The sequence below is a fragment of the Kluyvera sichuanensis genome, from assembly GCF_014218705.1.
In the GTDB taxonomy this organism is placed as follows: domain Bacteria; phylum Pseudomonadota; class Gammaproteobacteria; order Enterobacterales; family Enterobacteriaceae; genus Kluyvera; species Kluyvera sichuanensis.
In genome coordinates this window covers 1-56,448 of the sequence record NZ_JABBJF010000011.1, presented here as the reverse complement: position 1 = coordinate 56,448, position 56,448 = coordinate 1, and the positions used below count along the sequence as shown (strand labels likewise).

Annotated in this window: 57 protein-coding genes, 1 tRNA gene and 1 pseudogene (1 of these 59 only partly in view); 28 read left to right on the top strand and 31 right to left on the bottom strand. The window is 54.8% G+C overall.

The genetic code is table 11. From position 1 onward, the window contains the following. Positions 1–1,380: the 3' portion of a glycoside hydrolase family 43 protein gene (locus HII27_RS13520; protein ID WP_185668359.1), read on the top strand. 153 nt of this gene lie to the left of the window's left edge; the window shows 1,380 of its 1,533 coding nt (coding positions 154–1,533); its start codon lies beyond the left edge, outside the window; the stop codon is at positions 1,378–1,380. On the opposite strand, the gene HII27_RS13515 is transcribed toward HII27_RS13520, so the two are convergent. Together HII27_RS13515 and HII27_RS13510 are read right to left on the bottom strand one after the other, a co-directional pair. Then, positions 1,353–1,796, bottom strand: coding sequence for a cytoplasmic protein (locus HII27_RS13515; RefSeq protein WP_185668358.1), 444 nt, complete (start codon positions 1,794–1,796; stop codon positions 1,353–1,355). The two genes, HII27_RS13520 and HII27_RS13515, sit on opposite strands and share 28 nt — an antisense overlap. Positions 1,797–1,798: 2 nt before the next feature. Next, a complete protein-coding gene (locus tag HII27_RS13510; RefSeq protein ID WP_185668357.1) occupies positions 1,799–2,194 on the bottom strand; it encodes a hypothetical protein in 396 nt (131 codons plus the stop codon). A gap of 103 nt (positions 2,195–2,297) precedes the next feature. On the opposite strand from HII27_RS13510, the gene HII27_RS13505 reads away from it, so the two are divergent. Next, positions 2,298–2,807, top strand: coding sequence for an ESA_00282 family adhesion-associated protein (locus HII27_RS13505; protein WP_185668356.1), 510 nt, complete (start codon positions 2,298–2,300; stop codon positions 2,805–2,807). A gap of 70 nt (positions 2,808–2,877) precedes the next feature. Next, positions 2,878–3,372: a TIGR00645 family protein gene (locus HII27_RS13500; RefSeq protein ID WP_185668355.1), complete on the top strand. Its 495-nt coding sequence runs from the start codon at positions 2,878–2,880 to the stop codon at positions 3,370–3,372. 93 nt (positions 3,373–3,465) lie between these two features. Here HII27_RS13500 and HII27_RS13495 read toward each other — a convergent pair whose 3' ends face one another. Further along, positions 3,466–4,506 (bottom strand): aldo/keto reductase, encoded by a 1,041-nt coding sequence (locus tag HII27_RS13495; protein WP_185668354.1) that lies wholly within the window; start codon positions 4,504–4,506, stop codon positions 3,466–3,468. 204 nt (positions 4,507–4,710) lie between these two features. Between HII27_RS13495 and HII27_RS13490 the strand changes: the two genes are divergently transcribed. Then, on the top strand, positions 4,711–5,001 hold the full coding sequence (locus tag HII27_RS13490) for a DUF2623 family protein (RefSeq protein WP_185668353.1): 291 nt from the start codon (positions 4,711–4,713) through the stop codon (positions 4,999–5,001). A gap of 28 nt (positions 5,002–5,029) precedes the next feature. Here the strand turns inward: HII27_RS13490 and yghU are convergent, their stop codons facing one another. Together yghU and HII27_RS13480 are read right to left on the bottom strand one after the other, a co-directional pair. Then, positions 5,030–5,899: a glutathione-dependent disulfide-bond oxidoreductase gene (gene yghU, locus HII27_RS13485; protein WP_185668352.1), complete on the bottom strand. Its 870-nt coding sequence runs from the start codon at positions 5,897–5,899 to the stop codon at positions 5,030–5,032. 51 nt (positions 5,900–5,950) lie between these two features. Beyond that, on the bottom strand, positions 5,951–6,499 hold the full coding sequence (locus HII27_RS13480) for a DsbA family protein (RefSeq protein ID WP_185668351.1): 549 nt from the start codon (positions 6,497–6,499) through the stop codon (positions 5,951–5,953). Between the two features lie 155 nt (positions 6,500–6,654). On the opposite strand from HII27_RS13480, the gene gss reads away from it, so the two are divergent. Both gss and HII27_RS13470 read left to right on the top strand, forming a co-directional pair. Further along, positions 6,655–8,520, top strand: coding sequence for a bifunctional glutathionylspermidine amidase/synthase (gene gss, locus HII27_RS13475; RefSeq protein ID WP_185668350.1), 1,866 nt, complete (start codon positions 6,655–6,657; stop codon positions 8,518–8,520). A 131-nt stretch (positions 8,521–8,651) separates the two neighbouring features. Further along, positions 8,652–9,833, top strand: a complete 1,182-nt coding sequence (locus HII27_RS13470; RefSeq protein WP_185668349.1) for an aminotransferase-like domain-containing protein — start codon at positions 8,652–8,654, stop codon at positions 9,831–9,833. 160 nt (positions 9,834–9,993) lie between these two features. Here the strand turns inward: HII27_RS13470 and HII27_RS13465 are convergent, their stop codons facing one another. Then, positions 9,994–10,179: a P-loop NTPase family protein gene (locus HII27_RS13465; protein ID WP_185668348.1), complete on the bottom strand. Its 186-nt coding sequence runs from the start codon at positions 10,177–10,179 to the stop codon at positions 9,994–9,996. A gap of 333 nt (positions 10,180–10,512) precedes the next feature. Between HII27_RS13465 and HII27_RS13460 the strand changes: the two genes are divergently transcribed. The 10 genes from HII27_RS13460 to HII27_RS13415 all read left to right on the top strand — a co-directional run bounded on the left by HII27_RS13460 (position 10,513) and on the right by HII27_RS13415 (position 22,030). Next, entirely contained in the window at positions 10,513–12,801 is a 2,289-nt protein-coding gene (locus HII27_RS13460) for an FdhF/YdeP family oxidoreductase (RefSeq protein WP_185668347.1), read from the top strand. A 157-nt stretch (positions 12,802–12,958) separates the two neighbouring features. Then, the gene (locus HII27_RS13455) at positions 12,959–13,300 is read left to right on the top strand and encodes a DUF1971 domain-containing protein (RefSeq protein ID WP_035892065.1); all 342 of its coding nucleotides are present in this window, start codon (positions 12,959–12,961) and stop codon (positions 13,298–13,300) included. Between the two features lie 248 nt (positions 13,301–13,548). Then, the gene (locus HII27_RS13450) at positions 13,549–14,178 is read left to right on the top strand and encodes a deoxynucleoside kinase (protein WP_185668346.1); all 630 of its coding nucleotides are present in this window, start codon (positions 13,549–13,551) and stop codon (positions 14,176–14,178) included. Between the two features lie 1,307 nt (positions 14,179–15,485). After that, entirely contained in the window at positions 15,486–16,037 is a 552-nt protein-coding gene (gene fimA, locus HII27_RS13445) for a type 1 fimbrial major subunit FimA (protein ID WP_185668345.1), read from the top strand. Between the two features lie 70 nt (positions 16,038–16,107). Beyond that, the gene (gene fimI / locus HII27_RS13440) at positions 16,108–16,647 is read left to right on the top strand and encodes a type 1 fimbrial minor subunit FimI (RefSeq protein ID WP_185668418.1); all 540 of its coding nucleotides are present in this window, start codon (positions 16,108–16,110) and stop codon (positions 16,645–16,647) included. Between the two features lie 17 nt (positions 16,648–16,664). Further along, positions 16,665–17,381 (top strand): fimbria/pilus periplasmic chaperone, encoded by a 717-nt coding sequence (locus tag HII27_RS13435; protein WP_185668344.1) that lies wholly within the window; start codon positions 16,665–16,667, stop codon positions 17,379–17,381. A gap of 72 nt (positions 17,382–17,453) precedes the next feature. Beyond that, positions 17,454–20,054: a fimbrial biogenesis usher protein gene (locus HII27_RS13430; protein WP_185668343.1), complete on the top strand. Its 2,601-nt coding sequence runs from the start codon at positions 17,454–17,456 to the stop codon at positions 20,052–20,054. A gap of 10 nt (positions 20,055–20,064) precedes the next feature. Continuing rightward, the gene (gene fimF / locus HII27_RS13425) at positions 20,065–20,592 is read left to right on the top strand and encodes a type 1 fimbrial adaptor subunit FimF (protein WP_185668342.1); all 528 of its coding nucleotides are present in this window, start codon (positions 20,065–20,067) and stop codon (positions 20,590–20,592) included. Between the two features lie 12 nt (positions 20,593–20,604). Beyond that, complete coding sequence (gene fimG, locus HII27_RS13420) at positions 20,605–21,108, top strand: type 1 fimbrial minor subunit FimG (protein WP_185668341.1); 504 nt, start codon at positions 20,605–20,607, stop codon at positions 21,106–21,108. Positions 21,109–21,124: 16 nt separating this feature from the next. Beyond that, positions 21,125–22,030: a fimbrial protein gene (locus tag HII27_RS13415; protein ID WP_185668340.1), complete on the top strand. Its 906-nt coding sequence runs from the start codon at positions 21,125–21,127 to the stop codon at positions 22,028–22,030. A 522-nt stretch (positions 22,031–22,552) separates the two neighbouring features. Here the strand turns inward: HII27_RS13415 and HII27_RS13405 are convergent. After that, positions 22,553–22,628 (bottom strand) — tRNA-Phe (locus HII27_RS13405). 105 nt (positions 22,629–22,733) lie between these two features. Then, the gene (locus HII27_RS13400; protein WP_185668338.1) at positions 22,734–23,441 is read right to left on the bottom strand and encodes a DUF554 domain-containing protein; all 708 of its coding nucleotides are present in this window, start codon (positions 23,439–23,441) and stop codon (positions 22,734–22,736) included. Between the two features lie 418 nt (positions 23,442–23,859). Between HII27_RS13400 and HII27_RS13395 the strand changes: the two genes are divergently transcribed. Beyond that, positions 23,860–25,995, top strand: coding sequence for an ornithine decarboxylase (locus HII27_RS13395; RefSeq protein ID WP_185668337.1), 2,136 nt, complete (start codon positions 23,860–23,862; stop codon positions 25,993–25,995). Positions 25,996–26,134: 139 nt separating this feature from the next. On the opposite strand, the gene HII27_RS13390 is transcribed toward HII27_RS13395, so the two are convergent. The 4 genes from HII27_RS13390 to mutY form a co-directional block, all read right to left on the bottom strand. Beyond that, complete coding sequence (locus tag HII27_RS13390) at positions 26,135–27,391, bottom strand: nucleoside permease (RefSeq protein ID WP_185668336.1); 1,257 nt, start codon at positions 27,389–27,391, stop codon at positions 26,135–26,137. A 241-nt stretch (positions 27,392–27,632) separates the two neighbouring features. Beyond that, a complete protein-coding gene (gene mltC, locus HII27_RS13385; RefSeq protein ID WP_185668335.1) occupies positions 27,633–28,712 on the bottom strand; it encodes a membrane-bound lytic murein transglycosylase MltC in 1,080 nt (359 codons plus the stop codon). A 47-nt stretch (positions 28,713–28,759) separates the two neighbouring features. Beyond that, the gene (locus HII27_RS13380; protein ID WP_185668334.1) at positions 28,760–29,035 is read right to left on the bottom strand and encodes an oxidative damage protection protein; all 276 of its coding nucleotides are present in this window, start codon (positions 29,033–29,035) and stop codon (positions 28,760–28,762) included. Positions 29,036–29,061: 26 nt separating this feature from the next. Next, positions 29,062–30,114 carry an A/G-specific adenine glycosylase gene (mutY, locus tag HII27_RS13375; RefSeq protein WP_185668333.1) on the bottom strand — a complete coding sequence of 351 codons (1,053 nt, stop codon included), beginning with the start codon at positions 30,112–30,114 and terminating at the stop codon, positions 29,062–29,064. A 156-nt stretch (positions 30,115–30,270) separates the two neighbouring features. On the opposite strand from mutY, the gene trmB reads away from it, so the two are divergent. The 4 genes from trmB (at position 30,271) to HII27_RS13355 (ending at position 33,336) form a co-directional block, all read left to right on the top strand. Continuing rightward, a complete protein-coding gene (gene trmB, locus HII27_RS13370; RefSeq protein ID WP_185668332.1) occupies positions 30,271–30,990 on the top strand; it encodes a tRNA (guanosine(46)-N7)-methyltransferase TrmB in 720 nt (239 codons plus the stop codon). Between the two features lies 1 nt (position 30,991). Next, entirely contained in the window at positions 30,992–31,318 is a 327-nt protein-coding gene (locus HII27_RS13365; RefSeq protein WP_185668331.1) for a YggL family protein, read from the top strand. Positions 31,319–31,495: 177 nt separating this feature from the next. Continuing rightward, complete coding sequence (locus HII27_RS13360) at positions 31,496–32,215, top strand: YggN family protein (protein WP_185668330.1); 720 nt, start codon at positions 31,496–31,498, stop codon at positions 32,213–32,215. Positions 32,216–32,331: 116 nt separating this feature from the next. Next, complete coding sequence (locus HII27_RS13355; RefSeq protein WP_185668329.1) at positions 32,332–33,336, top strand: DUF1202 family protein; 1,005 nt, start codon at positions 32,332–32,334, stop codon at positions 33,334–33,336. 46 nt (positions 33,337–33,382) lie between these two features. On the opposite strand, the gene HII27_RS13350 is transcribed toward HII27_RS13355, so the two are convergent. From HII27_RS13350 to HII27_RS13315, 8 genes are all read right to left on the bottom strand, one after another. Further along, a complete protein-coding gene (locus HII27_RS13350; RefSeq protein WP_185668328.1) occupies positions 33,383–34,684 on the bottom strand; it encodes a TRAP transporter large permease in 1,302 nt (433 codons plus the stop codon). Then, the gene (locus tag HII27_RS13345; RefSeq protein ID WP_185668327.1) at positions 34,684–35,187 is read right to left on the bottom strand and encodes a TRAP transporter small permease; all 504 of its coding nucleotides are present in this window, start codon (positions 35,185–35,187) and stop codon (positions 34,684–34,686) included. The genes HII27_RS13350 and HII27_RS13345 overlap by 1 nt, the downstream gene beginning before the upstream one ends. Before the next feature lie 47 nt (positions 35,188–35,234). Continuing rightward, positions 35,235–36,221, bottom strand: a complete 987-nt coding sequence (locus tag HII27_RS13340; protein WP_185668326.1) for a TRAP transporter substrate-binding protein — start codon at positions 36,219–36,221, stop codon at positions 35,235–35,237. A 302-nt stretch (positions 36,222–36,523) separates the two neighbouring features. After that, complete coding sequence (hemW, locus tag HII27_RS13335) at positions 36,524–37,660, bottom strand: radical SAM family heme chaperone HemW (protein ID WP_185668325.1); 1,137 nt, start codon at positions 37,658–37,660, stop codon at positions 36,524–36,526. After that, positions 37,653–38,246, bottom strand: coding sequence for an XTP/dITP diphosphatase (locus HII27_RS13330; RefSeq protein WP_185668324.1), 594 nt, complete (start codon positions 38,244–38,246; stop codon positions 37,653–37,655). Before HII27_RS13330 ends, hemW begins: the two co-directional genes overlap by 8 nt. Before the next feature lie 8 nt (positions 38,247–38,254). After that, positions 38,255–38,545, bottom strand: coding sequence for a DUF167 family protein YggU (gene yggU / locus HII27_RS13325; RefSeq protein WP_185668323.1), 291 nt, complete (start codon positions 38,543–38,545; stop codon positions 38,255–38,257). Beyond that, positions 38,542–39,108, bottom strand: a complete 567-nt coding sequence (locus tag HII27_RS13320; RefSeq protein WP_185668322.1) for a YggT family protein — start codon at positions 39,106–39,108, stop codon at positions 38,542–38,544. Before HII27_RS13320 ends, yggU begins: the two co-directional genes overlap by 4 nt. An 18-nt stretch (positions 39,109–39,126) precedes the next feature. Further along, the gene (locus tag HII27_RS13315; RefSeq protein WP_185668321.1) at positions 39,127–39,831 is read right to left on the bottom strand and encodes a YggS family pyridoxal phosphate-dependent enzyme; all 705 of its coding nucleotides are present in this window, start codon (positions 39,829–39,831) and stop codon (positions 39,127–39,129) included. Positions 39,832–39,847: 16 nt separating this feature from the next. Here HII27_RS13315 and HII27_RS13310 point away from each other — a divergent pair, with 16 nt between their 5' ends. Both HII27_RS13310 and HII27_RS13305 read left to right on the top strand, forming a co-directional pair. Then, a complete protein-coding gene (locus tag HII27_RS13310) occupies positions 39,848–40,828 on the top strand; it encodes a type IV pilus twitching motility protein PilT (RefSeq protein WP_185668320.1) in 981 nt (326 codons plus the stop codon). A gap of 522 nt (positions 40,829–41,350) precedes the next feature. Beyond that, positions 41,351–42,004, top strand: coding sequence for a LuxR C-terminal-related transcriptional regulator (locus tag HII27_RS13305; protein WP_185668417.1), 654 nt, complete (start codon positions 41,351–41,353; stop codon positions 42,002–42,004). Between the two features lie 99 nt (positions 42,005–42,103). Here the strand turns inward: HII27_RS13305 and ruvX are convergent, their stop codons facing one another. The 9 genes from ruvX to HII27_RS27355 all read right to left on the bottom strand — a co-directional run bounded on the left by ruvX (position 42,104) and on the right by HII27_RS27355 (position 49,815). After that, entirely contained in the window at positions 42,104–42,523 is a 420-nt protein-coding gene (ruvX, locus tag HII27_RS13300) for a Holliday junction resolvase RuvX (protein ID WP_035892025.1), read from the bottom strand. After that, entirely contained in the window at positions 42,523–43,086 is a 564-nt protein-coding gene (locus HII27_RS13295; protein WP_185668319.1) for a YqgE/AlgH family protein, read from the bottom strand. Before HII27_RS13295 ends, ruvX begins: the two co-directional genes overlap by 1 nt. Positions 43,087–43,232: 146 nt before the next feature. Continuing rightward, entirely contained in the window at positions 43,233–44,180 is a 948-nt protein-coding gene (gshB, locus tag HII27_RS13290; RefSeq protein WP_035892023.1) for a glutathione synthase, read from the bottom strand. 12 nt (positions 44,181–44,192) lie between these two features. After that, a complete protein-coding gene (rsmE, locus tag HII27_RS13285; RefSeq protein WP_185668318.1) occupies positions 44,193–44,924 on the bottom strand; it encodes a 16S rRNA (uracil(1498)-N(3))-methyltransferase in 732 nt (243 codons plus the stop codon). Between the two features lie 78 nt (positions 44,925–45,002). Next, a complete protein-coding gene (endA, locus tag HII27_RS13280) occupies positions 45,003–45,710 on the bottom strand; it encodes a deoxyribonuclease I (protein ID WP_064542663.1) in 708 nt (235 codons plus the stop codon). A 94-nt stretch (positions 45,711–45,804) separates the two neighbouring features. Then, entirely contained in the window at positions 45,805–46,305 is a 501-nt protein-coding gene (locus tag HII27_RS13275; protein ID WP_185668317.1) for a SprT family zinc-dependent metalloprotease, read from the bottom strand. A gap of 77 nt (positions 46,306–46,382) precedes the next feature. Next, entirely contained in the window at positions 46,383–47,777 is a 1,395-nt protein-coding gene (locus HII27_RS13270) for a sugar porter family MFS transporter (protein WP_185668316.1), read from the bottom strand. 408 nt (positions 47,778–48,185) lie between these two features. Next, positions 48,186–49,340 carry a methionine adenosyltransferase gene (metK, locus tag HII27_RS13265; protein ID WP_185668315.1) on the bottom strand — a complete coding sequence of 385 codons (1,155 nt, stop codon included), beginning with the start codon at positions 49,338–49,340 and terminating at the stop codon, positions 48,186–48,188. Between the two features lie 166 nt (positions 49,341–49,506). Beyond that, a complete protein-coding gene (locus HII27_RS27355; protein ID WP_263407168.1) occupies positions 49,507–49,815 on the bottom strand; it encodes a hypothetical protein in 309 nt (102 codons plus the stop codon). Here HII27_RS27355 and HII27_RS27605 point away from each other — a divergent pair. The 4 genes from HII27_RS27605 to speB all read left to right on the top strand — a co-directional run bounded on the left by HII27_RS27605 (position 49,755) and on the right by speB (position 53,259). Further along, positions 49,755–49,892, top strand: a complete 138-nt coding sequence (locus HII27_RS27605; protein WP_438268713.1) for a hypothetical protein — start codon at positions 49,755–49,757, stop codon at positions 49,890–49,892. The two genes, HII27_RS27355 and HII27_RS27605, sit on opposite strands and share 61 nt — an antisense overlap. 96 nt (positions 49,893–49,988) lie before the next feature. Beyond that, positions 49,989–50,120 (top strand): acid stress response protein YqgB, encoded by a 132-nt coding sequence (gene yqgB, locus HII27_RS13250; RefSeq protein WP_185668313.1) that lies wholly within the window; start codon positions 49,989–49,991, stop codon positions 50,118–50,120. Positions 50,121–50,128: 8 nt separating this feature from the next. Further along, entirely contained in the window at positions 50,129–52,105 is a 1,977-nt protein-coding gene (gene speA / locus HII27_RS13245) for a biosynthetic arginine decarboxylase (protein ID WP_185668312.1), read from the top strand. 233 nt (positions 52,106–52,338) lie between these two features. Continuing rightward, positions 52,339–53,259: an agmatinase gene (gene speB, locus HII27_RS13240; protein WP_123652553.1), complete on the top strand. Its 921-nt coding sequence runs from the start codon at positions 52,339–52,341 to the stop codon at positions 53,257–53,259. A 102-nt stretch (positions 53,260–53,361) separates the two neighbouring features. Here the strand turns inward: speB and HII27_RS13235 are convergent, their stop codons facing one another. Beyond that, a complete protein-coding gene (locus tag HII27_RS13235) occupies positions 53,362–54,630 on the bottom strand; it encodes an OprD family outer membrane porin (RefSeq protein ID WP_185668311.1) in 1,269 nt (422 codons plus the stop codon). A gap of 388 nt (positions 54,631–55,018) precedes the next feature. Next, the gene (gene loiP / locus HII27_RS13230; RefSeq protein WP_185668310.1) at positions 55,019–55,777 is read right to left on the bottom strand and encodes a metalloprotease LoiP; all 759 of its coding nucleotides are present in this window, start codon (positions 55,775–55,777) and stop codon (positions 55,019–55,021) included. 267 nt (positions 55,778–56,044) lie between these two features. Between loiP and HII27_RS13225 the strand changes: the two are divergent. Then, positions 56,045–56,448: pseudogene (locus HII27_RS13225) on the top strand (transketolase); the annotation flags it as partial.

The window sequence follows — 56,448 nt, the reverse complement described above, 5'->3', positions numbered from 1 at the left end:
CAGATTATCAACCACGTTTTCGACGCGCTGCCGCTGCCCGGCTACGACGAGTATCAGCCGGGAAAAGGCGTATGGGCTCCGTCAATTCGTTGGCATGACGATAAGCTGTGGGTGTTCTTCAGCACGCCGGATGAAGGCATTTTCATGTGCCAGACCGACGATCCCTGGGGTCAATGGAGCGCGCCGCACTGCGTGCAGCCTGCGAAAGGCTGGATTGACCCCTGCCCGTTCTGGGATGACAACGGCGACGCCTGGCTGGTGCATGCTTTTGCCCATAGCCGCAGCGGCATCAAGCATAAGCTGCAGCTGTTTGCCATGTCGCCTGACGGTACTTCTCTTCTGGGCGAAGGGCGCATCATCTATGACGGCAGCTGCGATCAGCCGACGCTGGAGGGGCCGAAAGTCTATAAGCGCGGCGGCTGGTACTACATTTTCGCTCCAGCGGGCAGCGTGGAGACGGGCTGGGAAACCGTGCTGCGCGCCAGCAGTATGACCGGCCCGTGGGAGGCCAGAAACGTCTTGTTCCAGGGCGATACACCGGTGAACGGCCCGCATCAGGGCGGCTGGGTGGAACTGGACGACGGTGAATGCTGGTTTGTGCACTTCCAGGATGCTCACCTCTATGGGCGGATTGTTCACCTGCAACCGATGCGTTGGGAGCAGGATGGCTGGCCGCGTATCGGTGAGCCGATGGGCGATGAAGGGGAAGGGCAGCCGGTGATGCGCTGGGCGCGTCCGACAAGCCTGCCGCCGTCGCCGCGTTGCTTGCCGCAAACTGACGATAGCTTCGCGCACGGTGTACCGGGCCTGCAGTGGCAATGGCAGGCTAACCCGCATGCAGACTGGCTGCTGCCGGGCAATGACCGCCTCAATTTACGCTGCTGTCCGTTGCCGCAGGGTGAGGATAAAGGCAACTTTTACTGGCTACCCAACCTGCTGCTGCAAAAATTCCCCGCCTGGCAGTTTATCGCCCGGACGTCGCTGACGTTGAACGCGGCGAAAAACGGTGATGCGGGCGGTCTGGTTATCTACGGCGAGCGCTACGCGGCGCTGTTGCTGGAGAAACGGGACGGGCAGCATCAGCTGCTCTGGGTGACGGGATGGATGAGCGATGCCGGTATTGTGCGGGAAAGCCGTCAGGTTATCGCGCCGCTGAACGTTGGGACCTGCGAGCTAAGGGTTAGCGTGACCCGAGGCGGTATCTGCCGCTTCGCCTGGCGTGAACCTGAGGAAAACTGGCAGTCGGTGACACCCCCGTTTGCGGCGGGCAAAGGTAAATGGGTGGGGGCCAAAGTAGGTCTTGTCGCGCTGACGCTGGAAGCCGCGGCATCGCAGGGAATTTGTGGGTTTGACTACTTTGCGACGGATATTACCGGCTGATCCGGGCGTTTCTCGTCATCTTTATCGAGTTTAAGGATGACGTTGGAAGTCCGGTAGTCGCCATCGGCGAGGCCGCGGCTGATTTCAAGGGTCGCGGTTTCGCGGTGCAGCACATGCTGGTAACTGGCTTCGGTGTGGGCGAGGATTTTATCGCGCAGGTGCGGGTAACGCTCCATCACCTCACACAGCGCGGCACCGAAGATCTCTTCTTTGACCTGATAGGCGTAGATGTCGCGGCGATTCTTCCACTTCATTTTGACCAGCGCGGCGGTGAGCGGCACGGAAGGGTTGGAGATGCGGCGACCCTCGGCGTTTTTGTCATCGCGCAGGGCCTGAAGGTTACGCTGCAGGAGCGTTTCGTCGCTTACCGGTTGGCTTAACGATATATTAGCCTGATTAACATCGACAAGTTTCATACTTACTTATCCGTTAAATTATAAAACAGCGGTGTGACTTTTTCCTGCGTCATTAAATTAAGCCAAATTTCATTGCCATTATCATTTATCTCCTGGGTTTTTAACTCAATAATTTGACTTAACTCCAGTGAGGAGATCTCCCCCTGAACAACCAGGTTATTTAGCATAAGGGCAAAGGCTTCAATTTTTGCAACGCGATATAATCTGTCCTTAATATGACGATCGCGCTCTTCCAGCAATGGGTTACGTGATTGACCACCGCTTATCAATATCTCATCCTGCCAGTCTGCCAGCGAAGCCTTTTCCGGCTCTGCCTGCGTGCTGGCCTTTACCTCCTGAGGCTCGCCGTCTACGGCAGAGATACAGAAGCGGGCTGGGATAAGGGTTTCAGCGATCATATACCTGTCATCTTTCGAATGGCTGGAAAGTGTTTTTTATTATAGTGAGGTTCGTTGACATTATCATGGTGCACTTTTAAAATCAAAAAAAGTGGAGAAAACCATGAGCGGTATTATTTATTTTGTGATGGTGTTGCTACTACTCACCGCCGTTATTTTAATTTTTCTGTATGGTCAAAATAACGAATCGTCTGATACCAATAATGAAACCGTTACGCCTTTGGCCCCTGCGCCACTCAGCAAAGATGAAGGTGAAAATCATTTCGCCAGCCTGATGAGCAGTATCACCCCGGTGTGGTACTGGCGTATTAATCATGAGTATATCGACTTCCTGCAATCCACCATCAAGCGCATGTCGATAGACGAGCTAAAAGAGACGCCTGGGCTGTTCGAAGCGCAGGATCGCTGCCGCAACCTCAACGGCGCGGTGTATGAGTATTATGATGAAATCAAACGTCGCTGCCTCAAAGGCGAGCGCGTTGCGCCGGTCGATCCAGTGGTGGAGAGCTTAAAGCAGTGTTACCAGGAGTTTGCTCACGAAGCTTATCCGGAACTGGTAGGGCTGGTGTGGCCTGACTATCGGCGTCCGTTTATTCGTCCCCATGATGTGTGATTACATCTGTTGTTATGATGTTGCATAGTTGCGATATACTAGGCCGAATTTGACTGACGAACAGGACATTATGGAACGTTTTCTGGAAAATGCGATGTACGCATCGCGATGGATTCTGGCCCCGGTCTACTTTGGTCTTTCGCTGGCGCTGCTGGCGTTATCCCTGAAGTTCTTTCAGGAGATCCTTCACGTTCTGCCGAATATCTTCAGTATGGCGGAAGCGGATCTTATCCTGACGTTGCTGTCGCTGGTGGATATGACGCTGGTGGGCGGACTGCTGGTGATGGTGATGTTTTCCGGCTATGAGAACTTTGTGTCGCAGCTGGATATCAGCGAGCACAAAGAGAAGCTCAACTGGCTGGGTAAGATGGATGCCACCTCGCTGAAGAACAAGGTTGCCGCGTCGATTGTGGCTATCTCTTCTATTCACCTGCTGCGGGTGTTTATGGATGCTAAGAACGTGCCGGACAACAAGCTGATGTGGTACGTGATTATCCACCTGACGTTTGTGCTGTCGGCGTTTGTGATGGGCTATCTGGATAGCCTGACTCGCGGGAAAAAATAGCCTGCAAAAACCCCGGCGGCGCTTCGCTTGGCCGGGCTACGAGAGATGCATGTAGCCCGGGCGAGGCGTTAACGCCGACCTCGGGGTCTTCCATTACTTATCTGACGACGCCTGCCACAAATTCAACTGCCCATCGGCGACATGCTTGTCAATCTGCGCCATTTCCTCTGCCGAGAAGCTCAGGTTTTCCAGCGCCTTCACGTTCTCCTCAATTTGCTCCGGGCGGCTTGCGCCAAGCAACACCGAGGTCACGCGGTTGTCTTTCAACAGCCAGCTTAGCGCCATCTGCGCCATCGACTGACCGCGTTGCTGCGCCATCTCGTTGAGCAAACGCAGGCTGTTGAGATTGCTCTCGCTCAGCATATTCTCCGTCAGGCCGCGCGCCTTTTTCCCTTCCGTCTGCATACGGGAACCTTCCGGAATACCGTTCAGGTATTTACCGGTCAGCAGCCCCTGCGCCAGCGGGGTAAAGGCAATGCAGCCAACGCCGTTGTGCTCAAGGGTATCCAGCAGGCCGCTCTTATCCACCCAGCGGTTAAGCAGGTTATAGGAAGGCTGATGGATCAGCAGCGGGATCTTCCACTCGCGCAATAGCTCAACCATCGCCTGGGTGCGTTCGGAAGAGTAGGAAGAGATGCCCACGTAGAGCGCTTTCCCGCTCTGCACCGCCTGCGCTAAGGCCGCGGCGGTCTCTTCCATTGGCGTTTTCTCATCCACTCGGTGGGAATAGAAGATATCCACGTACTCCAGCCCCATGCGCTGCAGGCTCTGGTCGAGGCTCGCCAGCAGATATTTACGAGAGCCGCCGGAGCCATAAGGCCCTGGCCACATGTCGTAACCGGCCTTGGTGGAGATAATCAACTCATCGCGATACCCGGCAAAGTCTTCCCGCAGCAGGCGACCAAAGTTCTCCTCGGCGCTGCCCGGCGGCGGCCCGTAGTTATTCGCCAGATCGAAATGGGTGATGCCGCAGTCAAAGGCTTTGCGCAGCAGCGCGCGCTGGCCGTCGAGGGCGCTGATATGGCCGAAACTGTGCCATAGGCCGAGGGACAGTGCCGGAAGCTGTAAACCGCTGCGGCCGCAGTAGCGATACTGCATCTGTTGGTATCGGGCTGGGTTTGCATGCCAGGCCATAAGGTCTCCTTCTCTTTTTATTTTGAAACACTGTTCCCAGCGTACTTTTTTTTGTGATGCACGCCCGTTGTGCCGATCACACTGTCATAGATGAGGATGAAAAATACGCGCTTTATTCCTCTTTAGGGGTAGCCCTTAAATAGCGCTAGCCACCGCTCAAAAAATCGCTATATAATTTTATATATAACGATTGAGGGCGTAGAGATGGACAACCATTTTGGCAAAGGGTTAATCGCGGGACTGAAGGCGCCTTATGCCGACAGCGCGCAGAAAGTGGTCGGCTTTTGCACCGACTATAAGCGTGGTTTTGTGCTGGGCTTTTCGCACCGTATGTTTGAGAAAACCGGTGACCGTCAGCTGAGCGCCTGGGAGGCGGGGGTGTTGACGCGCCGCTACGGGCTGGATAAAGAGATGGTGATGGATTTCTTCAAAGAGCATGATTCCAGCACTACCGTTCGCTACTTTATGGCGGGCTATCGGCTGGAAGGTCAATAAAACCGGGTGCCAGGCACCCGGCTTTTCATCATGATTGCTGACGCTTGTCTTCGGTATGGGTATCGAAGTCACTGGCGTCATGACGCTCGTGCAGCTGTTCGTTCAGCGGGCCATTCGTACGGTTGACGATACGACCGCGCTTCACGCCCGGACGGCTGGCGATGTCCTGCGCCCAGCGCATCACGTTTTTGTAGCTCTGCGCATCCAGGAACTCATCCGCGCCGTACACATTCCCCAGCACCACGTTGCCGTACCACGGCCAGATAGCGATATCAGCGATGGTGTACTCTTCACCCGCCACGTAGCGCCCGCGCGCCAGTTGCTTATCCAGCACGTCTAACTGACGTTTTGCCTCCATGGTGAAGCGGTTGATGGCGTACTCAATCTTCACCGGCGCGTAGTTATAGAAGTGGCCAAAGCCGCCGCCGAGGAACGGGGCTGAGCCCTGTAGCCAGAACAGCCAGTTCAGGGTTTCGGTACGCCCGGCCGGATCTTTTGGCAGGAAGTGACCAAATTTCTCTGCCAGATAGAGCAGGATATTGCCGGACTCAAACACGCGGGTTGGCGGCGTGGTGGAGTGGTCGCTAAGGGCCGGGATCTTCGAGTTCGGGTTCACTTCCACAAAGCCGCTGGAGAACTGATCGCCCTCGCCAATGCGAATCAGCCACGCGTCGTATTCCGCTTCCGTTACGCCCGCCGCCAGCAGCTCTTCCAGCATAATCGTCACTTTCTGGCCGTTTGGCGTGCCCAGAGAGTAAAGCTGGAGCGGATGATGGCCTACCGGCAGCGCTTGTTCATGGGTGGCGCCGGAAATGGGGCGGTTGATGTTGGCAAATGCGCCGCCGTTGCTTTGATTCCATTCCCAGACTTTGGGTGGCTGATAGGTGTTCTCTGACATAATCGCTCGCCTTATTTTGATGATGTGTTGAGGTAGTGAAGTTTAGCAGCTTCAGGCAAAAATCCGTGCCGCCCAGACGCTGACATCGTCGCCGCTGCCCAGGTCTGGCTGGACCAGCCCATTAACCATAAAGGTTGGGGAGACGTGAATGCCGTTCTGGCGGGCATAACGTGCATGCCACTTAATCTCTTTTTGCAACTCCGGCTCGGCAAAGGCGTCGGCGAGCAGCACACCGCTATAGCGTTCAATGCGGGTAATAATTTCCCGCGGCGTGGTGTCCATATTCGGCCCGCTGCAGTGGTCGGTAAACTCAAATTCTTCGCGATGGTCGGCGACCGCTTTCATCACCTTGTGTGCTGCGCTTTTGCCCTCAGGCAGCGTGGAAGCGGCCAGAATGCAGCGCACAATCACCCCGGAGAAAAGATGCCACGGCTGTGACTGTAAGCGAATTTTGACGCTGACGTTTTCTTCACCGACGAGCTCCAGCAGCGCGTCCAGCTTGTTGAAAGTCTTAACGGAAAACGGGCAGGTTGGCTCCAGGAACACCTCAAACGTGCGTGCGCCGTGGCCCCAGACCAGCGGTTGTGCCTGTAAACTCATGTGGACTCCTGATGGTTAAGTGTGCATTTTTCGGATGAATATTTTTGCCCCCGATGGGTCATCCTCGCATACACGGGTGTATGATTAATCCACTTTTGTTGGATTAATTTCAACGTGCGGGCGAGAAAATCGCACGGTATGTTTGAGGAAGGTTCATGAGCAAGGGAAGTACCAATAGTGACGCCCCATTTGGCACGTTGTTGGGGTATGCGCCGGGTGGCGTAGCGATTTACTCTTCAAATTACAGCAGCTTAAAACCGGGCGACATGCCTGATGACGCATCGTTTCGTAGCTACATCGACAACGAATACATGGGCCACAAGTGGCAGTGCGTCGAGTTCGCCCGCCGTTTCCTGTTTATCAACTACGGATTTGTCTTCACCGATGTGGGCATGGCCTACGAGATCTTTTCGCTGCGCTATCTGCGCCAGGTGGTGAACGACGCGATTCTCCCGCTTCAGGCGTTTGCCAACGGCTCCCGCCGTGCGCCGCTCGTCGGCTCTTTGCTGATCTGGCAAAAGGGCGGTGAGTTTAATGAGACCGGCCACGTGGCGGTGGTGACGCAACTGCTGGGCAACAAGGTGCGCATTGCGGAGCAGAACGTACTGCACTCGCCGCTGCCTGCAGGTCAGCAGTGGACCCGTGAGCTGACGCTTGAGGTCAAAGATGGTCACTACACGCTGCAGGACACCTTTGACGACACCACCATTCTTGGCTGGATGATTCAGACCGACGACGCACGCTACGGCCTGCCGCAACCGGCAATTGCCGGTGAAGCGCTGAAGCTTGGCGGAGCGCGACTGGAGAACAACGGTCAGTTTGAGGGCAAATGGCTGGATGAAAAAGATTCGCTCCAGCAGGCCTATATCGCCGCCAACGGTCACGTGATTAACGCCGATCCGTATCAGTACTTCACCATGACCGAAAGCGCTGAGCAGGAGCTGATCAAAGCAACCAACGAGATGCACCTGATGTATCTCCACGCCACCGACAAAGTGATGCGTGACGACAACCTGCTGGCGCTGTTCGACATCCCGAAAATCCTCTGGCCGCGCCTGCGCCTCTCCTGGCAGCGCCGTCGCCACGACATGATCACCGGGCGCATGGACTTCTGCATGGACGAACGTGGGCTGAAGGTTTACGAGTACAACGCCGACTCTGCCTCCTGCCACACCGAAGGCGGCCTGATCCTCGAACAGTGGCTGAAAACCGGCTATCGCGGTAATGGCCACAACCCAGCGGAAGATCTGCTGGGCGAGCTGGTGGGGGCGTGGAAACACAGCCAGGCGCGACCGTTCGTGCACATCATGCAGGACAACGATCTGGAAGAGAATTATCACGCTCAGTTTATGCAGCGCGCCCTTGAACAGGCAGGCTTTGAGAGCAAAATTCTCTATGGTCTGGACGAGCTGTGTTGGGATGCCGCCGGTCAACTGATTGACGGTGATGGTCGTCTGGTGAACTGCGTGTGGAAAACCTGGGCGTGGGAAACCGCCATCGAACAGGTGCGCGAGGTCGACGAAGACGAATATGCCGCCGTGCCGATTCGCACCGGTAATCCGGACAATGAAGTGCGTTTGATTGACGTGCTGCTGCGCCCGGAAGTGATGGTCTTTGAACCGCTGTGGACCGTTATCCCGGGCAATAAGGCGATTCTGCCGGTGTTGTGGTCGCTGTTCCCGAATCATCCTTATCTGCTGGATACCGATTTCGAAGTCAGCGAACACCTGGCAAAAACGGGTTATGCGATTAAGCCTATTTCCGGTCGCTGCGGCAGTAATATCGACCTGGTCAGCGGGAACGATCGGTTACTGGATCAAACCAGCGGTAAATTTGTCGATAGAAAAAATATTTACCAGCAACTTTGGTGCTTGCCAAACGTCGCAGGAAAATATATTCAGGTATGTACCTTTACCGTCGGCGGTAATTATGGCGGCACCTGTTTACGCGGTGACGAATCTCTGGTGATTAAAAAAGAGAGCGATATTGAACCGCTGGTGGTAATAAAAGATAAAGAATAAAGGCGAGTAGCCCGGACGAGGCGTTAAACACGCCGACTCCGGGGATGTTCCCGGCGTCGGGTTGCTCGGCCGGGCTACGGTAAAAGAAAGCCTGCAATAAACACAACAACAAGACAGAAAAGGAAATGAATATGCACGATCGGCGACTCGCCGTGCGCGCGGGTGAACTCAAGCCCTCCGCCGTCCGCGAACTCTTAAAACATAGTAAACTGCCCGGCGTGATTTCTCTCGGTGGCGGTATTCCAGCCCCGGAGCTTTTTGATACCGAAGGGCTGGAGCTGGCGGTGCAGAAGGTGATGAGCGAGCGATTTAACGACGCATTCCAGTACGGTTTGACTGAAGGCTACCCGCCGCTGCGTCAGGCCGTCAGCGAACTGTGTCAGGCGCGCGGTGTGGCCTGTCAGGCAAGCCATGTGTATATCACCTCTGGCTCGCAGCAGTCGCTGGATATCGTGGCCCGCACGCTGCTCGACCCGGGCGATGCGATTGTCGTCGAACGCCCAACCTACCTGGCGGCGCTGCAGGTCTTCCAGTTGGCGCAGGCCAATATTCTGAGCGTCGATACCGATGACAACGGCATGCTGATAGAGCAGCTTGCCGAACTGCTTTCCACCACCCGCGTGAAGGCCGTTTATCTGGTGCCAACCTTTGGTAATCCAGGTGGTAAAACCCTGAGTGATGACCGTCGCCGTCGCCTGGTGGAACTGGCGAAGCAGCATGATTTCGTCATCATCGAAGACGACCCGTACGGTGAAATCAGCTTTACCGATGAAGTGCAGCGCCCGCTGTACCAGCACGCGGTGGAGTTAGGCTGCGAAGATCAGGTGGTCTACACCTCAACCTTCTCCAAAATTCTGGCGCCGGGCATGCGCATTGGCTGGATTGTGATGCCGGACTGGCTGGCGCAGCAGACGGTGATCGTCAAGCAGGCCGCTGATTTGCACACCAATATGCTGTCGCAGGTGATAACCGCTGAATACCTGAGTCTGGGCCGCCTGGAAAACCAGATTGCGCTTATCCGCGAAGACTACCGTAAGAAGTGTGATGCGCTGGCCGATGCGCTGGAAAGCCGTCTGGGCGAGCATATCGAGTTCAGCCGTCCGAAGGGCGGGATGTTCCTGTGGGCGCGCTTCCGCTACCCGTTCGACACCATGAAGTGGCTGGAAAAAACGCTGGAAAACGGCGTGGTGTATGTGCCGGGTGAAGCGTTCTACAACGATAATCCGGATACCCGTACCCTGCGTCTGTCGTACTCGACGGTATCGCAGGAAGGGCTGATGACCGCCGTGGAACGCCTGGCGAAATCACTGTAATCTGCTCTTACTCCGCGCTGAACATTAGCGCGGAGTCACTTCTCTTATTCCTGGTCAGCCATCCGGTCATCAACCCAGATAAGCATTAGCGAGGCCAGAAAGGCCGCCGCCGCGGTACCCATAAATAACAACATACCCATATCCCGAATTATTCTTCTTATTATTCTGCTAATTCCGCAGCGTGATTATTTCTATCCGTGAGAGTTATTTTAATATCATGCGGGGCGCTGGCGAGGGTAAAGAAACTGTCGGCATCAATATCGAAATTAAGAATAATTTCCTTATATTTCCCACAGGTAATTAATTCTTTCGCTTCACTAATACTGTTGGCTGTAATGGTAGACATCGTAGGACCCTATTAGAAAACTCAGAAGAAAATAAGAGCAAGCGCTTATCAGATCAACTACTTTTTCCTGGGGTCTTTATCAGATGAAATCCTGATGATGTTAACGGGCAAAAGATAATGTCTGATTTAACTTAAGCTACAGATTTTCGTTTTAACGTGGCGCATTTCTCCGCTGCAATCCACCCGGATAAGAGCGCTATCTGCTACCAGAAGGGAACCACCATCTAACCCGTTCATTGTAGGGCGGGCGTACCTCGTGAAGAGGAAATCTTTACGCCAGTGAACTTGCTACCGTATTCCCCATTGAAATTGGGTACAAAATAAGCGGTAAAAATGAGCAATGTCGTTCCAGGTGTAAGCGGCTATCAAGGGCCAGCGGGTGGATGGGGTGCGGTTAAAGCGGTGACTGCCTCGGTGTTTTCACAAAAGGCCGTCGCGCGCGATATCATCGCGATGTTCCGCATGAACCAGGTCAAAGGTTTTGATTGCCCCGGTTGCGCCTGGCCTGACCCTGGCCACCGTTCACCGATGGAGCTTTGCGAAAACGGCGTGAAGGCCGTTTCCTGGGAAACGACCAGCAAGAAAGCTTCCCCGGAATTTTTCCGCCAGCATACGGTAGCTGAACTGTGGCATTACAGTGACTATGCGCTGGAAAACATTGGCCGCCTGACTCACCCAATGAAGTATGACGCCGCAACTGACACCTGGCAGGCGGTGGAGTGGCAGACAGCTTTCGCGGAAATCGGTGAGCAGCTGCGCGGCCTGGCCTCCCCGGAACAGGTAGAGTTTTATACCTCCGGGCGTACCTCCAACGAAGCGGCGTTCCTCTACCAGCTGTTTGCCCGCGAATACGGCAGCAGCAACTTCCCGGATTGTTCCAACATGTGCCACGGGCCGACCAGTGCGGGCCTGACGCCCTCTATTGGCCTGGGGAAAGGCACCGTCGAACTCGACGATTTTGAACACTGTGACCTGGTTATTTGCATCGGCCACAACCCTGGTACCAACCATCCACGTATGCTCACCACGCTGCGTGAAGTGGCGCAGCGTGGCGCTCGCATCATCTCTATCAACCCGCTGGCGGAAAGGGGGCTTGAACGCTTTAGCTTCCCACAAAGCCCAACGGATATGCTCAAAGGCCACGCCACCACTCTCAGCAACGAATACTACCAGGTGAAAATGGGCGGCGATGCCTCGCTGCTCAAAGGGATCATGAAAGCGCTGATCGAGATGGATGAAGCCCGTATTTTGCTTGGCCAGGAACCGTGCCTCGACCGCGCGTTTCTGGTTGAGCATACCCACGGCTATCAGGAGCTGTATGACGACCTGCACCGTTGTCGCTGGGCGGAGCTGGAACAGGACTCCGGACTGACTCGCAGCCAGATGGAAGACCTCGCCGACCGTTACGACAAATCGAACGCCACCATCATCTGTTACGGGCTGGGTATCACCCAGCATAAGAACGGCACGGAGAACGTGCAGCAGCTGGTGAACCTGCTGTTGCTGAAGGGCAATATGGGCAAGAAAGGGGCGGGGATCTGCCCGCTGCGCGGTCACTCTAACGTGCAGGGCGACCGCTCGGTAGGAATTAATGAAGCGGCGTCAGAGGAATTTCTGCTGCGGCTCGAAGGGCGCTTTAACATCAGCGTCTCTCGCAAACACGGTCGCTCCAGCGTGGAGAGCATTCGCGCCATCGAACGTGGCGACGCCAAAGCGCTTATCTGCATGGGCGGTAACCTGGCAGTGGCGATGCCGCAGCCGCAGCGCACCTTTGAGGCGATGAAAAAGCTCGATCTACAGGTGCACGTGGCGACAAAGTTAAATCGTTCGCATCTGCTGATGGCGAAACACAACTACCTGCTGCCAGCGCTGGGTCGAACCGAGCGCGATATGCAGGCTAGCGGGATTCAGTCGGTAACCGTGGAAGATTCAATGTCGATGGTGCATGCCTCCTGCGGCGCGCTGAAACCCGCTTCGCGTTGGTTGAAGTCAGAGCCAGCGATTGTGGCGGAGATGGCGCGCGCCACCTTGCCGAACTCCCCGGTGAACTGGGAAGCGATGATGGGCGACTATGCGCTGATCCGCGACGCGATTGCCGACGTGATCCCGGCGTTTGCCCACTATAACGCCCGCATTGCCGAGCCGGGCGGTTTCCGCATGGATACGCCAGCCTCGCGCCGTGAGTGGAATACCCCCACCGGCAAGGCTAACTTTGTGGTGAGCCGCCAGCGCGCCGTGGAGCGCGAGCTGCAGCCCGCCGATGCGCTGGTGCTGGCAACATTGCGCAGCCACGATCAGTACAACACCACCATTTATGGCATGAACGACCGCTATCGTGGGATCACTGGGCGTCGCGACGTGGCCTTCTTAAGCCAGGCAGAAGCCGATTCGCGCGGACTGGTAGAAGGCGATGTGATTAATATTCAGGCGCTGGACGATAACGGCAAGCCGAGCGAAGGCCGCGCGATGCTCGGCCTGACGGTGGTGGTTTACAGCATGGCGAGCGGTTCGATTGGAGCCTATCTGCCGGAAGCGAATGTGCTGCTCTCATTGGATGCGGTGGACACGAAAAGTCTGACACCCGCTTATAAGAGCGTGCCGGTACTGATAACCAAAGCATAGGTCGCGCAGACCGTCCTCTCAAAACCAGCCGTCAGGCTGGTTTTGTCGTTTGTAACGATAGCATCGCTTCATGGTAATGAGATTTATTCGCAATAATGCCTTTACAGTGAAATCTTAAAGATGTATTTTAAATGCATCTTATGAAGCGGAGGTCATTATGAGCCATCTCAGAATTCCAAAAAACTGGACCATCAAACGTTCCACCCCATTCTTTACGAAAGACAACGTGCCTGCTGCGCTGCTCAGCCACCACAACACCGCCGCCGGTATTTTTGGTCAGCTCTGCGTGATGGAAGGGACGGTGACCTACTACGGTTTCGCCAATGGCGAGGCCACCGAGCCGGAGGTTAAAGTGGTGATTAATGCCGGTAGCTTCGCGACCAGCCCGCCACAGTACTGGCACCGTATCGAGATGACCGACGATGCGCAGTTCAACATCAACTTCTGGGCCGAACCTGAATTCTCCGGTGACGAAGTCTACAGCGCGAAAAAATCCTAACCCTGCCGCTTCCCCATCAGCGTTGATGGGGAAGCCCTCCCGATAGTGTAAAACGCCATGCTGACATTCTTCACAAACGCGTCGACGCGAGTCGATTACGGCGAGCAGGAGTGCTGCCGCGAACAGCCTTTACTCCACGTTGCCGAATATCAGGAATATCTATACTGCGAAGGACCAGACTGCCCCGCAAGTCACACGGAGCGTCATGCTGACGCTGCATCAATTCGTTAAATCATTAGGGTGCTGACATGAAGATTGTCGCTATTGAGGCCAATATTGCCGCAGGAAAAACCACGCTGCTTGACCCCCTGGCTCAGGCGCTATCCGAGAAAACGGGCGTCAGCTGGAAAGTCATTCGAGAGCCGGTGGATGAAGACCCTGTGTTTCTCGAGCTGCTGCAGGTCTTCGTCGAAAACCCCCGCGATGCGGATGCGAGGGTGGCTTTCCAGCTTTATATTACCCGCAGCCGACAGGCGCTTTTACAGGATATTCCAGACGGCAATTACGTAATTGAGCGTTCGCTGTTTAGCGATATCGTGTTCTGCCACGTTAACTTCCTGATGACCGAACAGCCATCGGCCCGCTATATGTCCTATTTCTATCAAATAAAGCATTACCTGAAGTGCTACCCGCAGATTGACCTGGTGGTTTACGTCGACCGGGACGTGGAGTCGTGCTTTAACGCCTGCATGGCGCGTGGCCGGGCGGGGGAGAGCGAATATACGCTGGACTATTTTGCCGATCTTAAAGCGTTTCACGATGCCTGCCTGCCGCAGATTACCCGCCAGTACGGATCTAAACTGCTGACGCATCGCGTGGAGTCAGGGTTTGCCTGCCCGGAAACACTCGCGGATTCCATTGTTGAAAGCCTGAAATAGCATGTTGAATCTATGCCATGGCGCAGCGCCTCCTATGAGATGCTGCGCCTGAGGTCGTTGTTCATTCCCACCGTCTTCCATTCCTCCCTGTCGAAAAGCAGCGCCTATACTCTCATTGGGGCGTTTTATTACCGTAATGACTCCCCAAAATGGATTAAATTGAGCGGTTTAAATTGCTGTGAATCAATAATTGTATTTTTGTTTATTTGTCGTTAATTGATTTAGATCAATTTATTTGAATGTGAAAAATAAGTTAAATTATGAATCTGAACACGCTCTTTACATAAAATTACAAATTGAGTCGCGGACGTATCAGTACGAGCAAAATCTTATTAATGGAAAAATCCTAAAACACGATTATCTATTTCATTGATCTACTTGTTTTTATTAAATAATTGATCGATTAAGACGATCTATATTCCTTTAATCAATTGATTATATCTATCAATAATAATTAATTGATCGTTTTTGACGATATATATTCACTGTGTATATAATTAAACCGAAATTTAGCAAACAGATTTATAGAATCAGGAACTACGGATATTAGATAAAAACTCAGACCAGGACGTTGGGGTAATATATGAGGCAATGTATTATCTCGGATAACAGTTTTTTTCTTTTGGCATTACAGGATGATGATGTTATCCAGGATGGCAACGTTTCAACGATCCACTCTCGGCAATTGAGGTCGAAGTGCTACTTAAGCACATCGGTTCGAGATATCTTCGTTGTTTATATTTCTGATGTTGTAGAGCGACATCGGATACTTAGTTTATTGGCTTCACCGACTTCTCGTTGTCGAATTGTACTGCTATACAAGATGGAAGCGTCTTCCGGGGGCGATTTTCAGGGGCCTTTTCCTTGGCTAGTCTCTGAAAAAATAGGCTTTTCCGATCTTTACTCATGCCTGTATAAGGCGGGTAAATCTATTTACGATCGGAGAGATTTCTCTGAGAAAGAGCTGACTGTTTTTCGCTATCTATGCGAAGGATATTCAGTATCCCAAATAAATAAGCTAGCAGGGTTCAGTGAGAAACATATTTATTATGTGAGGCAGAAAACTAAAAGGATGTTTGGCCTGCGCGGAAATAATGCTGCGGCGCTCTCTTTTTATCTCGATATTTCTAAGCTCAATCGACGGTGGTAGTGCCATTGCTGGTGGTCAGCAATGGCACTATTGCCATGAGCAGGGAAATTTCACTTAAGTAATAAAAAACGTGTCTGGTGATGCTTCCGCTATCACCTCTTATCGCTGTTTTTAACAAAATGAGAATAAGATTCTCTATTAATAAGGAGTAGGTTTTATGGAAATTAATAAAGTCGCGCTGGTTATTATCTCTGCGCTGTCTATGGCTTCAACCGCTGCATTAGCGGCGGATACCACGACCGTAAATGGCGGTACCGTTCATTTTAAAGGTGAAGTCGTTAACGCTGCCTGCGCCGTTGATGCCGGTTCTATCGACCAGACCGTGCAGATGGGCCAGGTTCGTTCCGCAAAACTGGCGACGGCGGGCAGCACCAGCTCCGCAGTGGGCTTTAACATTCAGTTGAACGACTGCGATACCACCGTCTCTACCAAAGCGTCAGTGGCCTTCTCCGGCACGGCGATTGATACCACCAATACCACCGTTCTGGCGCTGCAAGGTTCAGCTTCCGGCGGCGCGTCTAACGTCGGTATTCAGATCCTCGACAACAAAGGCAAACCGCTGGCATTAGACGGCGCCACCTTCAGCAGCGCGACCACGCTGAACGATGGTACCAACGTGATTCCGTTCCAGGCGCGTTACTACGCCACCGGTGCGGCAACCGCGGGTGCGGCGAACGCTGACGCCACCTTCAAAGTGCAGTACGAGTAACCCATTCGGCAGGGACGACGTTCGGGGCCAGGGGGGCCCAGTTATCCGTGAAGGAACGGAGATGATAACGATGCAATGGATGAAATGGGGCCTGCTGGTTGCCATGTCGCCAGCCGTGGCGCTGGCTGGAAATCACTGGAACGTGACGGTCCCCGGCGGAAATATGCGCTTTCAGGGCGTCGTCGTCGCTGAAGCCTGTAGCGTCGCGGCGGGGGATCGCCTGATGACGGTAAAAATGGGCCAGGTCAGCAGCCATCGTTTTCATGCGGTAGGCGAAGAGTCCAACCCGATTGCTTTTGATATCCATCTTGAAGATTGCAGCACCGAGGTCAGTCAACACGTCGGCGTGTCATTTCAGGGCGTGGCTGATGGCAAAGACCCGAACGTGCTCTCGGTGGGCGAAGGCGCGGGGATTGCTACCGGTATTGGTATCGCGCTGTTTGATGACCAGGGCGGGCGAATTGCGCTGAACGACGATCCCGTGCGCTGGGTGCGGCTCCACGACGGGCCGACCACGTTGCACTTTGTGGCGAAGTACCGATCGACCGCTCGGCAGGTCGTCGGCGGTACGGCCAATGCGCAGGCCTGGTTTGCATTGACCTACCAGTAATGAACCGAACGCAGGATATGACGGTAAGTACAACAAGGGTAAACATGAAAAGAACGTTGATGATGGTGTTCGGGCTGCTGATGGTGGCAACCGGGCTGGTTTCGCGCGCGGAAGCGGGCGTGGCGTTGGGGGCGACCCGCGTGATTTACCCGGCAGGGCAAAAGCAGGTTCCGCTGGCGGTCACCAACACCGATGAAAACGGCACCTACCTGATCCAGTCATGGGTGGAAAACGCTGCGGGAACGAAAGACGGACGCTTTGTGGTGACGCCGCCGCTGTTTGCGATGCAGGGAAAAAAAGAGAACACCTTACGTATTCTCGACGCCTCCAATAACCAGCTGCCACAGGACAGAGAAAGCCTGTTCTGGATGAACGTCAAAGCCATTCCGGCGATGGACAAATCTAAGCTTAACGACAACACCCTGCAACTGGCGATTATCAGCCGCATCAAGCTCTACTACCGCCCGGCTAAGCTTGCCATGCCGCCGGAAGAGGCTGCTCAGAAACTGACGTTTCGTCGCAACGCCGGCAAGCTCACGCTTATCAACCCTTCGCCCTATTACCTGACGGTTACCGAACTTAGCGTGGGCACGCGTGGGCTGGAAAACGCGCTGGTGCCACCGCTGGGCGAAACCAGCGTGAAAATTCCGGATGAGGCGAGCGGCGAGATTACCTACAGAACTATTAATGACTACGGTGCACTGACGCCGCGCGTCATCGGCGTGATGCGTTAAACAACGGGAATTTCCCGTATCCCTTGAACAGAATAAGAACAGACTGCCGGGCGATGTCGAACCGGAGGGACTATGTCATATCTGAAATTTGGCCTCGACCATTTGCAGGCCCGACGTATACGGCTGACGCAACTCTCCGTTGCGACGTTGCTCGCTTCACCGGCCTTTCTCGCTCAGGCGGAGCTCTACTTTAACCCGCGTTTTCTGGCCGACGACCCGGCTGCCGTCGCGGATCTTTCTAGCTTTGAGAAGGGGCAGGAGCTACCGCCGGGCACCTATCGTATGGATATCTATCTGAACGATGGCTTTATGACCACTCGTGATGTCACCTTCAGCGCCGGTGAAAACGGCCACGGTTTGATGCCGTGCCTGACGCGCGGCCAGCTTGCCAGCATGGGGCTTAATACGGCTGTGATTAAGGGAATGGAAGCGCTAGAGCCTGATGCTTGTGTACCGTTTACGGAGATGATCAAGGATGCGACCATCCGCCTGGACGTCGGCCAGCAGCGTCTGTACCTGACCATTCCTCAGGCCTATATGGGAAACCAAGCGCGCGGCTATATTTCGCCTGAGCTGTGGGATAACGGGATCACCGCCGGGCTGCTGAACTACAACTTCACCGGTAATAACGTACAAAACCGCGTTGGTGGCAGCAGCCAGTACGCCTATTTAAACCTGCAAAGCGGGCTCAACGTTGGCGCGTGGCGGCTGCGTGATAACAGCACCTGGAGCTACAGCAGCGGTTCAACCAGCCAGAATCAATGGCAGCACGTCAACACCTGGCTGGAACGTGATATCACGCCGTTTCGCTCGCGCCTGACGCTAGGCGACAGCTACACCAACGGCGACGTCTTTGACGGCATTAACTTTCGCGGAGCGCAGCTGGCATCCGATGACAATATGCTGCCGGATAGCCAGAAAGGCTTTGCGCCGGTGATCCACTGTATTGCGCGTGGTACGGCCCAGGTCTCTATCAAACAGAACGGCTATGAGATTTACCACAGTACGGTGCCGCCGGGTCCCTTCACCATTAACGATCTCTATGCGGCGGGCAACGGCGGCGATCTTCAGGTCGCCATCAAAGAGGCGGACGGCAGCGTTCAGAGCTTCACCGTGCCGTACTCTTCGGTTCCGGTCCTGCAGCGTGAAGGCCACACCCGCTACGCGCTGACTGCCGGGAAATACCGCAGCGGCAACGATCTCCAGGAAGATCCTACCTTCTTTCAAAGCACGCTGATGCACGGGCTACCGGCAGGATGGACGCTCTATGGTGGCACCCAACTGGCAGACCGCTATCGCGCCTTTAACCTGGGCGTCGGGAAAAATATGGGCGATCTGGGCGCGCTGTCGGTGGATATCACCCAGGCCAACGCCACGCTGCCCGATGACAGTGAACAGCAGGGCCAGTCGGTACGATTTCTCTATAACAAATCGCTCAGCGAACTGGGTACCAATATTCAACTGGTGGGCTATCGCTACTCCACGCAGGGCTACTACAGCTTTGCCGATACTACCTACCAGCGCATGAGCGGCCATAGCGTAGTGACCGAGGACGGGCCGGTTTACGTGAAGCCGAAATTCACCGACTACTACAACCTGGCCTATAGCAAACGGGGCAAGGTGCAGGTGAGCGTGACCCAGCAGCTAGGCCGTACCGCCACCCTTTACGTAAGCGGTAGCCGCCAAAGCTACTGGGGAACCGACAGCGCGGATGAACAGTTCCAGGTCGGGCTGAATACCGCCGTCAGTGACATCAACTGGACGCTGAGCTACAGCCTGACCAAAAACGCCTGGCAGGATGGGCGTGACCAGATGCTGGCCGTGAACGTCAACATTCCATTCAGCCACTGGCTGCGCTCAGACAACCAATCCGTCTGGCGACACGCCAGCGCCAGCTACAGCATGTCTGACGATCTTAACGGTCGCATGAGCAACCTGGCCGGGCTGTACGGCACGCTGCTGGAAGATAACAACCTGAGCTACAGCGTGCAGACCGGCTACGCCAGCGGCGGGGAAGGCTCTAGCGGCAGCACCGGCTATGCGGCACTGAACTATCGCGGCGGTTATGGTAACGCCAACGTCGGTTACAGCCACAGCGACAGCCTGAAGCAGCTCTATTACGGCATGAGCGGCGGCGTGCTGGCGCATGCCAATGGCGTGACGCTAAGCCAACCGCTGAACGACACGGTTGTGCTGGTGAGCGCGCCGGGTGCGGAAGGCACAAGGGTGGAAAACCAGACCGGGGTGCGCACCGACTGGCGCGGCTACGCCGTCCTGCCGTACGCCACCGAGTATCGTGAAAACCGCGTGGCGCTCGACACCAACTCGCTGGCAGATAACGTCGATTTAGACGACGCGGTGGTCAACGTGGTGCCCACTCACGGGGCGATTGTGCGGGCGAAGTTTAAAACGCGGGTAGGGATGAAGCTGCTAATGACGCTCACACATCGCGGCAAGCTGGTGCCTTTCGGTGCGGTGGTGACTTCAGCAGACAATCAGAACAGCAGCATCGTGGCGGATAACGGCCTCGTTTACCTGAGCGGTATGCCGCTTGCCGGGAAGGTTCAGGTGGTATGGGGCGAAGGCGACGATGCCCGCTGCGTGGCGGACTACCGCATCCCAAATGAGAGCCTGGAACAGACGCTGATTCAGCTATCGGCCGTGTGCCGCTAAGGACAGAATAATGAGAACTCCCTTTTATCTGCTCAGCGTGTGCTTGGCGCTGACGGCTACCTGCGCGCTAGCGGCAGATAGCACGATAACCATTACCGGCAACGTCAGGGATAACGGCTGCGCCGTGGCGGGAGAGTCGAAGGATTTTACCGTCGACCTGATGAACAACGCCGCTAAACAGTTCGACGCCGTTGGCGCAACTACGCCCGCCGTCCCGTTTCGCATCGTGCTCTCGCCGTGCGGCGGGGCGGTCAGCGCAGTGAAGGTGGGATTTACCGGCGTGGCGGATAACGGCAATACCAGCCTGTTAAAGCTGGGCAGTGGCGCGTCTGCCGCGGCAGGAATGGGGGTGCAGATCCTCAACGGGCAGCAGACCACGCTGCCGATTAACGCTGCATCGTCGACCATTCCATGGACGACGCTCACCCCCGGCCAGACTAACACGCTGAACTTTTACGCCCGCCTGATGGCGACGCAGGTGCCGGTCACCCCGGGCCACGTTAACGCCACGGCGACGTTCACTCTTGAATTTCAGTAAGCGGAGGCGCAGATGAAACGGGTTTATTACGGCTGGCTGTGGGCGTTAGCCCTGATGGCGGTCTCTCCGGCGCTGTGGGCTGCCGATGTCACCATCACCGTCAACGGTAAAGTGGTGGCAAAGCCGTGCACGGTATCGACCACCAACGCCAGCGTCGAGCTTGGTGACCTCTATACCTTTAGCCTGCTTTCCGCGGGCTCAGCTTCCGCGTGGCACAGCGTGGCGCTTGAACTCAGCAACTGCCCTGTCGGCACATCAAGGGTGATCGCCAGCTTTAGCGGCACGGCGGACGCCACTGGCTACTACCAGAATCAGGGCACCGCCAAAAACATCCAGCTTGAGCTCCAGGACAACGGCGGAAACACGCTGAACACCGGCGCTACCACGACGGTGACGGTGGACGAAGCATCGCAGTCTGCGCATTTCCCGCTGCAGGTGAGGGCGCTGTCGGTGAACGGCGGTGCGACCCAGGGCACCATTAAGACGGTCATCAACGTCACCTATACCTACGCCTGACCAGGAGAAGAGAGTAATGAAAAACGTGATAGCCCTACTGACAACGCTGCTGCTGGCTGGTTGGTCGTTTAACGCCTGGTCGTTTGCCTGTAAGACGGCGAACGGTACGACCATCCCCATCGGCGGCGGCAGCGCTAACGTTTATGTGGATCTTGCGCCTGCGGTAAACGTGGGGCAAAACCTGGTGGTCGATCTCTCGACGCAGATTTTTTGTCATAACGACTACCCGGAGACCATCACCGACTATGTGACGCTGCAGCGCGGCTCGGCCTACGGCGGGGTGCTGTCGAGCTTTTCCGGCACCGTGAAATATAACGGTACCAGCTACCCGTTTCCCACCACTACCGAAACATCGCGCCTGATCTATAACTCAAAGACCGACAAGCCCTGGCCTACGGTGCTCTATTTGACGCCAATTAGCTCCGCCGGTGGTGTGGCAATTAGCTCCGGCACGCTGATTGCGAGGATGATCTTGCGCCAGACCAACAACAAGAACAGCGATGATTTTCAGTTTATCTGGAATATCTACGCCAACAATAACGTGGTGGTACCGACCGGCGGCTGCGATGTTTCCTCGCGCAACATAACGGTGACGCTACCGGATTACCCCGGCTCCACGGCCATTCCACTGACGGTTTACTGTGCGCAGAGTCAGAAGTTGGGTTACTACCTTTCAGGCACCACGGCGGATGCGGCGAACTCCATCTTCACCAACACCGCCTCGGCCTCACCGGCACAGGGGATTGGCGTGCAGCTTACGCGCAACGGCAGCGTACTTCCTGCTAATAGCACGGTGTCGCTTGGCACGGTGACGACGTCTGCCGTCAGCCTGGGGTTAACGGCCAACTACGCGCGAACCAGCGGTCAGGTGACGGCGGGGAACGTGCAGTCGATTATTGGGGTGACGTTTGTGTATCAATGAGGGCGCAGTGTCGGCACGTTTTGCGAGGCGAATTCCAGATTAACGTGATGATTTGATTAGCGTATGAAAACCGCTTGCGGCCTGTAAGTGATAGCAGTACCTTTGCCTGGCATCTGCAAAATCAGGTGCCGGGATTAGCCTCTTCGATGGCGGCATTATTGACTGCTTGTTGAAGGTTGCCCCTTATGGCTACGATCCCTACCCAGACTCACCCATCATCCGCCACACCGATAAAAACCGAGCGCCGCTACACCGTCAGCTATGTCCTTCAGCAAGGCAATACCAGCCGCCCTCCCTGAATCTCAGCGGAAAATGGCTAAAAGAGGTCGGTTTCGACACGGGAACAGGCGTCACGGTGAAGATTGCCGGAGGCTGCATTGTGCTGATCCCGGACAACGATGAAATGAAAGCACTGCGCGAAGAGATTAAGCAAGCGGTAAAGGCGGTGAAGGAGGGGGATTGAACGCGTTGTGATATCCCTGAAAAGCAAAAACCCAGCCATAGGCTGGGTTCTTTAAATAGTGGTGCCCGGACTCGGAATCGAACCAAGGACACGGGGATTTTCAATCCCCTGCTCTACCGACTGAGCTATCCGGGCAACGGGGCGCATTAAACCGTAATCGCCTCGACTCGTCAACGAAATTTATAAAATTTGCGGCGAGTTGCACAATCTATCACCACTTTGCCCGTTTTACACACTGCGTCAGGCAAAAAACGCCGTCCAGGCCGCAGAAATCGGCATCGCCAGCAGCAGCGCAGGCAGCATATTCACCACCGCAAACATCTTAATCCCGCAGATGCGCAGCCCGGTAGCCAGCAGCAACAGGCCGCCGACGGCGGTGAAGTCGGCCATCATGGCGGGGGTGGTCAGCGGCAGGATCAGGAAGGCGCAGAACGCCAGCGAGAGCTGGATGATAAGCATCGGCACGCTGATGGCGCAGACGGCAAAACCGAGCGAGCAGGCAAAGATCATCGCGGTGAAGAAATCGAGAAACGACTTGGCGATAAGAATGGTCGGGTCGCCGGTCATGCCTTCATGCATCGACCCGAAAATCCCCGTCCCGCTGGCGCAGAACAGTACGATAATCGCCACGAAGCTTTGAATAAAGTTCTCGTGCTGGCTGCTTTTTCCCGGCTTGAGCATCCGCTTTTGTACGCTGGAAACGGCTTTATTGATGCCTTTTTCCAGAAAGCAAAACTCACCAATCAGCGCGCCGACCAGCGTTGCGAGCACCATCACCGGCATATTGGCGCATTTGATAACGAGCAGAAGGCCAATCCCCAGCGAGGCAAGGCCAAAAATCGAGGTCATTGAAATGCGAATACGCTCGGGTAAACGCTGGCTGAGCAGCGCACCGATCAAGCCGCCGACCAGCACCGCGCCGGCATTAATAAATGGGCCTATTACCACGTTAACTCCTGTTACTTATCGATAAGTCCTGCATTATTATGGACTGATTAATCGGTTCAGTGCTTGTTTCTCCGTGGTATAAGTGCATAAAAATTTCGTCTTGCACCCCCTGGGGAATGGTGCCATGATTGCGCGAATTTTCTCCTTTCCTGAATCGGGGCCGCCTGCAATGACATCTTTGCCATTACATCGCCAATGCCACTTCGCCTGCTCGCGAAGGTCTGCCCCTTTCTCATTGCTCACCATGCGGTGAAGCCAACGCACGCTCACTGCAGGACAACAGTAAGATTAGACCATGTCTGCTTTTACTGATGTCTGGCGGTCGGAGCTGTAACCCAGTTGCACCCAGACGCTTTATGGGGCAAAGCCAGAGGCTTTGTCCGGGGCTTTTACTCTCCCTGAGTGGGTCGTTGCGCTTATGAAATCAATGCACATTGCTGCCAGTCGCGAACTGGTCTCCCGTCTCTCCACCCATCGCAGCGTGGTAGCGCTGGACGGCACCGACTTTACCGATGTGGCAGCAGTCGTCATTACGGTGGCGGATAGCCACAGCGGCATCCTGGCATTACTCAAACGTACTGGCTTTAACCTGCCGATCTTCGTGCTGACGGCGGACGCGATCGGCGTGCCGGAAGGCGTGAATGCGGTGATTAGCGGAAAAGAGCAGGAGTGGCTGGAGCTGGAAACGGCAGCCTGTCGCTACGAAGAAGATCTTCTGCCGCCGTTCTTCGACACCCTGACCCAGTACGTTGAAATGGGCAATAGCACCTTTGCCTGTCCGGGTCATCAGCACGGCGCGTTCTTTAAAAAGCACCCGGCGGGCCGCCAGTTCTATGACTTTTTCGGTGAGAACGTGTTTCGTGCTGACATGTGCAATGCCGACGTGAAACTCGGCGATCTGCTGATCCACGAAGGCTCAGCCAAGCACGCGCAGAAGTTCGCGGCGAAGGTCTTTAACGCCGATAAAACCTACTTTGTGCTGAACGGCACTTCGGCGGCTAACAAGGTCGTGACCAACGCGCTGCTCACTCGCGGCGATCTGGTGTTGTTCGACCGCAACAACCACAAATCCAACCACCACGGCGCGTTGATTCAGGCTGGGGCAACCCCGGTCTACCTGGAAGCGGCGCGCAACCCGTTCGGCTTTATCGGCGGCATTGACGACCACTGCTTTGACGATAGCTATCTGCGCGAGCAGATCCGCGACGTGGCGCCAGAGAAAGCCGATGACGCGCGTCCGTTCCGCCTGGCGATCATTCAGCTTGGTACCTATGACGGTACGATTTACAACGCCCGTCAGGTGGTGGATAAAATCGGCCACCTCTGCGACTACATCCTGTTCGATTCCGCGTGGGTGGGCTACGAGCAGTTTATCGACATGATGGCGGACACTTCGCCGCTGCTGCTGGATCTTAACGAAAACGATCCGGGGATTTTTGTCACTCAGTCGGTGCACAAACAGCAGGCCGGGTTCTCGCAGACCTCGCAGATCCACAAGAAAGACAATCACATTCGCGGCCAGGCACGTTTCTGCCCGCACAAGCGGCTGAACAACGCCTTTATGCTGCACGCTTCAACCAGCCCGTTCTACCCGCTGTTTGCGGCGCTGGACGTGAACGCCAAAATCCATGAAGGGGAGAGCGGCCGCCGCCTGTGGGCGGAGTGCGTTGAGCTGGGCATTGAAGCGCGTAAAGCGATTGTGGCGAACTGCAAGATGATCCAGCCGTTTATCCCGCCGATCGTCGACGGCCGCCCGTGGCAGGATCATCCGACCAAAACTATCGCCAGCGAACGTCGTTTCTTCAGCTTTGCGCCGGGTGCGCGCTGGCATGGTTTTGACGGTTACGCGCAGGATCAGTACTTCGTCGATCCGTGCAAGCTGCTGCTGACTACGCCGGGCATTGATGCACAAACCGGCGAGTACACCGAGTTTGGCATCCCGGCGACGATCCTCGCGCACTACCTGCGTGAAAACGGCATTGTGCCGGAGAAGTGCGATCTCAACTCGATCCTCTTCCTGCTGACGCCAGCGGAATCCGCTGAGAAAATGGCGCAGCTGGTGGCGATGCTCGGTCAGTTCGAACAGCATATTGAAGACGATACGCCGCTGGCCGACGTGCTGCCGACCATCTACAACAAATACCCGGTGCGCTATCGCGACTACACCCTGCGTGAACTGTGTCAGGAGATGCACGACCTGTACGTCAGCTTCGACGTGAAGGATCTGCAAAAGGCAATGTTCCGCAAAGCCAGCCTGCCGGCGGTAGTGATGAACCCGCAGGATGCCAACAGTGAGTTTATTCGCGGCAACGTTGAGCTGGTGCGTATCAGCGAAGCGGAAGGGCGCATTGCTGCCGAAGGGGCACTGCCGTACCCGCCGGGCGTGCTATGCGTGGTGCCGGGCGAGGTGTGGGGCGGTGCGGTACAGCGCTACTTCCTGGCGCTGGAAGAGGGCGTGAACCTGCTGCCGGGCTTTTCGCCGGAGCTTCAGGGGGTTTACAGCGAGAAGGATGCTGACGGGATTAGTCGGTTGTATGGGTATGTTTTGAAGTAGGGAGTGGGATTTCCCCCTCACCCTAACCCTCTCCCCGTGGGGGAGAGGGGACTGTTAGGTGCAGTGATTAATAACAGAATCCGGGACGTTTTTCTCCCTCTCCCCCGTGGGGAGAGGGCCGGGGTGAGGGGGCCGTGCCTTAGTGGGCAACCGTCTGCACACCGGCAGGCGTACGCTCATGTTTGTATTTAAACAGCCCAACAAACGCCACCGCCAGAACCAGAGAGTAGGCAGCGAAAATCAGCCATACGCTCTGCCAGTCGGTGATGCCGTCTACGGTATACATCTCAACCACTTTACCGCTCGCCATACCGCCGAGGATACAGCCGAAGCCGTTGGTCATCATCAGGAACATGCCCTGCGCACTAGCGCGAATTTCCGGGCGAACCTCTTTCTCAACGAACACCGAACCGGAGATGTTGAAGAAGTCGAAGGCGCAGCCGTAAACAATCATCGACAGGACCAGCAGCACGGTGCCGAATGGCGTTGGGTCGCCGTAGGCGAACAGGCCGAAGCGCAGCATCCATGCGAAGATACTAATCAGCATCACGTTCTTGATGCCGTAGCGGCTTAAGAAGAACGGAATGGTGAGGATGAACAGGGTTTCAGAGATCTGCGAAATCGACATCATCACCGACGCGTGCTGCACGATAAAGCTGGTCGCAAACAGCGGATCTTTATCGAAGCTGTGCAGGAAGGTGTTGCCGAACATGTTGGTGATCTGCAGCTCTGCGCCCAGCATCATGGAGAAGATAAAGAAGATTGCCATGCGCTTGTTTTTAAACAGCGCAAACGCATCCAGCCCCAGCATGCTGGTCCAGCTCTGTTTCTGCTGCTGGTTAGAGACCGGAATATGCGGCAGGGTCAGGGTAAACAGCACCAGCACGACCGACAGCGCGGCACCGATATACAGCTGCATATGGCTCAGCTCGAAGCCGGAGAAGCTCACCGCCCACATCGCCAGAATAAAGCCGATAGTGCCCCAGATACGAATTGGTGGGAAATCGTTAACGATATCCAGACCGGCCGTTTTCAGGCGGTAGTAAGAGATGGTGTTAATCAGGCCCAGCGTTGGCATATAGGCTAGCGAGTTGAGCAGGATAACGAAGAACATTGCGCTCGGTGTGGTGACTTCGGCCGCCATAAACAGCGTACCGGCCCCGACCAGGTGACAGAAGGCGTAAACCCATTTGGCGCTGATCCACTTATCCGCCACGATGCCGAGAAGCGTTGGCATAAAGACGGCAGCGATACCGAGGGAGCTATAAACCGCGCCGATAGATGCGCCGTCGAATTTAAGCGTAACAAACATGTATGAGCCGAGCGTGGTGAGCCAGCTCCCCCAAAGACAGAACTGCAGGAACGACAGTATCTTAAGCTGCAGCTTTAAATTCATGTTACTTTCCTCACAAAATTTGGCTGGGTGTGTTGCTTAGATAACATTCAGAGGCGTTATTTGCGCTGATTCTATCAACGTGGATAGCGAGACATTGTTAAGCACCGCAAAATTTTGCAATTATTCTTACTTTGCAAAACGATTTAGTGACAAAAGTAACATTTTTATAGCGGGAGTTGGTGGGAAGGCCGCTCTCATCCCGGTGAGTTAGAGATGAGAGCGCCTGATAGTGTGAGAATTATTACTTGCGACGATAGCTCTTCTGCGCGGTATTCACCTTATACAGATAGCGACGTGATTCCGCAGACGGATGGCGCGTGGTCAGGGTCTGATAAACGTCGCCCGGGGCCATGCTGTTGATAATATTCGCCGCCTGAACTTTATCGTTGGAGAAGACGCGCAGCACGCTGCCCGCGCCACCGTTATAGGCGGTGATCACCGCATAGCGACGTGACGTTGGGTTATCGATACCGCCCAGATAGACGTTGCTCAGCATCGTCAGATAGGCGGTACCGGTGTCGATGTTACTGGCCGGGTCGAACAGGTAGCTACGGCTTGGCGTGCCGGATTTCCCCTGCGAACGGAACACGTCTTTCCCGGCGGTATGCTGCACAACCTGCATCAGCCCCATCGCATCAGAACGGCTGACCGCATACGGGTTGAAGGAGGATTCGGTCTGCATAATCGCCAGAATCAATGACTCGTCGACGCCGTATTTACGGGATGCCTGACGCACCATGCCCAGATATTTATGCGCACGTTTATCCAGGTGGTTTGGCACCAGATTAATGGTCACGCTGTAGATAATATGCAGGCCGCTGGTGCGTTTTTTCATCCGCGTTTGCAACAGGTAGTCGGCAAAGCGCTCGGCGCGCCACTGCCAGCGAATGGCTTCGCCGGTATTGTCGACCACCTGGCCGTAGAGGAACGGCTCTTTGGAAATCTGGATATCGTCGGCGTCGGAATAAAGGTCAACCGAGCCGGGGTCATCGCCCATTAACAGGGTGGTGACGATGGCCTGGCGCAGACGCGCGGCGGGATCGGTGCCAGCGATGGTTTCAACGGTGATGGTACCGTCGTCGAAGTTGATGTGGCTACGGGTCTGGTAGCCGTCGGAATACTTAACGTAGTCTTTTGGGCCCGCTATCAGAACTTCGTTAAAGCCCCAGATGTTTTCAATGTTATGGGCGAACTGCCCCATCAGAATGTCAAAACCGTTGGTGTCTTTGACCCACGCCTCGTTATAGGTATCGCCTTTATTTTTTGAGGAACAGGAGACCAGCAGCGGCGCAATGAGTGCCAGAGCGAGTAATTTTTTCATTATTCCGGGAGCGCGTGTTGTTGATGTCTTAAAGGCCCGTCGGGCCCTTACTGTTTTTCAGGCGGCGTGTAGCCTTCAATGTGCACATCTTTGCCTTCAAACAGGAAATTGATCATTTCCTCTTCCAGCAGCTTACGGTGCTCCAGGTTCATCATGTTCAGTTTCTTTTCATTGATGAGCATGGTCTGCTTCTGCTGCCACTGCTTCCAGGCCTCTTTCGAGATCTCGTTATAGATACGCTTTCCCAGATCGCCTGGATAGAGCTGGAAATCCTGTCCTTCGGCTTCGCGCTGCAGGAAAGTACAAAAAATGGTTCTGCTCATAATCAATCCTCTTATGTCGCCGCTCGCTAAACGAGTGAATCGGCGCGTAACTGCTGCAACAGGCGCTCAACCGGTGCGGCCAGCCCAACGACGGGCGGCTGCGCTAAGTTATACCAGAGAGCGTTGCCTTCATCCATGCATGGCGTGAATGAGGACACAGTAAGCCACATTGGCACAATGTCCAGATGGAAATGGCTGAAAGTGTGGCGGAACGCGGTTAGCTGAGTCAGCGTATCAGCAGGGATGTGCCGTGCCTCGAGCCAGTCTCGCAGCGCTTCTTCGGTCTCAAACTGCGGGAAACAGTATAGACCGCCCCACAGTCCGCTAGGCGGACGCTGCTGGAGAAAGACGTCGCGGCCGTTCTGCATCATCAGAAAATAGCCGGTACGTTCCGGGATGGTCTGCTTGGGTTTTTTGCCCGGATACTGCGCCCAGCTGCTATTCGCTGTGGCGATGCAGCCGTTCTCCAGCGGGCAGAGCGAACACTTCGGCTTAGAGCGGGTGCAGACCATCGCGCCGAGATCCATCATTGCCTGGTTAAAGCGCGATACGCCAACCGCAGGGGTGACCTGCTCGCTGATATCCCACAGTTTTTTCTCAACGTCCTTTTTCCCCGGCCAGCCGCCCACGGCGTAGCAGCGTGCCAGCACGCGCTTGACGTTGCCGTCGAGAATCGGGAAATGCTTGCCGAGCGACAGTGACAAAATCGCCCCGGCGGTGGAACGCCCTACGCCAGGCAGCGCGGCCACTTCATCGAAGGTTTCCGGGAAGCGTCCCTGGTGGAGCGTAGCGACCTGCTGCGCGGCCTTATGCAGGTTACGCGCGCGGGCGTAGTAGCCGAGCCCGGTCCACAGATGCAACACGTCATCGAGCGGCGCGTTGGCGAGATCGGTTACGGTCGGAAAACGTGCCATAAACCGTTCAAAGTAAGGGATGACGGTGGTAACCTGCGTTTGTTGCAGCATTACCTCGGACAGCCATACTTTGTAAGGCGTCTTTTCAATTTGCCAGGGCAGGGTTTTACGCCCGTATTTGTCGTACCACTCCAGCACCTGGGCTGAAAATTGAGACGCTTGCATGGTCAAAGCTATGTTTCCAGTATCGTACTATTCAGGGGCCAGATTGCAGCACAGCGGTACTATGCTGTAAACAGGAACTTTCCGGTGCTTGCATCCGGCAACTAACTTTGGATAATGCCCGTTTCCCGAACACTCTCACAAGCAGACTTAATTTTTATGAAGAACGACGTCATTTCACCGGAATTTGATGAAAACGGCCGCCCACTGCGCCGCATTCGTAGTTTTGTTCGTCGCCAGGGGCGACTGACAAAAGGGCAGGAACACGCGCTGGAAAACTACTGGCCGGTGATGGGCGTTGAATTCAGCGAAGAGCCTGTCGACCTCGCCGCCCTGTTTGGCCGCGAAGCACCGGTCACGCTGGAGATTGGTTTCGGGATGGGCGCTTCGCTGGTGGCGATGGCCAAAGCGCGCCCGGAGCAGAACTTCCTCGGCATTGAAGTGCACTCACCGGGCGTGGGCGCGTGCCTGGCATCCGCACACGAAGAAGGTGTCGATAACCTGCGCGTGATGTGCCACGATGCGGTCGAAGTGCTGCACAAGATGATCCCGGACAACTCCCTGAACATGGTTCAGCTCTTTTTCCCTGACCCATGGCACAAAGCGCGTCATAATAAACGCCGTATCGTTCAGGTACCGTTTGCCGAGCTGGTAAAAAGCAAACTGAAGCTGGGCGGCGTGTTCCACATGGCGACCGACTGGGAAGCCTATGCCGAACATATGCTGGAAGTGATGTCCTCCATTGACGGATATCAGAACCTGTCTGAAAGTAAAGACTATGTACCGCGCCCACAATCGCGCCCGGTAACCAAATTTGAACAGCGTGGTCATCGTCTTGGCCACGGCGTATGGGACTTAATGTTCGAGAGGGTGAAATAAAATGGCAAAGAATCGTAGCCGTCGTTTGCGTAAAAAGATGCACATCGAAGAGTTTCAGGAAATTGGTTTCTCCGTTGCATGGCGCTTCCCGGAAGGCACCAGCGCAGAGCAGATTGATCAGCAAGTCGACCAGTTTATCGATGAAGTGATCGAGCCGAACAAACTGGCCTTTGACGGCAGCGGCTATCTGGCCTGGGAAGGTCTGATTTGCACCCAGGAAATTGGTAAATGCACCGAAGAACACCAGGCGCTGGTCCGTAAGTGGCTGGAAGACCGCAAGTACGAAGAGGTCCGCACCAGCGAACTTTTCGACGTTTGGTGGGACTAATAGTCTATATACACGAAATCATTCAAGCTGCATCAAGGCGGCAAGAGAGCGAATCCCCAGGAGCGTACATAAGTACGTGACTGGGGGGAGTGAACGCAGCCAACGCAGAGGCAACTTGAAGGATGAAGTGTATAAGGGGCCGGCATTTGCTGGCCCGATTTATATTAAGGGAAAGTGATGATGCGTAAAACGCTGCTGACGGCAGTTTTAACCTTCACGGCGATGTCCGCCCATGCTGACTACCAGTGCAGCGTAACCCCCCGCGATGATGTCGTTCTTAGCCCGAAAACCGTGCAGGTGAAAGGTGAAAACGGCAACCTGGTGATCGCCCCAACCGGCGATGTGACCTACAACGGCAAGGTCTACACGCTGAGTGCCGCCCAGCGCGAGCAGGCGAAAGACTACCAGACCGAACTGCGCAGCGCGCTGCCGTGGATTGACGATGGCGCACGTAGCCGCGTTGAAAAAGGTCGCGTAGCGCTGGATAAAATCATCGCTAAAGAAGTGGGCGAGAGCAGCAACATGCGCGGGCGTCTGACCAAGCTCGATGCGCAGCTCAAAGCACAGATGAACCGCATTATTGAACACCGCACCGACGGCCTGACCTTCCACTACAAAGCTATCGACGAAGTTCGCGCCGATGGGCAGCAGCTGGTGAACCAGGCGATGGGCGGTATTCTCCAGGACAGCATCAACGAAATGGGCGCCAAGGCCGTGCTGAAAGGCGGCGGTAACCCGCTTCAGGGCGTGCTGGGGAGCTTAGGCGGTCTACAAACGGCCATTCAGAACGAATGGAAAAACCAGGAGGCGGATTTCCAGGCTTTCGGTAAAGACGTGTGTGGTCGCGTGGTGTCGCTGGAAGAGAGCCGCAAAGCGCTGGTTGGCACCCTGAAGTAACCCCTTCTTAACTGGCTACCTGCTTTTCGCCGGTAGTCAGAATCAGATTTCGTTTATCCTTCTTCCCTTCGCAGATTCCGTATGATGCACCCTCACTCATAAAAAGGAATTTGCCGATGACACTCGCCTGGAAATGCGGGCTGCTCCTGCTAAGTAGTATCTCCCTTCACGCTTTTGCCGATGACAACACGCCAACTGATGATGTTATTAAGCAGCAGTTCGCCGAACACTCTGATGGCTTGATGCATCTTGGGGCACTGAAGCTTAGTCCGCTAGAATCGGTAGGCAATCGCGCGACCTACATGGTCGAGGGCGATATTGCGTCTAACGACGATCTCTACGGTATTCTTGGCGCAGCTGGCGACTACCTTTTCTACGAACGTACCTGGAAAAAAGACCAGCCGGTAAAATTTTCGGCGATGATGACTGCCGTTGGAACCAGGGCTTCAGGCTGGAAAACCGAATTTTTCTCAATGCAAATGGCCGCCAAAAGCGTGGGACGCCCCTTTAGCCACGAGAAAGATCTCTCCAGGGCGCTGGTGGTTAACGACAGCGGCTATATGGCGCAGTTTGCCAGAATAGACGCGCAGTTCGCCGCCAGTAAGACGCTTATCCAGAAACAGCAGGCAGAGTATGAAGCGCTAAAGAAAAAGCTCGATGCTCAGGATGAAAAGATCAAACGTTCATGGGGAACAGATGAAAACGGTAAGCAGCTCGATCGTGGCGCGCTTCAACGAGCGCAAGTCCAACAGTTGAATGAACTCGATCGTAAAAATAGCTTTGCCAAATTTGAGTCTCAGTACTATCTCAACGTTTATGAACCAGCGCTGGCGGCCTGCCAGAAAAAAGCGGGTTGCGATAGCGCTCCCATTCACGCAGCCCGTGACGTGGTGCTAGAGAAAACAAAAGAGGAGTACTACCGCCAGCATATCCAGTTGCGGGACAAACTGACTGCTGAGATGGCGGAAAAAGATAAACAACTGGCACCGCTGCAGAAAGAGCGCCAGGCGCTGTATGAACAGATGATGGGAGTGTCGTTCAGTATTGATGACCTTGAGCGTGACGCTAAGGTCTGGCAGGAAGGGACGGCGAAGCTGCGTAAAGAGGGCGTGATTCCGTAATGCAAGATACAAGGGAGGCGAGCCTCCCTTTTACGAGCGTGAAACCTTACATCAGCCCCAGAACCTGCGGAATAAACAGGGAAATCTGCGGGATATAGGTAATCATCATCAGCGCAACCAGCAGGGCGAAATAGAAGGGAAGCAGCGGCTTGATGAGCTGCTGAATTTTCACTCCTGAGATTGAGCAGCCGACAAACAGAGCGCTGCCTACCGGCGGCGTCAGCAACCCGATGCACAGGTTCGCCACCATCATGATCCCGAAATGTACCGGGTCCATCCCCAGATCCTGAGCGATCGGCAGGAAGATTGGTGTGAAGATCAGCACCGCAGGCGTCATGTCCATAAAGATACCGACGATCAGCAGCACGATGTTAATCAGCAGCAGAATGACCAGCGGGTTGTCTGAGATCCCCATCAGCGTGTCACTGATCATATAAGGGATATCGGCGTTGGTCATTGCCCATGACATGCCCACAGAAAAACCGATCAGCAGCAGAACGATGGAGGTGGTCACCACCGACTCAAGGATAAGCTTAGGCAGGTCGCGCCACTTCACCTCGCGGTAGATAAGCACCGACAGGATAAAGGTATAAACTACCGCAATGGCAGAGGCTTCGGTGGCGGTGAAAATCCCGCCGAGGATACCGCCCATCACGATAAAGACCAGCAGCAGGCTTGGCAGCGCGTCGAGGAAGGCTTTTGCTGCTTGCGCACAGGTTGGGCGCTCAGAAACCGGATAGCCGCGTCGTTTGGCAATAATCGCGCAGACGATCATGATAGCCAGGCCCATCAAAATGCCGGGCAGGTAGCCCGCCATAAACAGCGAAGCGACAGAAACGCCGCCTGCGGTAAGGGAGAAGACAATAAGCACGTTCGACGGCGGGATCAGCAAGCCGGTGATGCAGGAAGAGACGTTAACCGCCGTAGAGAATGCCGGATCGTAACCTTTTTTGGTCTGGATCGGATGCAGCGTCCCACCGACGGCTGCCGCCGCTGCAACCGCTGAACCTGAAATGGATCCAAACATCATATTGGCGAGTACGTTGACGTGGCCCAGCGAGCCGGGCACGCGGCCAACCATCACCTGTGCGAGGTTGATCAACCGTATCGCAATGCCGCCGCTGTTCATCAGCGTACCGGCAAAAATAAAGAACGGGATCGCCAGCAGGGCGAAGTTATCGAGTCCGTTCGCCAGGCGTTGGGAAACGGTAATCACCGCGATATCCCATGGGAACATCAATAGCATGGAGGCGACGGTGGCAATACCGATGGAAAACGAAATCGGCACGCCGATAAACACCAGCACGAAGAACGCACCAAACAGCGTTAAGGCAATATACCCGTCCATTAGCACGCTCCTTGCGCGGAATTTTTCAGGCTCAGTAAGCCGTTAACGATGAACCATAAGGCGTAAAACATCATGATGAGACCGGTTAATGGCAGGATCAGATAGACGTAGCCCATCGGGATCTGCATCGCAGCGGACACCTGCGAGGTGGCGAGCGTTTTATCGATAAGCTTCAGGCCGCCGGTGACGATCACCGAACCGGCAAAGAGAAAAATCAGCAAGTTAATCACGATGCTGAGTAGCTTCTGTTTTTGCGGTTTCAGCGTCATCGCCAGTAAATCAATCGCCAGATGGCGCTGCGCGCCGACGGTATAGGCGGCCCCGAGCAGACCAACCCAAATCATCAGAAAGCGTGCCAGTTCGTCGGTAAGCGTGCTGGGCTGGCTTAACACATAGCGGCTAAAAACCTGCCAGACGACGCATATAACCAGCGCGATCATGACCGCGACGGAGAACGCGGCGATCGTGCGGTCCACCGCCTGTTTAGTGCGGGTGAAAATCATCGTTTATTATCCTGGTGAAGGCGGGCCAAGGGCTGGCCCGCAAGGGATTATTCTGCGGCGGCTTCAAATTTGGCCAGCAGCGCGGCCTGTTTTGGATCTTTGCTGAAATCATCGAACAGCGGCTGAACGGCGGCACGGAACGGCGCTTTGTCGACTTTGACGATCTCCCCGCCCATCGCTTTAGCCTGTGCGCGGGTGTCGGCATCGACCTGATCCCACAACTTCTGCTGATAGGCTTCTGAGGCTTTGGCCGCTTTAGCGAGAATCTGCTGCTGCTCTGGGGTCAGCTTGTCCCAGGTTTTTGTTGAAATCACCAGGAAGTCTGGAATGGAGGCATGCTCATCTTCAGAGAAGACTTTCGCAATTTCGATATGGCGCGTTTGTACCCACGACGGCACGTTATTTTCTGCACCATCGACGACGCCTTGCTGCATGGCGGTATAGACTTCGCCGAACGAAATAGGCGTTGGTGACCCCCCCATTAATTCCACCATTTTAATCGTCGTTGGGCTGGCCTGAACGCGAATTTTCAGCCCTTTTAAATCTTCAGGTTTAGTAATAGGCTGTTTGGCGTAAAAACTACGGGTACCAGCAACATAAGCCGAAAGTGCGAAGAATCCTTTCTCTTTGGTGGATTCCATAATTTCTTTACCGACTTCGCCAAAGACGACCTTATTAAAATGGTTCTGGTCTTTAAACAGGAATGGCAGATTATAAATGGCGTACACGTTATCAAATGATTCCAGATCGCTGGCAGAGCCTTTAGTTAAATCCAGCGCCCCGTTTTGCAACAGCTCCATGGTTTCACGCGCACTGCCCATCTGGCTGCTAGGGTAGATGCGGAGCGTCATTTTGCCGTCAGACAGCTGCTTAACTTCTTTCGCCATTTCCTCGAAGGCCTGGTGAACAACGTGGCTGCGCTCGAGATTATGCGCGAGCTTAAGCGTCACTTTTTCTGCGGCGGTTGCCCCGGTGGAAAGTAACGCGAGCAGAGAAGCGCACATCAGCGTTTTGCTAAAAGAGAGAGGTTTCATTAATAGGCTCCATGCACATTAATTATCGTGGTTTATATCTGTCGGGATAGTCTGTGTTTCTGTATGACATATTATCCTGGTTGTCAGACAACTTCACGCTAACGCTCTCACATTTTTAACCTGGCTATACGTTAAATGCGATTTTTGTGTGCTGGGTTATATTTATTTAATATCCATCACTGGTTATTAATATTTTATTGAAATATTTATGTGGGTATTATTCGTTAAAATTAATTTAGATAGATCGGAATAAATGAGGTATATATTTGCCGTTATTAATAACGGCAAATATATAAGTTGCATTATTCGCTAAGGAATAATTCCAGCAGCGAATTCAAAAATAGCTTGCCGTGCTCGGTGATCTGCCAGTACGCCTCGCACTCGGTCAGGTAGTTCTGTGCCAGTGCTTCATCAAGCTGCGGGCGGATCACGCTTTCATCGAGGCCGGTGTAGGCGCTGAATTCCGCGCGTGGCGCTGGCTCCAGCAGGCGAAAACGGTTCATAAAGAACTCGAACGGTTTGTCTGCGTTTTCGACGTCATGCTGACGTTCCAGATAGCGTCCTTCCATATAGCCGCGCGGGTGGCGAGTCTTGGCCGTACGCAGAATGCGCCCGTCCGGGAAGGTCACCTTACCGTGTGCACCGCAGCCGATGCCGAGATAGTCACCAAAGCGCCAGTAGTTGAGGTTGTGCTGGCACTGGTAGCCCGGTTTGGCGTAAGCCGAGGTTTCATACTGCTGATAGCCCGCGGCGGTCAGCAGCTGATGGCCTTGCTCGAAGATATCCCACAGCGAGTCGTCGTCCGGCAGCACCGGTGGGCGAGAGCCGAACAGGGTATTAGGCTCAATCGTTAGCTGGTACCAGGAGAGGTGCGGTGGCGACAGCTCAATCGCCTGACGCAGGTCGCTCAGCGCCTCTTCCAGCGATTGATCCGGCAGCCCGTGCATCAGGTCGAGGTTGAAGCTGCGTAGCCCCAGCCCGCTCGCCAGACGCGCGGCGCGCTTAGCCTCTTCCGGCCCGTGAATACGCCCCAACCGCTGCAATTTGCTGTCGCTAAAGCTCTGCACGCCGATGGAGATGCGGTTCACCCCTGCGCGCTGATACTCCACAAAGCGGTCAGCTTCGACGGTGCCAGGGTTGGCTTCCATGGTGATTTCCGCGTCGCTTGCCAGCTTCAGTCGCGCACGCACGCCGTCGAGCAAGGTCTGCATCGCCGGGCCTGAAAGCAGGCTCGGCGTACCGCCGCCAATAAAGATGGTCTTTACTTCACGTCCCTGCGCCCAGGCGACATCCGCATCTAAATCGCTCAGCAGATGCTGTACGTAGTCGTCGTGAGGCACTTCGCCCTTAAGCGCGTGCGAGTTAAAGTCGCAGTACGGGCATTTCTGCACGCACCACGGGATATGAATGTAGAGACTCAGCGGAGGCAGATTAACCATTGCGCATCGCTTCCAGTAACTGCTTCAGCGCCTGACCACGGTGAGAGATGGCAATCTTCTCTTCGCGCGTGAGTTCGGCAGCAGTTTTGCCTTCCGACGGTACGAAGAAAATAGGATCGTAGCCAAAGCCACCTTCACCCGCTGGTGCACGGGTAATCACGCCAGGCCAGCGGCCGTGGCACACCAGCGGCGTGGGATCTTCGGCGTGACGCAGATACACCAGCACGCAGTGGAACTGCGCCTGACGCTGGTCGTCTGGAACGTCTTTCAGCGTCACCAGCAGCTTTTCGAGGTTCTGCTGGTCGGTGGCGTCCACGCCGGAATAGCGGGCGGAGTAGATACCTGGCGCGCCGCCGAGTACATCAACGGCAAGGCCGGAGTCGTCGGCAATCGCCGGTAAGCCGGTCACCTGGGCGGCATGACGCGCTTTGAGGATCGCGTTCTCAATAAAGGTCAGCCCGGTTTCCTCAGCGGATTCCACGCCAAGCTCGGTCTGGGCGACGATATCAAGACCAAAATCAGCGAGCAGCGAGGCGAGCTCGCGCACTTTACCGGCGTTACCGGTAGCGAGGACAACTTTTTGCATGGGATATCCTAATTTGTCAGGGCTGCAATGCCCGCAGGAATATGTTGCGGATGAATAATTTTAACCTGTTTATGCCGCCCCAGTTCGCCTTTCTCGACGATGACCTGGCTTTTGGCGACCTTAAACTGTTTGGCGAGATACTTCACCAGATGGGCATTGGCCTGCCCATCAACGGGTGGGGCGGTGATGGCGACTTTTAATTCGTCGCCATGCTCCCCGACAATCGCGTCACGGCTGGCCTTTGGCTGAATGTACAACCGCAGAACCAGCCCGTCATCGCAGGGCGTGACGGCACTCATAGCGCCATCCACAGCCCTGGCAGCAGCATATTGCCGGTGGCCTGCAGGACTTCTGCGATGCCCATATTAATCACGTACAGCAGCAGAACCAGCACCATTGGAGAGAAATCGATGCCCCCCATGGACGGCAGCAGTCGGCGGATTGGGCGCAGCAGCGGCTCGGCCAGCTGCATCAGCACAATTTCAACCGGGCTGCGGCCCTGGCTGACCCAGCTCATGATAGCCATCAGCAGCAGTACCCAGAAGATCAGCAGGCCGATGGTCTTGAGCAGAATCAGCACCGCCGAGATCCAGATAATCGGCTGGAAGGTCACCACCATAAACAGCACGATGGCCTTGATAAAGCACAGGATAAACGCCAGCAGCAACGAGGAGCTGTCCAGCGGCCCCATTGGCGGAATAATACGGCGCAGCGGCCCAACGATAGGTTGGGTTATTTTCACCACGAACTGAGAGAACGGGTTGTAGAAATCACAGCGCGCCCACTGCATCCAGACGCGCAGCAGTAGCACCATTGTGTACAGTTCGAGAACTGTAGCGAGCAGGAAGGTCAACGTCTTCATGGCGTTCCTTGAGGTTCCTTATTTTTTTGTGTAATCACGCGCACCGAAAATCGCGGTGCCAATGCGTACCATTGTACTACCCGCCGCGATGGCGGCTTCCATATCGTCAGACATACCCAGAGATAATGTGTCGACGGTTGGGTAGTCTGCTTTCAACCGCGCAAACGCGGCTGCCATCTGTTGAGCGACGGCAAGTTGTCGCTCGTACTCGGTTTCCGGAGCCGGAATGGCCATCAGGCCGCGCAGGCGGACGTTTGGCAACGCGGCAATGTCGGCGGCCAGGGCATCCATCTCGTCCAGCGGAATGCCGGACTTGCTCTGTTCATCGCTGATATTGATTTGAATCAGCACGTTAAGCGGCGGCATCTCTGCCGGGCGCTGCTCGCTTAGCCTTGTGGCTATCTTCAGGCGGTCGACGGTATGACACCAGTCGAAATGCTCGGCGACCAGACGACTTTTGTTGGACTGCAACGGGCCAATAAAGTGCCATTGCAGCGAGGTGATACCTTTTTCCCGAAAGTGGAGGATCTTTTCCACCCCTTCCTGAACATAGTTTTCGCCAAATGCCCGCTGCCCGGCAGCGATCGCTTCTTCGACGGCGCTCGCAGGTTTGGTTTTACTGACTGCAAGCAGCGTAACTTCTTCTGAATCACGGCCGCAACGTACTGCTGCCGCTGAGATTTTCTCCCTGACCTGTGCCAGGTTATGCGCAATATCGTTCATATGTGCTGGTGGGTCTATGGATATACAAGAAATGGTGTCGCTTAGTGTAAAGCATAACGTATCGGATCTACACCTATGTAGCAGCAGGACGGCACGCTGGCGCCAGGCCGGAAAGCTTTTGATCGCGCCGTTTTCCTCGCCGGACCCGCAAATGCTGCTGGCGAGCTGGCTCAATGAAGCGCAAAAGCGCGAATGGCAGCAGCGCCATCAGCTGGATTTTGCGCTCTCGCTGCCTGGCTGTCCGCGCCTGCGTGCCAGCGCCTTTACGCACAGCGAGGGCATCTCTCTGGTGCTGCGACTGCTGCCTGTGGCGTGTCCAACGCTTGCGGCGCTGCATACGCCGGTGGCGCTGGCGGAGCTGCTACGGGAAGAGAGCGGGCTTATCCTGGTGACAGGAGCGACGGGGAGCGGTAAATCGACGACCCTTGCCGCAATGGTTGATCACCTCAACCATCAACTGGCGGGGCATATTGTGACGCTCGAAGACCCGGTGGAGTTTGTGCACGAAAGCGACAGTTGTTTAATTCATCAGCGCGAAGTCGGGGCTCACACGGCGTCATTTTCCGCAGCACTGCGGGCCGCTCTGCGTCAGGACCCTGACGTTATCCTGCTGGGGGAATTGCGTGATAGCGACACCATTCGTCTTGCGCTAACGGCAGCAGAAACCGGGCACCTGGTACTGGCAACGCTGCATACGCGGGGGGCAGCGCAGGCCATTGAGCGGCTTATTGACGTTTTTCCCGCACAGGAAAAAGATCCGGTGCGTCATCAGCTGGCAAGCAGCCTGTGCGCGGTACTGTCGCAAAAGCTACAGCCGGATAAGCACGGCGGGCGGGTGGCGTTGTTTGAAATGCTGATCAACACCCCTGCCGTGGGTAACCTGATCCGCGAAGGGAAGACGCACCAGCTGGCAGGGGTGATGCAGACCGGCCTGCAGAGCGGGATGCAGACCTTCAGCCAGAGCTATCAGCAGCGGGTGAAAGCCGGGATGCTATAACTTTGCGAAGGGAGTATACTTTTCACGCTGGCAACCAACAGATAAATCAGCCCCGGCGCTGAAAAATTTTCCCTACCATAATGTATACATTAATAATGTGATGTAATTCCTGTTTTTTAATAAGCGCATCTTAAGTGATTATATTTTAAATGGCGTTTGTAAATATAATTATTTATCCTGTTGCGTGAATGTATTATTTTGTAGTTTCTACGTGATAATGCGCAAAACATTTTTATAACTTACTACGATTTTTATTCTAATAGAGTAATAATCTCTAAGCCATTAGGATGAGTTATTTGCAATGGTTCAATTACATTATGTTGCGTAGGCTTACAAAAAAAGGTTGATATTCTTTTGACACTTCTTAGCTCTTCGTTCTATTCTATTTATGTAATTAGGACTAATCTTATGAAATATTATTTCACTTCTTGATGCGTCCTTATTATTAATGGTATTAGGTTTACCTTTGCTTTGACTTATAAAACACCATGATGGTGGAAATAGACTATGGAGAGTTTCAAAATGTTTGAAGTAACAGAGAGTGCATCTAATTCCCGCAAGATTATTCTTATCACCCATCCGTCAGTACAAGCCAACGCATTTGCCAACTACCTTGCTGAATTACTGTCAGTTTCTGTCGATGTGCATAACATCAACAAACCGCTGATGCAGCGGCTGAGCAAAGGCACCGTGGTGTTGTTCGACATCGCTGTTTCCAACAAGAAACTGAACGGTATCTGGCGCGATATTATTCGTACCCAGTTCGATTCTCCGCGCCTGCTTATTATTAATAGCGCACAGAAGTACGAATTATACGAAATGGCACAATGGCCAGCATTGTACGGCGTTTTCCGTCATGACGACGAGGAATCGCGCTTAATTGAGGGCGTCAAAGCGGTCTTAAACGGCGAGCAGACGGCTGAATTGAGCGTGATGCACCCGGCAATGTATGCTGTTGAACATACAGAAGAAACTCATGATAGTGTTCCACTGACTGAACGTGAATGCGAAATTCTGAATGAATTACGCCACGGTGCGACCAATATGGATATTGCTCGCGCATTGTTCATCAGTGAAAATACCGTGCGTACGCACCTGTATAATGTTTTCCGCAAACTCAGCGTGAAAAACAGAACTCAGGCGGTAAGCTGGGCAAACGAAAATCTGCGTCACTAATATCCTGACATCAGATGGCCAATGCGTGGGCTGTGCGATGAGCCTCAGCCGCGTATCACAGGTCTGTTCCCGGGAATTGATTTCCCGGGGGCGGCCGCGCTAGAAACCCTGGTCGAAATAACTTTCCAGAATCACCACCGCAGACGCTGAGTCGACGCTACCTTTGTCCAGCGCGCGAAATCCCCCGTGTTCAAACAGCCCTGCGCGAGCCTCAACGGTGCTTAATCGTTCGTCATGCAGCGTGATCGCGACGCCAAAGCGGCCGTGGATCTTGTTGGCAAAATTGCGCGCGCGGGCGGTCAGCGGTTGCTCGGTGCCGTCCATATTGAGCGGTAAACCAACGATCACCGTTTCCGGCTGCCACTCTTTCAGCAGGCGAGCGATCAGATTCCAGTCCGGCGTGCCGTCCTGTGCTTTCAGCGCGGCCAGCGGACGTGCCGTTCCGGTGATACGTTGACCAATGGCCACGCCGATGCTGCGCGTGCCGAAATCAAAAGCCAGCAGTGTTCCACTACTCATTATGCGTGCCCCGCAGCGCCAGACATGGTCAGAATATTGATACCAATAAGCTTAGCCGCTTCTTTCCAGCGCTCGCCAATCGGCGTTTTAAACAGAATATTGAGATCCGCAGGCGCGGTCAGCCAGGCGTTATCGAGGATCTCTTGCTCCAGCTGTCCTTTCTCCCAGGAGGCATAGCCCAGCGCAACCAGCACGTCATTTGGCTGACGCGCGGTACCCAGCGTCTCCAGTACGTCGCGAGAGGTGGTGACGATGGTGTTATCGGAGATACGGATGCTTGAGGAGAACGACGCCGGCGGCGTGTGCAGAATAAAGCCACGATCTTCGGCCAGCGGGCCACCCAGCATCACGGGTTTATCCAGTCGAATAGCGGGATCGCGCGGTTCGGCGGTGATCTTCAGCTTCTCGAGGATGCCCTCGATCTGCAAATTTTCCAGTGGTTTATTAATGATGATGCCCATCGCGCCATCGTCGTTGTATTCGCAGATGTAAACCACGGAACGGCGGAAGATAGGATCCTGAAGGGATGGCATAGCAATAAGGAAATGATGCTGTAAATTCATTATCAGAGGTTCTTGTCCTGTTTCAATACGCAGCGATGCCCAGTATGCGGGGAAAGTACACGGCTGTCACCAGGCTTGCCCGTTTACGGTGGGGGCGAAAGGCCTGATTGGCGGCGGGTTCCCTCCCGCCGTTTAAAGGCAATAGCTTATTTTTGCAGGCGTTTTTCAATTGCGTCCATCAGCATACCGGTGATAGAAATCGGATATTCCGCTTCGATTTCGCGCACGCAGGTCGGGCTGGTGACGTTAATTTCCGTCAGACGATCGCCGATGATGTCGAGGCCAACGAAGATCAGACCTTTGGCTTTCAGCGTCGGGCCGACTTTACGGGCGATGGCCCAGTCGCTTTCGCTCAGCGGACGCGGCTCGCCACGACCACCGGCAGCCAGGTTACCACGGGTTTCGCCGCCCTGCGGGATACGCGCCAGGCAGTAAGGCACCGGCTCACCGTCGATCACCAGTACGCGCTTATCGCCGTCTTTGATGGCGGGCAGATAGTTCTGCGCCATGCAGTAGCGGCTGCCCAGTTCGGTCAAGGTCTCGGCAATCACGCCAATGTTCGGATCCCCTTCCTTCACGCGGAAGATAGAGGCGCCGCCCATGCCGTCCAGCGGCTTCATGATGATGTCGCCGTGCTTTTCCCAGAACGCTTTCAGCTGGGCTTTGTTGCGGGTGACCAGCGTTTCTGGCGTCAGGTCGGAGAACCAGGCGGTAAACAGCTTCTCGTTACAGTCGCGCAGGCTCTGCGGCTTGTTGACGATCAGCGTCCCTTTTTCTTCCGCGCGCTCCAGAATATAGGTTGCGTAGATAAATTCGGTGTCGAACGGCGGATCTTTACGCATCAGGATAACGTCGAGGTCGGCGAGTTTAATATCCTGCTCGCTGCCGAACTCGTACCATTTATCGTAGTTCTGCTCAACGCTCAGAAGACGCGTACGGGCGTGGGATTCGCCGTTGATCAGATAAAGATCGTTCATCTCCATATAGTGGAGTTCATAGCCGCGACGCTGTGCTTCCAGCAGCATAGCGAAGCTGGTGTCTTTCTTGATGTTGATGCTTGCGATGGGATCCATCACGATGCCGAGCTTGATCATTATTGTTCTCCTTTAACCCAAATCACCAAAGCGCACCTGCAGTGCGGTGATGGCGGTGAGTGCGGTAGTCTCTGTGCGCAAAACGCGAGGCCCCAACAGAATATCAGTAAACTGGTAGCGTGCGGTCATGGCAATTTCATCCGCTGACAGGCCGCCTTCCGGGCCAATCAGCAGGCGTACGCGCTCCACCGGCAGCGGCAGCGTGTTGATGCTGGCGCTGGCGCGCGGATGCAGATTGAGCTTCAGTGCATCATCCTGCTCGGCGCACCATGCCTCAACGTCCATCGCCGGTCGAATCTCCGGAACCTGGTTGCGACCGCACTGCTCACAGGCGGCAATCGCGATTTTTTGCCACTGCTGAATCTTCTTATTCAGACGCTCGGCATCCAGTTTAACGCCGCAGCGCTCGGAAAAAAGTGGCGTAATGAGGCTTACACCCAGTTCAATCGATTTCTGGATGGTGAATTCCATTTTATCGCCGCGCGACATCACCTGGCCTAAGTGAATATGGATAGGGGATTCGCGGTCGTCGAGGGTGCTGCTCTGGATTTCAACCGTCACGTTCTTTTTACCGGCATCGGTGATAACGGCCTCAAAGACGTGATTGCTGCCGTCAAACAGCTGAATGGCCTGGCCTTTGCCCATGCGCAAAACGCGCCCGACGTGGTTCGCCGCATCTTCGCATAGGGCAACCTGCGTGCCGACGGTGAGTGATTCTGGGTGATAGATGCGAGGGATGCGCATAGTCTGAATTCCATCTGTGGCTACGCCCTCTCCGCCGGGGAGAGGGCAGGGCAAAATTACAATTGCCGCTAGTGTAGGTTAGCTCTTTTGCGCCTGGCAAGCCTGCAGCACATATGGATTATGGTTGCCCTGAATTTTAGCGATGCGCTGGTCGCGTTCGCACTCCCATTGGCTGACGGGATACATTTTGTCCCAGGCGTTGAATAGCTGGGTTTGCTGGCGGGAGAGTGTTAGCTGATAACGGTCGCGCATATAGAAGTAGATACGGGCGATGGCGCCGCGTGAACGCTCCGGCGGCTCGGCGACTTTCTCTTTAAAGTCGACCTTCATCGCGCACTGGCCGTACTGGCCTTCACCGCCGTTCCACTGCCCGTACATGAAGTTGCCGCGATCGCCGTTCACCTCACCGACGGCGGGCTGCAGGTTATGCATATCGCTCTCCATCTTGCGGTATTCCGGGTCTTTGGCGCAGTTCTTCCGCCCGCCATCCTGCCAGCACTGACGCTGATGGCCGAACTGCCACGCCGGCACAACGTGCTCCCACTCGACGCGGCTGGCGCGGTTCTCATTTTTACGCACTTTATAGCCGCAGGATTCCAGATCGATAACGCCTTTCTTACCCTGCCAGTTAATTTTACAGCCGCAGTAGAAATCGCCGGGAACGTCGCTATTCACTTTTACGCCCGCGCTTTTGGCCTGGGAAAAGCTGTTAATACCCTCGGCGAGCGCCTGCCCAGAGAGTGCCGCCGCGACAAACGCCACGGCAAAAGACAAATTACGGTACATCACGAACTCCATCTCAAAACGAGCCCGCAACGTAACCAATGTGGTTGTCAGATGCAATCAGTCAGGTCAGAAAACTTCCAGATATTTCCGTTAGTTACATTTCGGCAACTAATGGTTCGCCGCAGTGGACGCAGCGATAGGTGGCCTCACCGCGCACCACGCGATTATGGCGGCGAACGGTAAGCTGGTGCTGCTGGCAACGGCAGCGATAGGGGAAGGTATTTTTGCGCACGGACTCCAGTTCGAACTGATGAGTACGCCGCGCCGGAACGCCAAGCACGCTCTCCATCATCCACTTCCACTCTTTGCCGTGCGGCGCGACCCGGCCAAAGTGTTTCCAGACCAGCAGGTGCGCCAGCTCGTGCGGCACCACTTCATCAATAAACGCCTGCTGATTTTCCTGTAACAACACGGGATTGAGGCGAATTTCATATTGCTGAAGCCAGGCGGTACCGGCAGAGGTGCCGCGCTGCTGATAGACCAGCTTTGGTTCAGGGTAGTTACGCCCCAGCGCCAGGTTGGCCCGAGCGAGTTTTTCCCGCAGGCTGCGCATGACGTTTTGCTGGACGGCGATAGGAATTCGAGGGGTTTTCATAACGGCTGAGGATAGAGCGTGAAGCGAGGTGGTGCAAGAGGAAGCTTCCTCCCAGGCGGGAGGAAGCGGGATGACGGTTAGTCGCGAGCGCCAATTTCGCGCAGCGGACGGCCCTGCATCAGGTTACGTTCAATGTGTTCCAGAGAGACGTTTTTGGTTTCCGGAATCAGCCACAAGGTCAGGAAGATAAACAGCACGTTCAGGCCACCGTATACCCAGAAGGTATTGGCGCTGCCGAGCGAGTTCAGCATGGTCAGGAAGGTTGCCCCGACGATCATGTTCGCAATCCAGTTGGTGGCGGTAGAGCAGGTGATCCCGAAGTCGCGGCCTTTCAGCGGCTGGATTTCAGAGCACAGTACCCAAATCAGCGGACCGGCGCTCATGGCGAAGCCAACGATAAACATCAGCAGCATCAGTACGGCGAAGTACTGGGCAACGGCGGAGTGGATACCGATGTGCATCATTGAACCCAGCACGCCCATGCCGACGGCCATGACGATAAAACCGAGAATAAGGGTAGGTTTACGGCCCCAGCGGTCAACCAGACCAATCGCGATAAAGGTTGCCAGCACGTTGGTCAGGCCAACGATAACGGTCCCCCACATCTGTTCGGTGGTGTTGGTGTAGCCCGCCAGCTCAAAGATTTTCGGTGCGTAATACATGATGACGTTCATACCGGTGAACTGTTGCATCACCTGCAGCAGCACGCCGAGGAACACCGCGCGACGGAAGTTGCTGTTCTCTTTGAACAGCGCCCAGCCGCTCTGTTTCACCTTCAGGCTTTCACGGATTTCATCCAGTTCACGTTTGGCTTCTGCACTGGTATCACGCAGACGCATCAGCACGCGCTCAGCATCGTTAAAGCGACGTTTCGCGGCAAACCAGCGCGGGCTGTCCGGCAGGAAGAATACGCCAATCAGCAGCAGAACCGCTGGAATGATGATCACGCCCAGCATCCAGCGCCATGCGCCGCTATAGCTGAAGGCGGTATCGGACAGGTACGCACCGAGAATACCGATGGTAATCATCAACTGGTACATGGAAATCATACTGCCGCGGATTTTCTCCGGCGCGATTTCAGACAGGTACAGCGGGGCGGTGTAGGAGGCTACGCCGACAGCCAGGCCAAGCAGTACGCGGGAAAGCAGCAGTATTTCTACGTTTGGCGCGGCGGCAGAGAACAGGGAACCGGCAACGAACAGGATCGCACCGATCATCAGGCTTTTCTTACGGCCCAGCTTGAAGGAGAGCCAGCCGCTGCCGACTGCCCCGACTGCGGCGCCAAACATCATGGAACTGACCACCCACTCCTGCGTATGCGGGCTGAGCTGGAAATCGGTTGTAATAAAGGGCAATGCACCGGCAATAACGCCGATATCAAGGCCAAACAGCAGTCCGGCCAGCGCCGCTAAGAAGCAGACAAAGAAGGTCATTGTCTTGTTCGAGCGACCCTGTTTTTTATTGTTAGGCATGATGCTCTCCAATTGAGTCATTGATTCTATCGATGCTTAGGGTAGGAGAGTATGTCGCAAAAAAATGTGATTATAATCACGACTGTGTAATCGGTTACACTGATGTGTAAGTTACGTATCAGTTAAATATCAATTTAATCATGGCGTTAATGCTGTTTCAGATAAAGTAAAAAGATCGATAATGAGACTTTATTGAAACACAAAGCATTATTATGAAAAGCTGTTTCATGGCGTTAAGGCGGGGCTTGTGCCGCAAGGCACTATTAATGTAATCGCTTTCACTAAATTGTGTGGAACTGTAAATTGTTACGTAAAAGAGATGAATGCTGTTGTGCGGGGAACAATTCCCAAAGCAACAGGTATAAAAAAAGCCAGCACAAGGCTGGCTTTCAACAAAACGGCTAAACCTTATTTCAGGCCAGCCGCTTCGCACAGCTGAGCTGCTTTGTCGGTTTTTTCCCATGGGAAGGTTTCGCGACCGAAGTGACCGTAAGCTGCCGTCTCTTTGTAGATCGGGTGCAGCAGGTCCAGCATCTGGATCAGGCCGTATGGACGCAGGTCGAAGAACTCGCGAACCAGACCAATCAGCTGCTCAGCAGGCACTTTCTCGGTACCGAAGGTTTCCACCATGATGGAAGTCGGTTCAGCCACGCCGATAGCGTAGGAAACCTGGATTTCACAGCGGTCAGCCAGGCCTGCGGCAACGATGTTTTTCGCCACATAGCGTGCTGCGTAGGCTGCAGAACGGTCAACTTTAGAAGGATCTTTACCGGAGAACGCGCCGCCACCGTGACGGGCCATGCCGCCGTAGGTATCCACGATGATTTTACGACCGGTCAGGCCACAGTCACCCATTGGGCCGCCGATAACGAAACGACCGGTTGGGTTGATAAAGAATTTGGTCGACGCGTTCAGCCACTCGGTAGGCAGAACCGGCTTGATGATCTCTTCCATCACGGCTTCTTGCAGTGATTTCTGGTCGATGCTGTCGGCGTGCTGAGTAGACAGAACGACGGCATCGATACCCACCACTTTACCGTCGTCGTACTGGAAGGTGACCTGGCTTTTCGCGTCAGGACGCAGCCAAGGCAGGGTGCCGTTTTTACGCACTTCAGCCTGACGCTGCACCAGACGGTGTGCGTAGGTGATTGGCGCTGGCATCAGCACGTCGGTTTCGTTGGTGGCATAACCAAACATCAGGCCCTGGTCGCCCGCGCCCTGTTCCAGCGGATCGGCGCGGTCAACGCCCTGGTTAATGTCCGGAGACTGCTTACCGATAGCGCTCAGTACGGCACAAGAATTGGCATCAAAGCCCATATCAGAATGCACATAGCCAATTTCGCGAACGGTATTACGGGTGATCTCTTCGATATCAACCCATGCGCTGGTGGTGATCTCACCACCGACCAGCACCATACCGGTTTTGACGTAGGTTTCACACGCTACGCGCGCTTTCGGATCCTGTTCAAGGATGGCGTCCAGCACGGCGTCGGAAATTTGGTCAGCGATTTTGTCAGGATGCCCTTCAGATACAGACTCGGACGTAAAAAGGTGTTTTGCCATATTTAATATCACCCAATGAGAATTTGGTTAGCTCAAACTGTTGTTTTGAATAATCACGATGGAAGATTATACCACGGACTTAATGGTTGCCGTCACTGGCAGTCTGAGTGTTAATCGGTATAGATGGATTAACATCTGGACGGCTATTTTAGGTCACATCTTCACCTCATTGCCAGTTTTTTTTGAGATAGCTCGCATTCTGCTGCAACTGAGATTGGAAATTTTTCCTGACACCGGCGGCAAGCTGCACATTTATATTTTGCATTTTAGGTGGGTTATCGGTATAAAACGCCGCGCGCGGCTCATACAAAAAAGCACACATCATTTTTCGTGTTGCCACTTCCAGCCGGGCTAAGACTTTTGCTTTGGCTTGAGGTTCGTCTTTCGGGGCGGCCGTGGAGGTGATACGAGATAATGAACCGTTGTATTCTGCTGATTCTACCGTGCCGTCCTGGCGCGACGATGTTCCCCGCAACCCCCCATTCTGCTTTGCATACCAGCCGATGTTATACCCATTTCGGCGCTACTCAGGACTCCCGAGCCGGTAGGTAACGGAACACTGAACAAGGGCGCTCTTGTCACAACAAGAGTTTTCTCGTGGTTTCTCTGAACCGTCATAATGTGTTCAGGTGCTTGTTTTATAATGATATGAATAAGAAACCGGTCGCACAGTCGGAGCGTCAGCAGGTTCTGCTGCCTATTCAGGCTGTATATGGGTTGTTATCGCAACGTCACGCTGCGATAGTAGTTAACTGTTTTACACTTGTTATAAATAATTGAGGTTCGCTATGTCTGACGACATTTCATTCGATTCGCATTCGTCAGCAGGCGAACGCGGTGTACTACGTTCCATGCAGGAGGTTGCGATGAGCTCCCAGGAAGCCAGCAAAATGCTACGCACATACAACATTGCCTGGTGGGGCAATAACTACTACGACGTCAACGAGCTTGGCCACATCAGCGTCTGCCCAGACCCGGATGTACCGGAAGCGCGCGTTGACCTCGCCGAGTTGGTAAAAGCCCGTGAAGCGCAGGGGCAACGTCTGCCTGCGCTGTTCTGCTTCCCGCAGATCCTGCAGCATCGTCTGCGTTCGATTAACGCGGCGTTCAAACGTGCGCGTGAATCTTACGGCTATAACGGCGACTACTTCCTGGTTTACCCAATTAAGGTTAACCAGCATCGCCGCGTGATTGAATCGTTGATCCACTCCGGGGAACCGCTGGGGCTGGAAGCCGGTTCTAAAGCTGAATTGATGGCCGTGCTGGCGCACGCGGGCATGACCCGTAGCGTGATCGTCTGTAACGGCTATAAAGACCGCGAATACATTCGTCTGGCGCTGGTCGGCGAGAAGATGGGCCACAAGGTCTATCTGGTCATCGAAAAGATGTCTGAAATTGCCATCGTGCTGGAAGAAGCCGAGCGCCTGAACGTGGTGCCACGCCTTGGCGTGCGTGCGCGTCTGGCTTCTCAGGGTTCCGGTAAGTGGCAGTCCTCCGGCGGTGAAAAATCCAAGTTCGGCCTGGCGGCAAACCAGGTTCTGCAACTGGTGGAAATCCTGCGTGAACGCGGTCGTCTGGACAGCATCCAGCTGCTGCACTTCCACCTCGGTTCGCAGATGGCGAACATTCGCGATATCGCGACCGGCGTGCGTGAATCCGCCCGTTTCTACGTTGAGCTGCACAAGCTTGGCGTCAACATTCAGTGCTTCGACGTGGGCGGTGGCCTGGGCGTGGACTACGAAGGTACCCGCTCGCAGTCCGACTGCTCCGTGAACTACGGCCTGAACGAATACGCCAACAACATCATCTGGGCGATTGGCGATGCGTGTGAAGAACACGGCCTGCCGCACCCGACGGTGATTACCGAGTCCGGTCGTGCGGTGACCGCGCACCACACGGTGCTGGTGTCTAACATTATCGGCGTTGAGCGTAGCGAACACACTGAAGCGACACCGCCTGCTGACGATGCGCCACGCGCGCTGCAAAGCATGTGGGAAACCTGGCAGGAGATGCACGAGCCGGGCAACCGCCGCTCGCTGCGCGAATGGCTGCACGACAGCCAGATGGACCTGCACGATATTCACGTCGGCTACTCCTCAGGCTCCTTTAGCCTGCACGAGCGCGCGTGGGCCGAGCAGCTCTACCTGAACATGTGTCACGAAGTGCAGAAGCAGCTCGACCCGAGCAACCGCGCACACCGTCCAATTATCGACGAACTGCAGGAGCGAATGGCGGATAAGATTTACGTCAACTTCTCGCTGTTCCAGTCGATGCCGGATGCGTGGGGTATCGATCAGCTGTTCCCGGTGATGCCGCTGGAAGGGCTGAACCAGGTGCCAGAGCGCCGCGCGGTGCTGCTGGATATTACCTGCGACTCCGACGGTGCTATCGACCACTACGTCGACGGCGACGGGATCGCGACCACCATGCCAATGCCGGAATACGACCCGGAGAACCCGCCGATGCTGGGCTTCTTTATGGTAGGGGCGTATCAGGAGATCCTCGGCAATATGCACAACCTGTTCGGCGATACCGAAGCGGTTGACGTGTTTGTCTTCCCTGACGGCAGCGTGGAAGTTGAGCTGTCTGATGAAGGCGATACGGTGGCGGACATGCTGCAATACGTGCAGCTGGATCCGAACACCCTGCTGACGCAGTTCCGTGACCAGGTGAAAAACACCGATCTCGACGCCGAGCTGCAGCAGCAGTTCCTGGAAGAGTTTGAAGCCGGTCTGTACGGCTATACTTATCTGGAAGACGAGTAAGTTTACGGGGCCCCTCACCCTAACCCTCTCCCCAAAGAGGCGAGGGGACCGCTCCCTCAGGGAGAGGACCGGGGTGAGGGCACCAGGCGCACGGTCTCCGCTGCGCTTGAATCCGTACAAATTAACGGCGATAATCCGCCGCAAATATGCAGTTACCAAATCAATCCCTTCCTCGTCGGGCCTAACGACGCGGAGGGGATTTTTTTTACAGTGATTTTAAAAGAGGTCAGCACATGAGCACCTTAGGTCATCAATACGATAACTCCCTGGTTTCCAACGCGTTTGGTTTTCTTCGTCTGCCGATGAACTTCATGCCGTACGACAGCGACGCGGATTGGGTCATTACTGGCGTACCGTTTGATATGGCGACCTCAGGTCGTGCCGGTGGCCGTCACGGCCCGGCGGCTATTCGCCAGGTTTCCACTAACCTGGCCTGGGAGCACAACCGCTTCCCGTGGAACTTCGACATGCGTGAACGCCTGAACGTCGTGGATTGCGGTGACCTGGTTTACGCTTTCGGCGACGCCCGTGAGATGAGTGAAAAACTGCAGGCGCACGCGGAAAAACTGCTGGCGGCCGGTAAACGCATGCTCTCCTTTGGCGGCGACCACTTCGTCACGCTGCCGCTGCTGCGCGCGCACGCGAAGCACTTTGGCAAAATGGCGCTGGTGCACTTCGATGCCCACACCGATACCTACGCTAACGGCTGCGAGTTCGACCATGGCACCATGTTCTTCACCGCGCCTAACGAAGGTCTGATCGACCCGAACCACTCCGTGCAGATTGGTATCCGTACCGAGTTCGACAAAGACAACGGCTTCACCGTACTGGACGCAGGCCAGGTGAACGATCGCACCGTGGACGATATCATCGCGCAGGTTAAGCAGATCGTTGGCGATATGCCGGTCTACCTGACCTTTGACATCGACTGTCTGGATCCGGCGTTTGCACCGGGTACCGGTACACCGGTAATCGGCGGCCTGACCTCCGATCGCGCCATTAAACTGGTGCGCGGCCTGAAGGATCTGAACATCGTTGGTATGGACGTGGTAGAAGTCGCACCGGCGTACGATCAGTCTGAGATCACCGCTCTGGCGGCGGCGACGCTGGCGCTGGAAATGCTGTACATCCAGGCGGCGAAGAAGGGCGAGTAAGACCTTCGCGGAGGTTCCCCGGCGTCGGCGTAAACGCCTCGGCCGGGCTACGATTAACGTGTAGCCCGGCCGAGCGCAGCGACGCCGGGAACCACTCAACGATTAAAACGCGTTAAACGGATACTCGACGTAAACGCGCACTTCATTACCGCTGACGTTATAGTCGCTGGCGTTGCTGGAAACGCGCAGCACCGAGTAGCGAACTTTAAACTTCAGATCTTTCGCCGGGCCGTTCTGGACCTGGTACTGCACCTGGTTAAACCACTCGTGCTCTTTACCGTTATTGGTTTCCGCCGTCTTGATGTTATCGCCGCGAACGTACGCCGTGGTCCAGCTCAGACCCGGTAAACCCAGCCCGCCAAAGTCCAGCGCGTAGGACGCCTGCCATGAACGCTCATCTTCACCGTTGAAATCAGACCAGTAAGAGTTCGCCAGCCAGATGGTATTGCCGCCGTCACCGACGCCGCCTTGATCCTGGTAGCTGCCGTAGTGATAGCCGGTGCTGCCGCTGCTCTGCTGGTAGGCAATTTTGAAGGTGTGAATATCCCAGATGTAGCTGGTGGCGAGGCTCCAGATGCTGTTGCTGCGGCCGGTATCCAGCGAGTCGGCGTATTCCTGCTCCAGGCGAGAGTTATAGCCGTTGAAGTCTAAGACCAGCTTCTGGTCTGCCGCCAGCGGCTGAGCATAGTTCAGGCCGAGGTACTGCTTGTTCAGCACGTCTTCGACGTGGGAGGCGTACAGTGCGCCGCTCAACTGGTCGTTAAACTGATAGCTCGCGCCGCCGAAGGTAATGCTCTGCAGGCCGCTGTTGTGGCTATCGTCGCTTTTACGCTGCTCGTCGGTGAAGTAACCGGCGTTCACTTCCAGACCGGCGATCTCTTTAGAGGTCAGCATGGTCCCGGTGAAGGTTTCATACAGCAGGCGAGAATCGTCGGCGTAGAGAATTGGCAGCGTTGGGCGCTGGTTGCCGTAGCTCAGCACGGTATTGGAGAAGCGCATTTTAGCGGTCGCGCCGAATTTGGCTAAATCAGATTTCGCACGGCCGTCGTTATCCTGAGCGAAAAAGTCGATGCCGCCAGCGCCGCTGTTACCGCGGCCGCCGTCCAGGCGCACGCCGTACTGAGCGATACCGTCTACGCCGAAACCGATAGGGCCCTGGGTGAAGCCGGATTCAAAGGTCGCGATAAAGCCCTGGCCCCATTCGCTCTTATCATGCAGCCCATCGCGATAGTCGCGTTTGATATAGGCGTTACGTAAAAAGAGATCCAGATGGCTGTCATCAATAAAACCCTGGCTGTCGGATTGTTGGCTTGCGAAAGCTGGCGCAGAGGCAATAATACTTAAAGCAATTAACGTTAATTTATTTTTCACGGAGGGAACTTCTCTGTTTATCTGACGGTCGAATTGTGTTTTTACAATTCGGATAGTCGCCTGAAAAAGTGTCGAAAGCAATCATTGTATGAATGGATGTGTCGCGAGGTATCGTGCTACAGGGTGCGTAGCGCCTGGATCTCGTGAATAGCTATGGACTATTTAAAAATAAGGTAAAAGAACTTCCTGAAAGGTAAATAGTATATTTTTTATTTAATATTCAGAATAAATGTTCGAGCGCTGCGGTGTTGGCTTATATATTTGACCGGGGCGACATCTACGTATATTTAACGGTTTGTGCGCTTAAATTATCAATTAATGCCGTTTAGCCATTATTAATATTTTTTGCTTATCAAAGCAAGGGGGACAATATTGCCCCCCTAAATAATTATTTAATGCCGTCCGCCTGCAGGCGGTCGCGAATGTGCTGGGCGCGCTCCAGCGAGGCCGGGTGATCGTCAAACATGGAGCTTTGACGGCCATCTTCAAGCTTAGAGAGTTTCTCAAAGCTGGTGGCAAGCCCGGTCGGGTTGATCCCGCGTTTGCGCAGCAGGTCATAAGAGTAGTCGTCCGCCTCCGACTCCTGACGCTGGGAGAACTGCGAGTTCACTAGCTTCTCGCCAAGATCGCCAAGCTGGGACTGCGACAGGCTGCCGACGATGCCGCCAGCAGAAGCCGCCGCTGCGCGCAGGGCGTTAGTGCCAATCGCCACCTGCATCCCTTTCTTCACGTGGCCGAGCGCAACGTGGCCCATTTCGTGGCCGACAACCGCTTCGACTTCATTATCGTTCATCAGATCCATCAGGCCGCTATATACGCGGATGCAGCCGTTGGCCATGGCGAAGGCGTTGACGTCTTTCGCCACGTAGACTTTGTAGTTCACCGGCTGGCCGTTAATGTTATCGCCGAGCGCCGCCGCTATCTTATTGAGTCGCTGTACATAAGCGCTGTTTGCTGGCGCAATGGTAGCCTTACTGTCCATATCTTTACAGGCCTGGTCGCTCAGCGCCTGAACCTGCTGATCGCTCAACGAAAATGCCTGCAAGGCACCGGTACTCGAGCTTAATAAACCATTTGAATCCATATTCTGGCAGCCGCTCAGCAGTAAAGTTGCGCCAAACGCCAGAACCATCGCCCGTTTTTTCATGAGATTGCTTCCAAAGTCGTTTATCTGAAAATGCCCTGGAACTGCGCCGCCAGAGTTAGGCTAAGTATAAAGAATATCGCGGCTTACGGGCGAGGGGATTACATCTTGTTAACCTCTGTTCCAGAGATTTCTGAAGTAGCAAAAGGATGCTCCATGTACATGCTTTGTCGCATAGGTTACATTGTTGACACTTTTTTCTGGCAAAGCCCGTAACGTGCGCCTCTCGTGACGTTAGGGTTGCCTTCAACAGTCCGAACTGGAGTCAAAATGTCCTCACGTAAAGAGCTTGCTAATGCTATTCGTGCGCTGAGCATGGACGCAGTACAGAAAGCCAATTCCGGTCACCCGGGTGCCCCAATGGGTATGGCTGACATTGCCGAAGTCCTGTGGCGTGATTTTCTGAACCATAACCCGCAGAATCCGTCCTGGGCTGACCGTGACCGCTTTGTGCTGTCTAACGGCCACGGCTCCATGCTGATTTACAGCCTGCTGCACCTCACCGGTTACGATCTGCCGATCGAAGAGCTGAAAAACTTCCGTCAGCTGCACTCCAAAACCCCAGGTCACCCGGAAGTGGGTTACACCGCTGGTGTTGAAACCACTACCGGCCCGCTGGGCCAGGGCATCGCGAACGCCGTAGGTATGGCGATTGCAGAAAAAACGCTGGCGGC

What these genes read in the sequence shown, in the direction of transcription:
- HII27_RS13480 (WP_185668351.1), bottom strand. Translation starts at nt 6,499, where the DNA reads ATGAGTTTACAGGCACAACCGCTGGTCTGGGGCCACGGCGCACGCACG.
- trmB (WP_185668332.1), top strand. Translation starts at nt 30,271, where the DNA reads ATGAAGAACGACGTCATTTCACCGGAATTTGATGAAAACGGCCGCCCA.
- HII27_RS13365 (WP_185668331.1), top strand. Translation starts at nt 30,992, where the DNA reads ATGGCAAAGAATCGTAGCCGTCGTTTGCGTAAAAAGATGCACATCGAA.
- speA (WP_185668312.1), top strand. Translation starts at nt 50,129, where the DNA reads ATGTCTGACGACATTTCATTCGATTCGCATTCGTCAGCAGGCGAACGC.
- hemW (WP_185668325.1), bottom strand. Translation starts at nt 37,660, where the DNA reads ATGGTTAATCTGCCTCCGCTGAGTCTCTACATTCATATCCCGTGGTGC.
- HII27_RS13455 (WP_035892065.1), top strand. Translation starts at nt 12,959, where the DNA reads ATGAGCCATCTCAGAATTCCAAAAAACTGGACCATCAAACGTTCCACC.
- HII27_RS13505 (WP_185668356.1), top strand. Translation starts at nt 2,298, where the DNA reads ATGAGCGGTATTATTTATTTTGTGATGGTGTTGCTACTACTCACCGCC.
- yghU (WP_185668352.1), bottom strand. Translation starts at nt 5,899, where the DNA reads ATGTCAGAGAACACCTATCAGCCACCCAAAGTCTGGGAATGGAATCAA.
- fimF (WP_185668342.1), top strand. Translation starts at nt 20,065, where the DNA reads ATGAGAACTCCCTTTTATCTGCTCAGCGTGTGCTTGGCGCTGACGGCT.
- HII27_RS13355 (WP_185668329.1), top strand. Translation starts at nt 32,332, where the DNA reads ATGACACTCGCCTGGAAATGCGGGCTGCTCCTGCTAAGTAGTATCTCC.
- HII27_RS13465 (WP_185668348.1), bottom strand. Translation starts at nt 10,179, where the DNA reads ATGTCTACCATTACAGCCAACAGTATTAGTGAAGCGAAAGAATTAATT.
- metK (WP_185668315.1), bottom strand. Translation starts at nt 49,340, where the DNA reads ATGGCAAAACACCTTTTTACGTCCGAGTCTGTATCTGAAGGGCATCCT.
- HII27_RS13500 (WP_185668355.1), top strand. Translation starts at nt 2,878, where the DNA reads ATGGAACGTTTTCTGGAAAATGCGATGTACGCATCGCGATGGATTCTG.
- HII27_RS27605 (WP_438268713.1), top strand. Translation starts at nt 49,755, where the DNA reads ATGAACCGTTGTATTCTGCTGATTCTACCGTGCCGTCCTGGCGCGACG.
- HII27_RS13495 (WP_185668354.1), bottom strand. Translation starts at nt 4,506, where the DNA reads ATGGCCTGGCATGCAAACCCAGCCCGATACCAACAGATGCAGTATCGC.
- HII27_RS13295 (WP_185668319.1), bottom strand. Translation starts at nt 43,086, where the DNA reads ATGAATTTACAGCATCATTTCCTTATTGCTATGCCATCCCTTCAGGAT.
- HII27_RS13415 (WP_185668340.1), top strand. Translation starts at nt 21,125, where the DNA reads ATGAAAAACGTGATAGCCCTACTGACAACGCTGCTGCTGGCTGGTTGG.
- HII27_RS13345 (WP_185668327.1), bottom strand. Translation starts at nt 35,187, where the DNA reads ATGATTTTCACCCGCACTAAACAGGCGGTGGACCGCACGATCGCCGCG.
- HII27_RS13515 (WP_185668358.1), bottom strand. Translation starts at nt 1,796, where the DNA reads ATGAAACTTGTCGATGTTAATCAGGCTAATATATCGTTAAGCCAACCG.
- speB (WP_123652553.1), top strand. Translation starts at nt 52,339, where the DNA reads ATGAGCACCTTAGGTCATCAATACGATAACTCCCTGGTTTCCAACGCG.
- mltC (WP_185668335.1), bottom strand. Translation starts at nt 28,712, where the DNA reads ATGAAAAAATTACTCGCTCTGGCACTCATTGCGCCGCTGCTGGTCTCC.
- HII27_RS13310 (WP_185668320.1), top strand. Translation starts at nt 39,848, where the DNA reads ATGGATATACAAGAAATGGTGTCGCTTAGTGTAAAGCATAACGTATCG.
- HII27_RS13460 (WP_185668347.1), top strand. Translation starts at nt 10,513, where the DNA reads ATGAGCAATGTCGTTCCAGGTGTAAGCGGCTATCAAGGGCCAGCGGGT.
- fimG (WP_185668341.1), top strand. Translation starts at nt 20,605, where the DNA reads ATGAAACGGGTTTATTACGGCTGGCTGTGGGCGTTAGCCCTGATGGCG.
- ruvX (WP_035892025.1), bottom strand. Translation starts at nt 42,523, where the DNA reads ATGAGTAGTGGAACACTGCTGGCTTTTGATTTCGGCACGCGCAGCATC.
- HII27_RS13430 (WP_185668343.1), top strand. Translation starts at nt 17,454, where the DNA reads ATGTCATATCTGAAATTTGGCCTCGACCATTTGCAGGCCCGACGTATA.
- HII27_RS13330 (WP_185668324.1), bottom strand. Translation starts at nt 38,246, where the DNA reads ATGCAAAAAGTTGTCCTCGCTACCGGTAACGCCGGTAAAGTGCGCGAG.
- HII27_RS13340 (WP_185668326.1), bottom strand. Translation starts at nt 36,221, where the DNA reads ATGAAACCTCTCTCTTTTAGCAAAACGCTGATGTGCGCTTCTCTGCTC.
- HII27_RS13450 (WP_185668346.1), top strand. Translation starts at nt 13,549, where the DNA reads ATGAAGATTGTCGCTATTGAGGCCAATATTGCCGCAGGAAAAACCACG.
- gshB (WP_035892023.1), bottom strand. Translation starts at nt 44,180, where the DNA reads ATGATCAAGCTCGGCATCGTGATGGATCCCATCGCAAGCATCAACATC.
- HII27_RS13510 (WP_185668357.1), bottom strand. Translation starts at nt 2,194, where the DNA reads ATGATCGCTGAAACCCTTATCCCAGCCCGCTTCTGTATCTCTGCCGTA.
- gss (WP_185668350.1), top strand. Translation starts at nt 6,655, where the DNA reads ATGAGCAAGGGAAGTACCAATAGTGACGCCCCATTTGGCACGTTGTTG.
- HII27_RS13270 (WP_185668316.1), bottom strand. Translation starts at nt 47,777, where the DNA reads ATGCCTAACAATAAAAAACAGGGTCGCTCGAACAAGACAATGACCTTC.
- HII27_RS13390 (WP_185668336.1), bottom strand. Translation starts at nt 27,391, where the DNA reads ATGAATTTAAAGCTGCAGCTTAAGATACTGTCGTTCCTGCAGTTCTGT.
- rsmE (WP_185668318.1), bottom strand. Translation starts at nt 44,924, where the DNA reads ATGCGCATCCCTCGCATCTATCACCCAGAATCACTCACCGTCGGCACG.
- HII27_RS13395 (WP_185668337.1), top strand. Translation starts at nt 23,860, where the DNA reads ATGAAATCAATGCACATTGCTGCCAGTCGCGAACTGGTCTCCCGTCTC.
- HII27_RS13320 (WP_185668322.1), bottom strand. Translation starts at nt 39,108, where the DNA reads ATGAAGACGTTGACCTTCCTGCTCGCTACAGTTCTCGAACTGTACACA.
- fimI (WP_185668418.1), top strand. Translation starts at nt 16,108, where the DNA reads ATGCAATGGATGAAATGGGGCCTGCTGGTTGCCATGTCGCCAGCCGTG.
- loiP (WP_185668310.1), bottom strand. Translation starts at nt 55,777, where the DNA reads ATGAAAAAACGGGCGATGGTTCTGGCGTTTGGCGCAACTTTACTGCTG.
- HII27_RS13490 (WP_185668353.1), top strand. Translation starts at nt 4,711, where the DNA reads ATGGACAACCATTTTGGCAAAGGGTTAATCGCGGGACTGAAGGCGCCT.
- fimA (WP_185668345.1), top strand. Translation starts at nt 15,486, where the DNA reads ATGGAAATTAATAAAGTCGCGCTGGTTATTATCTCTGCGCTGTCTATG.
- yggU (WP_185668323.1), bottom strand. Translation starts at nt 38,545, where the DNA reads ATGAGTGCCGTCACGCCCTGCGATGACGGGCTGGTTCTGCGGTTGTAC.
- HII27_RS13470 (WP_185668349.1), top strand. Translation starts at nt 8,652, where the DNA reads ATGCACGATCGGCGACTCGCCGTGCGCGCGGGTGAACTCAAGCCCTCC.
- HII27_RS13275 (WP_185668317.1), bottom strand. Translation starts at nt 46,305, where the DNA reads ATGAAAACCCCTCGAATTCCTATCGCCGTCCAGCAAAACGTCATGCGC.
- mutY (WP_185668333.1), bottom strand. Translation starts at nt 30,114, where the DNA reads ATGCAAGCGTCTCAATTTTCAGCCCAGGTGCTGGAGTGGTACGACAAA.
- HII27_RS13315 (WP_185668321.1), bottom strand. Translation starts at nt 39,831, where the DNA reads ATGAACGATATTGCGCATAACCTGGCACAGGTCAGGGAGAAAATCTCA.
- HII27_RS13380 (WP_185668334.1), bottom strand. Translation starts at nt 29,035, where the DNA reads ATGAGCAGAACCATTTTTTGTACTTTCCTGCAGCGCGAAGCCGAAGGA.
- yqgB (WP_185668313.1), top strand. Translation starts at nt 49,989, where the DNA reads ATGAATAAGAAACCGGTCGCACAGTCGGAGCGTCAGCAGGTTCTGCTG.
- HII27_RS13350 (WP_185668328.1), bottom strand. Translation starts at nt 34,684, where the DNA reads ATGGACGGGTATATTGCCTTAACGCTGTTTGGTGCGTTCTTCGTGCTG.
- HII27_RS13305 (WP_185668417.1), top strand. Translation starts at nt 41,351, where the DNA reads ATGTTTGAAGTAACAGAGAGTGCATCTAATTCCCGCAAGATTATTCTT.
- endA (WP_064542663.1), bottom strand. Translation starts at nt 45,710, where the DNA reads ATGTACCGTAATTTGTCTTTTGCCGTGGCGTTTGTCGCGGCGGCACTC.
- HII27_RS13360 (WP_185668330.1), top strand. Translation starts at nt 31,496, where the DNA reads ATGATGCGTAAAACGCTGCTGACGGCAGTTTTAACCTTCACGGCGATG.
- HII27_RS13435 (WP_185668344.1), top strand. Translation starts at nt 16,665, where the DNA reads ATGACGGTAAGTACAACAAGGGTAAACATGAAAAGAACGTTGATGATG.